The organism is Microbispora sp. NPDC046973 (assembly GCF_040644495.1).
Taxonomy (GTDB): domain Bacteria; phylum Actinomycetota; class Actinomycetes; order Streptosporangiales; family Streptosporangiaceae; genus Microbispora.
Genome location: NZ_JBEYWQ010000018.1, coordinates 113,107 through 166,588, shown reverse-complemented (window position 1 = coordinate 166,588; position 53,482 = coordinate 113,107). Strand labels below are relative to the sequence as shown.

General features: G+C 71.7%; 52 protein-coding genes, 1 pseudogene and 2 riboswitches (1 of these 55 cut by a window edge). Of the genes and pseudogenes, 21 read left to right on the top strand and 32 right to left on the bottom strand.

From position 1 onward, the window contains the following. Both ABZ860_RS29035 and ABZ860_RS29030 read right to left on the bottom strand, forming a co-directional pair. Nucleotides 1–611: pseudogene (locus ABZ860_RS29035) on the bottom strand (hypothetical protein); the annotation flags it as partial. A gap of 147 nt (nt 612–758) precedes the next feature. After that, nucleotides 759–1,310: an amino-acid N-acetyltransferase gene (locus ABZ860_RS29030; protein WP_357225912.1), complete on the bottom strand. Its 552-nt coding sequence runs from the start codon at nt 1,308–1,310 to the stop codon at nt 759–761. Nucleotides 1,311–1,701: 391 nt separating this feature from the next. Beyond that, nucleotides 1,702–1,855: riboswitch (cyclic di-AMP (ydaO/yuaA leader) on the top strand. A 65-nt stretch (nt 1,856–1,920) separates the two neighbouring features. Here ABZ860_RS29030 and ABZ860_RS29025 point away from each other — a divergent pair. Then, nucleotides 1,921–2,964, top strand: a complete 1,044-nt coding sequence (locus tag ABZ860_RS29025; RefSeq protein WP_357225910.1) for an NlpC/P60 family protein — start codon at nt 1,921–1,923, stop codon at nt 2,962–2,964. 58 nt (nt 2,965–3,022) lie between these two features. Here the strand turns inward: ABZ860_RS29025 and ABZ860_RS29020 are convergent, their stop codons facing one another. Together ABZ860_RS29020 and ABZ860_RS29015 are read right to left on the bottom strand one after the other, a co-directional pair. Beyond that, entirely contained in the window at nt 3,023–3,271 is a 249-nt protein-coding gene (locus tag ABZ860_RS29020; RefSeq protein ID WP_357225907.1) for a LuxR C-terminal-related transcriptional regulator, read from the bottom strand. Between the two features lie 73 nt (nt 3,272–3,344). Next, nucleotides 3,345–3,755, bottom strand: a complete 411-nt coding sequence (locus tag ABZ860_RS29015; protein WP_357225906.1) for a helix-turn-helix domain-containing protein — start codon at nt 3,753–3,755, stop codon at nt 3,345–3,347. Nucleotides 3,756–3,853: 98 nt separating this feature from the next. On the opposite strand from ABZ860_RS29015, the gene ABZ860_RS29010 reads away from it, so the two are divergent. Further along, complete coding sequence (locus ABZ860_RS29010; protein ID WP_357225903.1) at nt 3,854–4,777, top strand: NADP-dependent oxidoreductase; 924 nt, start codon at nt 3,854–3,856, stop codon at nt 4,775–4,777. 127 nt (nt 4,778–4,904) lie between these two features. Here the strand turns inward: ABZ860_RS29010 and lysS are convergent, their stop codons facing one another. From lysS to ABZ860_RS28990, 4 genes are all read right to left on the bottom strand, one after another. Continuing rightward, entirely contained in the window at nt 4,905–6,590 is a 1,686-nt protein-coding gene (gene lysS, locus ABZ860_RS29005; protein WP_357225902.1) for a lysine--tRNA ligase, read from the bottom strand. A 59-nt stretch (nt 6,591–6,649) separates the two neighbouring features. Next, a complete protein-coding gene (locus ABZ860_RS29000; RefSeq protein ID WP_079319601.1) occupies nt 6,650–7,432 on the bottom strand; it encodes a type III pantothenate kinase in 783 nt (260 codons plus the stop codon). 7 nt (nt 7,433–7,439) lie between these two features. Then, nucleotides 7,440–9,941: an L-aspartate oxidase gene (locus ABZ860_RS28995; RefSeq protein ID WP_357225899.1), complete on the bottom strand. Its 2,502-nt coding sequence runs from the start codon at nt 9,939–9,941 to the stop codon at nt 7,440–7,442. Nucleotides 9,942–10,007: 66 nt separating this feature from the next. Then, a complete protein-coding gene (locus ABZ860_RS28990) occupies nt 10,008–10,658 on the bottom strand; it encodes a helix-turn-helix domain-containing protein (protein WP_357225898.1) in 651 nt (216 codons plus the stop codon). Nucleotides 10,659–10,718: 60 nt separating this feature from the next. Here ABZ860_RS28990 and ABZ860_RS28985 point away from each other — a divergent pair, with 60 nt between their 5' ends. Beyond that, nucleotides 10,719–11,351 carry a class I SAM-dependent methyltransferase gene (locus ABZ860_RS28985; protein ID WP_357225895.1) on the top strand — a complete coding sequence of 211 codons (633 nt, stop codon included), beginning with the start codon at nt 10,719–10,721 and terminating at the stop codon, nt 11,349–11,351. A gap of 13 nt (nt 11,352–11,364) precedes the next feature. Here ABZ860_RS28985 and panC read toward each other — a convergent pair whose 3' ends face one another. Together panC and ABZ860_RS28975 are read right to left on the bottom strand one after the other, a co-directional pair. Continuing rightward, nucleotides 11,365–12,219: a pantoate--beta-alanine ligase gene (panC, locus tag ABZ860_RS28980; protein ID WP_357225894.1), complete on the bottom strand. Its 855-nt coding sequence runs from the start codon at nt 12,217–12,219 to the stop codon at nt 11,365–11,367. Beyond that, nucleotides 12,210–13,100, bottom strand: a complete 891-nt coding sequence (locus ABZ860_RS28975; protein WP_076439103.1) for a DUF2520 domain-containing protein — start codon at nt 13,098–13,100, stop codon at nt 12,210–12,212. Before ABZ860_RS28975 ends, panC begins: the two co-directional genes overlap by 10 nt. A gap of 161 nt (nt 13,101–13,261) precedes the next feature. On the opposite strand from ABZ860_RS28975, the gene ABZ860_RS28970 reads away from it, so the two are divergent. Both ABZ860_RS28970 and ABZ860_RS28965 read left to right on the top strand, forming a co-directional pair. Further along, entirely contained in the window at nt 13,262–14,242 is a 981-nt protein-coding gene (locus tag ABZ860_RS28970; protein ID WP_357225891.1) for an SAM-dependent methyltransferase, read from the top strand. Further along, the gene (locus ABZ860_RS28965; RefSeq protein WP_357225890.1) at nt 14,239–14,574 is read left to right on the top strand and encodes an antibiotic biosynthesis monooxygenase; all 336 of its coding nucleotides are present in this window, start codon (nt 14,239–14,241) and stop codon (nt 14,572–14,574) included. Before ABZ860_RS28970 ends, ABZ860_RS28965 begins: the two co-directional genes overlap by 4 nt. Here the strand turns inward: ABZ860_RS28965 and ABZ860_RS28960 are convergent. Then, nucleotides 14,554–15,753 (bottom strand): cytochrome P450, encoded by a 1,200-nt coding sequence (locus ABZ860_RS28960; protein ID WP_357225888.1) that lies wholly within the window; start codon nt 15,751–15,753, stop codon nt 14,554–14,556. The two genes, ABZ860_RS28965 and ABZ860_RS28960, sit on opposite strands and share 21 nt — an antisense overlap. 76 nt (nt 15,754–15,829) lie before the next feature. Between ABZ860_RS28960 and ABZ860_RS28955 the strand changes: the two genes are divergently transcribed. The 3 genes from ABZ860_RS28955 (at nt 15,830) to ABZ860_RS28945 (ending at nt 19,276) form a co-directional block, all read left to right on the top strand. Further along, on the top strand, nt 15,830–16,507 hold the full coding sequence (locus ABZ860_RS28955; protein WP_357225887.1) for a pentapeptide repeat-containing protein: 678 nt from the start codon (nt 15,830–15,832) through the stop codon (nt 16,505–16,507). A gap of 61 nt (nt 16,508–16,568) precedes the next feature. Next, nucleotides 16,569–16,684: riboswitch (SAM riboswitch) on the top strand. A gap of 45 nt (nt 16,685–16,729) precedes the next feature. Continuing rightward, nucleotides 16,730–18,007: an aminotransferase class V-fold PLP-dependent enzyme gene (locus ABZ860_RS28950; RefSeq protein ID WP_357225885.1), complete on the top strand. Its 1,278-nt coding sequence runs from the start codon at nt 16,730–16,732 to the stop codon at nt 18,005–18,007. Nucleotides 18,008–18,091: 84 nt separating this feature from the next. After that, on the top strand, nt 18,092–19,276 hold the full coding sequence (locus ABZ860_RS28945; protein ID WP_357225882.1) for an NADH-quinone oxidoreductase subunit D: 1,185 nt from the start codon (nt 18,092–18,094) through the stop codon (nt 19,274–19,276). Nucleotides 19,277–19,279: 3 nt separating this feature from the next. Here ABZ860_RS28945 and ABZ860_RS28940 read toward each other — a convergent pair whose 3' ends face one another. The 11 genes from ABZ860_RS28940 to dacB form a co-directional block, all read right to left on the bottom strand. Next, a complete protein-coding gene (locus ABZ860_RS28940; RefSeq protein WP_357225881.1) occupies nt 19,280–19,729 on the bottom strand; it encodes a DUF3180 domain-containing protein in 450 nt (149 codons plus the stop codon). 18 nt (nt 19,730–19,747) lie between these two features. Continuing rightward, nucleotides 19,748–20,248, bottom strand: coding sequence for a 2-amino-4-hydroxy-6-hydroxymethyldihydropteridine diphosphokinase (gene folK, locus ABZ860_RS28935; RefSeq protein ID WP_030507958.1), 501 nt, complete (start codon nt 20,246–20,248; stop codon nt 19,748–19,750). Further along, the gene (gene folB, locus ABZ860_RS28930; RefSeq protein ID WP_357225880.1) at nt 20,245–20,628 is read right to left on the bottom strand and encodes a dihydroneopterin aldolase; all 384 of its coding nucleotides are present in this window, start codon (nt 20,626–20,628) and stop codon (nt 20,245–20,247) included. Before folB ends, folK begins: the two co-directional genes overlap by 4 nt. Then, the gene (locus ABZ860_RS28925) at nt 20,625–21,050 is read right to left on the bottom strand and encodes a nuclear transport factor 2 family protein (RefSeq protein WP_357225878.1); all 426 of its coding nucleotides are present in this window, start codon (nt 21,048–21,050) and stop codon (nt 20,625–20,627) included. Before ABZ860_RS28925 ends, folB begins: the two co-directional genes overlap by 4 nt. Before the next feature lie 22 nt (nt 21,051–21,072). After that, a complete protein-coding gene (gene folP, locus ABZ860_RS28920; RefSeq protein WP_357225876.1) occupies nt 21,073–21,945 on the bottom strand; it encodes a dihydropteroate synthase in 873 nt (290 codons plus the stop codon). A 74-nt stretch (nt 21,946–22,019) separates the two neighbouring features. Continuing rightward, the gene (folE, locus tag ABZ860_RS28915) at nt 22,020–22,616 is read right to left on the bottom strand and encodes a GTP cyclohydrolase I FolE (protein WP_079319614.1); all 597 of its coding nucleotides are present in this window, start codon (nt 22,614–22,616) and stop codon (nt 22,020–22,022) included. Between the two features lie 2 nt (nt 22,617–22,618). Next, the gene (gene ftsH, locus ABZ860_RS28910; RefSeq protein ID WP_357225874.1) at nt 22,619–24,625 is read right to left on the bottom strand and encodes an ATP-dependent zinc metalloprotease FtsH; all 2,007 of its coding nucleotides are present in this window, start codon (nt 24,623–24,625) and stop codon (nt 22,619–22,621) included. 267 nt (nt 24,626–24,892) lie between these two features. Next, complete coding sequence (gene hpt, locus ABZ860_RS28905) at nt 24,893–25,450, bottom strand: hypoxanthine phosphoribosyltransferase (protein ID WP_240809458.1); 558 nt, start codon at nt 25,448–25,450, stop codon at nt 24,893–24,895. 12 nt (nt 25,451–25,462) lie between these two features. Continuing rightward, nucleotides 25,463–26,473 carry a tRNA lysidine(34) synthetase TilS gene (gene tilS, locus ABZ860_RS28900; protein ID WP_357225872.1) on the bottom strand — a complete coding sequence of 337 codons (1,011 nt, stop codon included), beginning with the start codon at nt 26,471–26,473 and terminating at the stop codon, nt 25,463–25,465. 124 nt (nt 26,474–26,597) lie between these two features. After that, a complete protein-coding gene (locus tag ABZ860_RS28895) occupies nt 26,598–27,647 on the bottom strand; it encodes a zinc-dependent metalloprotease (protein ID WP_357225869.1) in 1,050 nt (349 codons plus the stop codon). A gap of 57 nt (nt 27,648–27,704) precedes the next feature. Next, nucleotides 27,705–29,090, bottom strand: a complete 1,386-nt coding sequence (gene dacB / locus ABZ860_RS28890; RefSeq protein ID WP_357225867.1) for a D-alanyl-D-alanine carboxypeptidase/D-alanyl-D-alanine-endopeptidase — start codon at nt 29,088–29,090, stop codon at nt 27,705–27,707. 86 nt (nt 29,091–29,176) lie between these two features. Between dacB and ABZ860_RS28885 the strand changes: the two genes are divergently transcribed. Then, nucleotides 29,177–29,680 (top strand): inorganic diphosphatase, encoded by a 504-nt coding sequence (locus ABZ860_RS28885; RefSeq protein WP_204052705.1) that lies wholly within the window; start codon nt 29,177–29,179, stop codon nt 29,678–29,680. A 1-nt stretch (nt 29,681) separates the two neighbouring features. On the opposite strand, the gene ABZ860_RS28880 is transcribed toward ABZ860_RS28885, so the two are convergent. The 4 genes from ABZ860_RS28880 to ABZ860_RS28865 all read right to left on the bottom strand — a co-directional run bounded on the left by ABZ860_RS28880 (nt 29,682) and on the right by ABZ860_RS28865 (nt 35,033). Beyond that, the gene (locus ABZ860_RS28880) at nt 29,682–30,836 is read right to left on the bottom strand and encodes an NlpC/P60 family protein (protein ID WP_357225865.1); all 1,155 of its coding nucleotides are present in this window, start codon (nt 30,834–30,836) and stop codon (nt 29,682–29,684) included. A 103-nt stretch (nt 30,837–30,939) separates the two neighbouring features. Continuing rightward, nucleotides 30,940–32,937 (bottom strand): hypothetical protein, encoded by a 1,998-nt coding sequence (locus ABZ860_RS28875; protein WP_357225864.1) that lies wholly within the window; start codon nt 32,935–32,937, stop codon nt 30,940–30,942. 177 nt (nt 32,938–33,114) lie between these two features. Next, a complete protein-coding gene (locus ABZ860_RS28870; protein ID WP_357225861.1) occupies nt 33,115–34,212 on the bottom strand; it encodes a saccharopine dehydrogenase in 1,098 nt (365 codons plus the stop codon). A gap of 47 nt (nt 34,213–34,259) precedes the next feature. Then, the gene (locus tag ABZ860_RS28865; RefSeq protein WP_357225860.1) at nt 34,260–35,033 is read right to left on the bottom strand and encodes an FxLYD domain-containing protein; all 774 of its coding nucleotides are present in this window, start codon (nt 35,031–35,033) and stop codon (nt 34,260–34,262) included. A gap of 201 nt (nt 35,034–35,234) precedes the next feature. Here ABZ860_RS28865 and ABZ860_RS28860 point away from each other — a divergent pair, with 201 nt between their 5' ends. The 3 genes from ABZ860_RS28860 to ABZ860_RS28850 all read left to right on the top strand — a co-directional run bounded on the left by ABZ860_RS28860 (nt 35,235) and on the right by ABZ860_RS28850 (nt 38,147). Further along, entirely contained in the window at nt 35,235–36,140 is a 906-nt protein-coding gene (locus ABZ860_RS28860) for a helix-turn-helix transcriptional regulator (RefSeq protein ID WP_357225858.1), read from the top strand. 83 nt (nt 36,141–36,223) lie between these two features. Then, nucleotides 36,224–37,234 (top strand): alcohol dehydrogenase catalytic domain-containing protein, encoded by a 1,011-nt coding sequence (locus ABZ860_RS28855; protein ID WP_357225856.1) that lies wholly within the window; start codon nt 36,224–36,226, stop codon nt 37,232–37,234. Between the two features lie 16 nt (nt 37,235–37,250). Beyond that, nucleotides 37,251–38,147, top strand: a complete 897-nt coding sequence (locus ABZ860_RS28850; protein WP_357225855.1) for an SDR family NAD(P)-dependent oxidoreductase — start codon at nt 37,251–37,253, stop codon at nt 38,145–38,147. Nucleotides 38,148–38,166: 19 nt separating this feature from the next. Here ABZ860_RS28850 and ABZ860_RS28845 read toward each other — a convergent pair whose 3' ends face one another. Continuing rightward, nucleotides 38,167–39,777, bottom strand: coding sequence for an ATP-binding cassette domain-containing protein (locus ABZ860_RS28845; protein WP_357225853.1), 1,611 nt, complete (start codon nt 39,775–39,777; stop codon nt 38,167–38,169). 109 nt (nt 39,778–39,886) lie between these two features. Here ABZ860_RS28845 and ABZ860_RS28840 point away from each other — a divergent pair, with 109 nt between their 5' ends. From ABZ860_RS28840 to ABZ860_RS28820, 5 genes are all read left to right on the top strand, one after another. Beyond that, nucleotides 39,887–40,453, top strand: coding sequence for a dienelactone hydrolase family protein (locus ABZ860_RS28840; RefSeq protein ID WP_357225851.1), 567 nt, complete (start codon nt 39,887–39,889; stop codon nt 40,451–40,453). Between the two features lie 167 nt (nt 40,454–40,620). Continuing rightward, on the top strand, nt 40,621–40,911 hold the full coding sequence (locus tag ABZ860_RS28835) for a hypothetical protein (protein ID WP_357225849.1): 291 nt from the start codon (nt 40,621–40,623) through the stop codon (nt 40,909–40,911). 175 nt (nt 40,912–41,086) lie between these two features. Beyond that, the gene (locus tag ABZ860_RS28830; RefSeq protein ID WP_357225847.1) at nt 41,087–42,181 is read left to right on the top strand and encodes a phenazine antibiotic biosynthesis protein; all 1,095 of its coding nucleotides are present in this window, start codon (nt 41,087–41,089) and stop codon (nt 42,179–42,181) included. Next, nucleotides 42,181–43,551 (top strand): aldehyde dehydrogenase family protein, encoded by a 1,371-nt coding sequence (locus ABZ860_RS28825; RefSeq protein ID WP_357225844.1) that lies wholly within the window; start codon nt 42,181–42,183, stop codon nt 43,549–43,551. Before ABZ860_RS28830 ends, ABZ860_RS28825 begins: the two co-directional genes overlap by 1 nt. Before the next feature lie 32 nt (nt 43,552–43,583). Continuing rightward, a complete protein-coding gene (locus ABZ860_RS28820) occupies nt 43,584–44,708 on the top strand; it encodes a prolyl oligopeptidase family serine peptidase (protein ID WP_357225843.1) in 1,125 nt (374 codons plus the stop codon). Here the strand turns inward: ABZ860_RS28820 and ABZ860_RS28815 are convergent. Then, nucleotides 44,695–45,417 carry a GNAT family N-acetyltransferase gene (locus ABZ860_RS28815; protein WP_357225840.1) on the bottom strand — a complete coding sequence of 241 codons (723 nt, stop codon included), beginning with the start codon at nt 45,415–45,417 and terminating at the stop codon, nt 44,695–44,697. The two genes, ABZ860_RS28820 and ABZ860_RS28815, sit on opposite strands and share 14 nt — an antisense overlap. A gap of 174 nt (nt 45,418–45,591) precedes the next feature. Between ABZ860_RS28815 and ABZ860_RS28810 the strand changes: the two genes are divergently transcribed. The 4 genes from ABZ860_RS28810 (at nt 45,592) to ABZ860_RS28795 (ending at nt 49,852) form a co-directional block, all read left to right on the top strand. Then, nucleotides 45,592–47,232: a hypothetical protein gene (locus ABZ860_RS28810; RefSeq protein ID WP_357225838.1), complete on the top strand. Its 1,641-nt coding sequence runs from the start codon at nt 45,592–45,594 to the stop codon at nt 47,230–47,232. Between the two features lie 363 nt (nt 47,233–47,595). Next, complete coding sequence (locus ABZ860_RS28805; RefSeq protein ID WP_357225835.1) at nt 47,596–48,252, top strand: class I SAM-dependent methyltransferase; 657 nt, start codon at nt 47,596–47,598, stop codon at nt 48,250–48,252. A 255-nt stretch (nt 48,253–48,507) separates the two neighbouring features. Then, nucleotides 48,508–49,608 (top strand): hypothetical protein, encoded by a 1,101-nt coding sequence (locus ABZ860_RS28800; RefSeq protein WP_357225833.1) that lies wholly within the window; start codon nt 48,508–48,510, stop codon nt 49,606–49,608. 73 nt (nt 49,609–49,681) lie between these two features. Then, complete coding sequence (locus tag ABZ860_RS28795; protein WP_357225831.1) at nt 49,682–49,852, top strand: hypothetical protein; 171 nt, start codon at nt 49,682–49,684, stop codon at nt 49,850–49,852. A gap of 152 nt (nt 49,853–50,004) precedes the next feature. Here ABZ860_RS28795 and ABZ860_RS28790 read toward each other — a convergent pair whose 3' ends face one another. The 4 genes from ABZ860_RS28790 to ABZ860_RS28775 form a co-directional block, all read right to left on the bottom strand. Further along, on the bottom strand, nt 50,005–50,388 hold the full coding sequence (locus ABZ860_RS28790; RefSeq protein WP_357225828.1) for a nuclear transport factor 2 family protein: 384 nt from the start codon (nt 50,386–50,388) through the stop codon (nt 50,005–50,007). 71 nt (nt 50,389–50,459) lie between these two features. Next, nucleotides 50,460–52,007 carry a DUF11 domain-containing protein gene (locus ABZ860_RS28785; protein WP_357225827.1) on the bottom strand — a complete coding sequence of 516 codons (1,548 nt, stop codon included), beginning with the start codon at nt 52,005–52,007 and terminating at the stop codon, nt 50,460–50,462. A gap of 165 nt (nt 52,008–52,172) precedes the next feature. Then, complete coding sequence (locus ABZ860_RS28780; protein ID WP_357225824.1) at nt 52,173–52,571, bottom strand: hypothetical protein; 399 nt, start codon at nt 52,569–52,571, stop codon at nt 52,173–52,175. Further along, nucleotides 52,552–53,482: the 3' portion of an RDD family protein gene (locus tag ABZ860_RS28775; protein ID WP_357225822.1), read on the bottom strand. The gene runs 107 nt beyond the window's last position; only the last 931 of its 1,038 coding nucleotides appear in the window; the start codon falls outside the window, past its right edge; its stop codon occupies nt 52,552–52,554. The genes ABZ860_RS28780 and ABZ860_RS28775 overlap by 20 nt, the downstream gene beginning before the upstream one ends.

Sequence of the window (53,482 nt, the reverse complement as noted above, 5' to 3'; positions counted from 1 at the left end):
TGCTGGCCGTACTGCTGCTGGCCCTGCTGAGTGCCGTAGCCCTGCTGCGGGGCGGCCTCCTGGCCGTAGCCCTGCTGCTGGCCGTAGCCCTGCTGGGGGCCGGTCTGGCCGTAGCCGCCCTGGGACGACGGCTGACCGTAGTGCTGCTGGCCCTGCTGGGCACCGTAGCCCTGCTGGCCGTACTGCTGCTGGCCCTGCTGAGTGCCGTAGCCCTGCTGCGGGGCGGCCTCCTGGCCGTAGCCCTGCTGCTGGCCGTAGCCCTGCTGCGGGCCGGTCTGGCCGTAGCCCTGCTGCCCGTAGCCCTGCTGGCCGTACTGCTGCTGACCGTAGCCCTGCTGCGGGCCGGTCTGGCCGTAGCCGCCCTGGGACGGCTGACCGTACTGCTGCTGGCCCTGCTGGGCGCCGTAGCCCTGCTGCTGACCGTAGCCGCCCTGGGCGGGGTCGTAGGCGGGCGGCTGCTGCGGACCCGTGTGCTGCCCGCGGTAGCTGACGACCGTGACGTCGGGGTCGTAGTCCTGGGATTGTCTGTCCGTGCCATACCCGGGGTTCGATGACGGCGGTGGCGTTCCGTCCGACTCGTCCTGGGGGTACGGCGGCTGTCCGGTGCTCACCGTGTCACCTCGTTTCGAAGACGCATGCGCCGCACGTCTGTAGCACACGCTGATATTGCCAAAAGTAGCGACAGGTGTATCAACAGTCACCTTTGCAGCAGTCGACAACCAACGTCAAGATCAGTGATCAATGCCCGGCAAAGGCGCTCAACGACGGTCGAGGTGCAGCAACATGCGGGTGTTCCCCAGCGTGTTCGGCTTGACGTGCTCCAGGTCGAGAAACTCGGCGACACCCTCGTCGTACGACGCGAGCAGTTCCTCGTACACCTCATGGGAGACGGGAGTGCCCTGGATCGGCCTGAAACCATGCCTGGCGAAGAACTCCACCGCGAACGTGAGGCAGAAGACCCTCCGCACCCCGAGGTCCCTGGCGGTCTCGATGAGCGCGCCGACGATCCGATGGCCGATGCCTCCGCCGCGTGCCGCGGGATCCACGGCGACGGTCCTGATCTCGGCCAGGTCCTCCCACAGCACGTGCAGCGCGCCGCAGCCGACGACCTGCCCGTCCGCCTCGGCCACCCAGAACTCCTGGACGTCCTCGTACAGCGTGACCGTGCTCTTCTTGAGCAGGCGGGGACCGACGCCCGAATACGCGTCGACGAGGCGCCGGATCGCCCGGACGTCCGGCGTCCTGGCCCGGCGCACCGTCACGGCCGTGGCACCCGGCTCGCTGGATGTCTGCGCGGCGACCTGCTCCATGACCGGTCAGCCTAGCCGCAGCGCGGCCGATCCCACTCGGTCGGCACGGAGCCTCCCCACGGATAACGGTCATTCCCAAACGCCACACCCGACATGAGTCCTGACTATGCGTAGCCGTAAGGATACGGACGGATGCGCGGCGACACCCAAAGGGGGCTGTCCAGGTTCGTCCCACTTTTTTCACCAGCCCGAGCAGCACATCGAAACCCTCAGATCGCTCTAAACGCAGGTGAAGGCGGATAAATCACCACCGAGCTCGTGACCCGACCGTGATCGTTTGGTTGTCAAACGTAGACGGGTTTCGGAGTTCTGGTTGAGCAAGAACTCGCCGTGCACTATCGTCCAGCGACGATGCCGGTCATCGTGAGCGCTCACGGCGACCGGGCGCCGAATCTTCGAAGCACCGAGTGCGAAGGGGAGCCGGGGACCCAACTGCAGGATCAGGATCGGTTCGGTCTCGGATCTACAAGGGGTGAATCCGCCAAGGTAGGGCTACTCCGGCCCGAACCCGTCAGCTAACCCGGTAGGCGCTCAGAAGTGCCCCGCTGTACGGCCCGTCTCGACGACGGACGCGCCGCGGGGCACACGTGGGAGAGGAGCTCGGTTGCGCATGCGTGGAGGACGGCCGGCGGGCAGGCACGCCCGCGGCCGACGGTCCGGAGCCGGCACGGCCGGTCCGGGTGCCATCCGCCGCTTCGCGTTCGTCGGCGTCGCGATCACCGCGATCACGTTCGGCGCCCCGGTGGTCCGCGCCACCGCCGACCCCAAGCCGAGCCTCAAGGAGCTCACAGCTCAGGTCGAGGGCCTCTACACCGAGATCGAGACGCTCACCGAGCAGTACAACGGCGAGCGGGTGCGCCTGAAGGCGGCCGAGCGGTCCGCCGATCTCGCCAAGAAGAACCTCGCCAAGAGCGAGGCGGAGCTCGAGGTCCGCCGGCAGAAGGCGAGCGCCCTCGCGCAGCACTCCTACATGACCAACGGGCTCGGCAACGCGCTCGTGCTCATCGACAGCGACGCCGACCCCCGGCGATACCTGGACCAGGCCTCCACGACGTACGCGCTGGAGTTGCAGCAGAGCCAGGAGGTCGCCGAGGTCACCAAGGCCATGGACGCCGCCGCACGGGCCAGGGAGAGCGCCTCCGCCCGGCAGACCGAGGTCAAGAAGCTCCTCAGCGGCCTCGACTCGCGGCGCGACAAGATCACCAAGCTGATCAAGAAGACCGAGAGCAGCCTCTACCGGCAGGTCTCCCAGACAATCGGCAGCGAGACGCGCTCGAGGACGTCGTTCCCCATCATCGGCGACGGCAAGGCCGCCCAGGCGGCGCGCTGGGCCCTCAGGCAGCAGCTCAAGCCGTACGTGTGGGGCGCCGAGGGGCCGGGCTCCTTCGACTGCTCGGGCCTGGTCATGGCGGCCTACCAGTCCGTGGGCATCAGCCTGCCCCACTACACGGGCGACCAGTGGACGGCCGGCACGCACATCCCCCGTGACCAGCTCCGCCCCGGCGACCTGGTGTTCTTCTACTCCGACCTGCACCACGTGGGCATCTACATCGGCAACGGCTACATGATCCACGCGCCGCGCACGGGAGACGTCGTCCACATCGCGAGGATCGCCGGACGGCCGTTCGCGGGAGCGGTGCGCGTCGCCGACTGAGCCCTCCCTCGCCGGAGCCGGCTGGGCCCTTCCTCGCCGGAGGGCGTCGCGTTCGCGGTCAGATGAGGCGGCGGCGTGCCGCCCAGGCGACGGCCTCGATCGCGGTCGCCACGCCGATGCGGTCGCAGATGCACCGCAGCCGGCGCCGCACGGTGCGCCCGCTGACGTCGAGACTGCGGCCCACCCGGTCGGCGGTCACGCCCTTGGCCAGCTCCGCGAGGAGAAGCAGATCCTCTTCGGTGAGACCGGCACGGTCAAGGTCCGAGGCGAGATTGTCACCTCGGTAGACGACCTCGGGAACACCCATCGTCCGCCCTTCCCCACGACGATGCTTCGTCGGCCCACCCTTCAGGGAAGGTAAACGCCTCCGCTGAAGGTCGTCAAGGTTCCGAGTCGGAGCGCCGGTCGTACGCCTCCCTGGCCGCCTCGACATCCTCCATGTGGATCTCGGCCCAGTGCTTGATCGCTTCGAGCAGCGACATGAGGTCCTCGCCCAGGGGCGTGAGCCGGTAATCGACCCGGACCGGCACCGAGGGAGTGACCGTGCGGGAGACCAGGCCGTCGCGCTCCATCGTCCGCAGCGTCTGCGTGAGCATCTTCCGGCTGACGCCGGCGATCGTCCGCGCGAGCTCGCTGTAGCGGAGCGGGCCGTGCGCGAGCGCGGTGAGCGCCAGGCTCACCCACTTGTCGCCGAGGGTGTCGAGCAGCTGCCGGGACGGGCAGGTCGCGACGTACGCGTTGTAGCGCCGGCGCTCCTCCTCGCGCCGTTCGGCCGCCGTCTGAGTCACCATCGTCTTCCCTTCTCCTCCCTTACGCACTTCCAGGTGCCTTCTTACCGAAAGAAAGCAGCTCTCCATACGCTCCCTTCCACAGCGATGAGGAGGGACCCATGAGAGCAGTGGTGGCACGGGACGGAGCCATACAGGTCGTCGATGTGGCGGAGCCGGAGCCGGGGCCGGGGCAGGTGCGGATCAGGGTCGAGGCGGCGGCGGTGAACCCCGTCGACCTGCTCACGGCCGCGGGTGCCCTCGCCGACAGCATGCTCATGCCGCGCCTGGAGACCTACGCACTCGGCTGGGACGTGGCGGGCGTGGTCGACCGGGCCGGCCCGGGAGTGACGGGCGTACGCCCGGGGGAGCGGGTCATCGGGCTGTCGGACCGGCTGACGGATCCGCTGAAGGCCCAGGCGGACCTGGTGGTGCTCGACGAGACGGCGGTCGCGCCCGCGCCGGCCGGGGTGGCCGCGCCCGAGGCGTCGACGCTGCCGCTGAACGCGCTCACCGCCGTCCAGGCGCTCGATCTCGCCGGGCTCGCCGAGGGTGAGACCCTGCTCGTCACGGGAGCGGCAGGCGGCCTCGGCGGCTATCTGGTGGAACTGGCCGTGGCGCGGGGGCTCAGGGTCGCGGCGGTCGCCGCGCCCGGCGACGAGCCGCTGGTGCGGGGCTTCGGCGCGGAGTGGTTCGTGCCGAGGGGCGCCGGCCTGGCCGCGGCCGTCAGAGCCGCCGTTCCCGGCGGCGTGCACGGCCTGGTGGACGCGGCGGTCGTCGGCCTGCCCGCGCTGGACGCCGTGCGCAACGGGGGCGCGTTCGTCGCCGTCGGCGCCGGGCTGGCCCCCGTCCCGCTGCGCGGCATCCGGGTCTCGACGGTGTTCGTCCGCGCCGACACGGCACAACTGCGGGACGTCGCGAAGCTGGCCGAGGCGGGACGGCTGAGCATGCGGGTCGCGGGCACCTACCCACTGGAGCGGGCGGCCGAGGCGCACGAACGCCTGCGGAAGGGCGGCCTGCGCGGCCGGCTGGTCCTGCTGCCCTGAACTTTCTGCCCTGAATTCTCTGCGCTGAGTTTCCTGCCCTGGTGTGCGCTGACATACCCGGGACAGAACGGGCGCGGGCCGGACGGCCATGCCGTCCGGCCCGCTCTCAGGAGATCGGATGCCGGGGTCAGGCGCGGCCGAGCAGCTCGCGCACCCGGTCGCGGCCCACGGCCAGCAGCAGCGTGGGCAGCCGCGGGCCGGTGTCGCGGCCGACGAGCAGCCGGTAGAGCAGGGCGAAGAAGGCGCGCTGGGCGGCCTTCAACTCGGGCGTGGCCGCCTTGGCGTCCATGTCGAGCCCGGCCTGCACCTTCGGCACGCCGTACACGAGCGTGGTCAGCCCGTCGAGCGACCAGTGCTCGTCGAGGCCCTCCACCAGCAGGCGAAGCGACTCGCGGTCCTGCTCGCCGAGCGTGTCGAGCAGCTCCTTGTCGGGCGTCTCGCGCACCTGCGTGCGCTCCTCCGCGGGCACGTACGTGTTCACCCAGTGCTGGGCGCGGTCGAGCCGCGGCCGCAGCTCGTCCAGCCCGGAGATCTCCGGGTCGAACGCGCGCAGGATGCGCAGCGTCTGCTCCTCGTGCCCGGTGGCGATGTCCACGACCGAGGCCAGGGTCCGGTAGGGCAGCCGCCGCGGCGTCTCCGGCAGGGCCCGGGAGGCCGTGCTCGACGCGCGGCGGTAGGCCGCCTGGTCGGCCGGCAGCGCCGTGCCGTCCTGCACCTTCCTGGTGAGCGTGTCCCACTCGTCGTACATGCGCTGGATCTCCTGGTCGAAGGAGACCTTGAACGACTGGTTGGGACGGCGGCGGGCGTACAGCCAGCGCAGCAGCGCGGGCTCCATGATCGACAGAGCGTCGGCCGGGGTCGGCACGCCGCCCTTGGAGCTGCTCATCTTGGCCATGCCGCTGATGCCGACGAAGGCGTACATCGGTCCGATCGGCTGCGGGGCGTCGAACACCTCGCGGACGATCTGACCGCCGACGACGAACGACGAGCCCGGCGAGCTGTGGTCAACGCCCGAGGGCTCGAATACCACGCCCTCGAAGGCCCAGCGCATCGGCCAGTCGACCTTCCACACCAGCTTGCCGCGGGTGTGCTCGGACAGCAGGACGGTCTCGCTGTGACCGCACACGCAGGTGTACGACATCGCGGTGGTCTCGTCGTCGTAGGACGTGACCGTGGTCAGGTCACGGTCGCAGACCGAGCAGTAGGGCTTGTAGGGGTAGTAGCCCCCGGCGCCGGAGCCGTCGTCCTCGCTCGCGGCCCCCGAACCCTCCAGGGCGGCGGCCTCGTCGGCGTCCGTGACCTCCTTGGCCTTGGCCTTCTTGGTGCGGTACTGGTCGAGGATCGCGTCGATCCGCCGCCGCTCGCGCATGGCGAGCAGCACCTGCTCCCGGTATGCCCCGGAGGTGTACATCTGCGTCTGGCTGATGCCGTGGAACTCCACGCCGAGCTCGTCGAGCGCGGCGATCATCGGCGCCTTGAAGTGCTCGGCCCAGTTCGGGTACTCGCTGCCGGGCGGGGCCGGGACGGTGGTCAGCGGCTTGCCGATGTGCTCGTTCCACGCGGGGTCGATGCCCACGGGAACCTTGCGGAAGCGGTCGAAGTCGTCCCACGAGATGATGTGCACGCACTCGTAGCCGCGCCGCCTGATCTCGTCGGCCACCAGGTGCGGGGTCATCACCTCGCGCAGGTTGCCCAGGTGGATCGGGCCGGACGGGCTGAGGCCGGACGCGCAGACGACGGGTTTGCCCGGTGCGCGCCGTTCAGCCTCGGCGATGACCTCATCGGCGAAACGCGCCACCCAGTCGGCGTCCATCACGTCAGTCCTCTCTGAACGGGATCCTGCCTTCTATGGTCCCGTACGCGAGGGAGTCGTCAGGACGCGTTACGGGCGTAGACCAGCCGCAGGCCGATCAGCGTGAGCCAGGGCTCGTGCACGTCGATCGTACGGGCCTCGCCGATGACGAGCGGGGCTCCGGTGCCCGTGGCGACCACGGTGACGTCGTCGGGGTCGGAGGCCAGCTCGGCCGTCATGCGGTCCACGATGCCGTCGACCAGGCCCGCGAAGCCGTAGATGATGCCCGACTGGAGCGCCTCCACGGTGTTCTTGGCGATCACCGAGCGGGGCCGGACCAGCTCGACCTTGTGGAGCTGGGCCCCGGCCGTGGCCAGCGCGTCCACCGAGATCTCCAGGCCGGGCGCGGTCACCGCGCCGACGTACTCGCCCCTGGCCGAGACGGCGTCGAACGAGGTGGCCGTGCCGAAGTCCACGATCACGCACGGCCCGCCGTACAGGGTGGTGGCGGCGAGCGCGTTCACGATGCGGTCGCTGCCGACCTCCTTGGGGTTGTCCATCCGGACCGGGACGCCGGTGCGGACGCCGGGCTCGACGACCACCGCCGTGACGTCGCCGTAGTAGCGCCGGGACATCTCCCGCATCTCGTTGAGCACCGACGGGACCGTGGAGCAGATCGCGATGCCGCTGATGTCGGCGTCCTTGAGCAGCGGCGACTGCCCGAGCAGACCCTGGAGCACCACCGCGATCTCGTCCGCCGTACGGCGGGGGTCCGTGGCGATCCGCCAGTGCTCGATCACCTCTTCACCCTCGAACAGGCCCAGCACCGTGTGGGTGTTGCTGACGTCGATGGTGAGCAGCATTCCCCGATTATGCCTCACGAAGATCCAGGCCCAGATCGAGTGCCGGGGCCGAGTGGGTGAGCGCGCCGACGGCCAGGTAGTCGACCCCGGTCTCGGCGACCGCGCGGGCCGCGTCCAGGGTCAGCCCCCCGCTCGACTCCAGCCTCGCCCGCCCGGCCACCAGCCGTACGGCCTCGGCGAGCCGGTCCACGGTGAAGTTGTCGAGCAGGATCTCCTCCGCCCCCTCGGCCAGGACCGGCTCGATCTGGTCGATGCGGTCCACCTCGACCTCGATCGGCAGGCCGGGGAAGGCCTGCCGTACGGCGCGGAACGCCTCGGCGACGCCTCCGGCGGCGACGACGTGGTTGTCCTTGATCAGGGCGGCGTCGTGCAGGCCCATCCGGTGGTTGACCCCGCCGCCGGCCCGGACGGCGTACTTCTCCAGGGCGCGCAGCCCCGGCAGGGTCTTGCGGCTGTCGCGGATGCGGGCGCCGGTGCCCTCGACGGCGTCCACCCACCGGCGGGTCTGGGTGGCGATGCCGGACATGTGGGTCAGGAAGTTGAGCGCGGTGCGCTCCATCGTGAGCAGGTCCCTGGTCGCGCCCCGCACGGTCATCACCACGTCGCCGGGGCGCACCCGGTCGCCGTCGGCGGCGTGCCGCTCGACCTCGACCTGCCCGGCGGCCTGGCGGAAGACGGTCTCGGCCACGGCCAGGCCGGCGACCACGCCCTCCTGGCGGGCCACCACGTCGGCGACCGCCCGCTGGTCGGCGGGGATGGTGGCGACCGAGGTCACGTCCTGTCCCCCGGCCAGGTCCTCCTCAAGCGCGGCCCGGACGAGGCCGAGCACGGCGTCCGGGTCGAGGCCGGCCTTGTCCAGCTCGGTCCGCAGCTCCTCGTGAGGCGTGTACGTCAAGGTCAGTCCCTCCGCCGTCAGGGCGATGTCGATGTGCGCCCGCCAGTGGGCGTCGTCGCGGTCGGGGTGGTCCTCCCGCCAGTGCGAGCCGCGGGTCTCCTCGCGCACGGCCGCGGCCGCGACCAGCGCGGAGGCCACCGTGAGGAGGTTGGTCGCCTCCCACGACTCGGTGCAGGGCTCGACCGCGACCGGCGTCCAGCGGGCGTCGGACAGCGCGCGGGCGACCTGCGCGAGGCTCCGGTCGCTGCGCAGCACCCCGGCGCCCCGGCTCATGTGGCCCTGGATCCTCGGCCGCGTACGCGGGTCTGCCAGGCCCTCGGGCCGATCGTCCCGCACGGGCTCGCGCGGGGTGAGCTTCTTGGCGGCCAGATCGGCGGCGATGCGCTCGCCGTAGACGAGCCCTTCCAGCAGCGAGTTGGAGGCCAGCCGGTTGGCGCCGTGCACGCCCGTGCAGGCCACCTCTCCGCAGGCGTACAGGCCGGGCACGCTGGTCCTGCCGTACAGGTCGGTGCGTACGCCGCCGCTCGCGTAGTGGGCGGCCGGGGCGACGGGGATGGGCTCGGTGACGGGGTCGATGCCGTGCTCGCGGCAGACGGCGAAGATGGTGGGAAACCTGGAGCGCCACTTCTCCTCGCCGAAGTGGGTGGCGTCGAGGTAGACGTGGTCGGCGCCGGTCCGCGCCATCTGACGCATGATCGCCTTGGCGACGACGTCGCGGGGCGCGAGGTCGGCCAGCTCGTGCACGCCCTGCATGAAGCGCTCGCCCGACGCGTCGATCAGCACCGCGCCCTCGCCGCGCACGGCCTCGGAGACGAGGGGCTGCTGGCCGGTCGAGCCCTCCCCCAGCCACAGGACCGTGGGGTGGAACTGCACGAACTCGATGTCCCTGACCACCGCGCCGGCCCGCAGCGCCAGCGCCACGCCGTCCCCGGTGGACACGACGGGGTTGGTCGTGGCCGCGTAGACCTGGCCCATGCCGCCGCTGGCCAGCACCACGGCCCCGGCCCGTACGGCGCCGACGCCGTCGCGGGCGCCCTCCCCCATCACGTGGAGCGTGACCCCGCAGGCGTGCCCCTCGGCGTCGAGAAGGAGGTCGAGGGCGAGGGCGTGCTCGATGACCTCGATGCGGGGCTCGGCCAGCACCGCCTCGGCCAGGGCCCGCTGCACCTCGGCGCCGGTCGCGTCGCCGCCCGCGTGGACGATGCGGTTGCGGTGGTGGCCGCCCTCGCGGGTGAGCTGGAGCTCGCCGTCGGTGTCGCGGTCGAACTCGGCGCCGTGGCTCATCAGCCGCTTCAGCGCGTCGGGGCCCTCGGTGACCAGGACGCGTACGGCATCCTCGTCGCACAGGCCGACGCCGGCGACGAGCGTGTCCCGGAGGTGCTCGTCGGGGGTGTCCTCGGGGTCGAGGACGGCGGCGATGCCGCCCTGGGCCCAGCGGGTCGACCCGGCCGACAACACGTCCTTGGTGACCACGAGCACCCGCGCCCGGGGGTCGAGTTCGACGTGGCGCAGCGCCACGGTGAGGCCGGCGATGCCGGACCCGATCACGACCGTGTCGGCCTCGACGGTCCAGCCGGGTGCGGGGGCGGTGAGTCTGCGTGCGAGCGCCACCATGAGGGGATCCCCTTTCGTCATAATGACGATAACGCCCCCCGGGTGATGGTGACGCCCCGGCCCCTCCTACACGCGGCAGGCCGCGGAGTCGGTGCAGAGCTGGGCGGTCAGAGTGGCACAGGCCCATTCCTCCCACCTGTCCGGCGACCAGCCGCGGTCCTGGACGAAGAGCAGGTACAGCTGCGGGCTGAGCAGGCAGAACAGCAGGTCCGCCGCCATCGCGACGGAGACGTCCGGGCGGGCGCCCGGTTTGCCCGCCAGCGCCTGGGCCGCGGCGTGCTGCACGACGTAGCGCGGATCGGGGCCGTCGGGCCACTGCGCGGCGATCTGCGGGTCGGCGGCCCCGGCGGACTCGATCATCGGCATGAGCGGGGCGACCCGGCCGAGGATCTCACTTGTGCCGCGGACGTGCGCGCGCAGTTGCCCGGCCGCGGTGGGCTCGGCGCACGCGGCGCGGAACCACTCCCGGTCCATGACGGCCACCGGCTCGGTGTCGCCGGCGATGGACGTGTCGACGACGTCCTTGAACAGCGTGCGCTTGTTGCCGAAGACGAAGTAGACCGTCTGGACGGCCACGCCCGCGCGGTCGGCGACCTCCTGCAGGCTCGTCGCCCCGTAGCCCTGCGCGACGAACAGCTCCCGCGCCGCCTGGATGACCTTCTCCCGGGTGCGGCGTGAGCGCTCCGCCCGTTTGTCCGGCCGCTTGACGGTGTCCATGGCGGGAGTATATCTCTAGAGTCAGTCACTAGAGTTCGACTCTAAGAACCGGGAGGGGTCATGGGCAGGCCGAACACGGACGCGGACGTCGATCAGGAGGAGGCCGTGCGCCAAGCGCTGGAGGAGTACTACCGGGCCGGCAAGCCGCCGTGGGACACCGGCGTGACGCCGCCCGAGCTGGTCGCCCTGATAGAGGGGCGCGGGGAAGGGGACGGCGCGCTGCCGCCCGGCCGCGCTCTGGAGCTCGGCTGCGGCACCGGAACCAACGCGATATACCTGGCCCGGCACGGCTGGGAGGTCGTGGCCGTCGACCTGATCGACCGCGCGGTCGAGCAGGCCCGGGAGAAGGCCGAGGCGGCGGGAGCGGCCGTACGGCTGCTGCACGGAGACGTCACCCGGCTCGACGAGCTGGACGCGCCCGGCCCCTACGATCTGTTCTTCGACCTGAGCTGCTACTGCGGCATCCCGCCGCACCGCCGCGACGCCTACGCCGCCGGGCTCACCCATCGCGCCGCTCCCGGCGCGCTGCTGCTGATGTTCGGATACGGCCCCGGCGCGCTGGACGACACGTTCTCCGGCGTCACCGCCGACGAGCTGCGTGCCAGGTTCACCGGCTGGGAGCTCGTCGACGTCACACCCGGCACGAACCCGTTCCCCACCTTCTGGTTCACGCTGCGCGCCGGGGCAGCCTGAGCCGGCGAGCCCTCTACAGGGTCAGGACCACGTTGTCGATGAGGCGGGTGGTGCCCACCTTGGCGGCCACGGCCAGGATCGCCTCGCCCCGGTGGTCGTCGCCGACCGGCGCGAACGTCGCGGGGTCGGCCAGGATCAGGTAGTCGAGCAGCAGCGGCGGGGCGAAGCGGGCGGCCTCCTCGAGCACGGCCCGCGCGGCGTCGAGGATCCCGGCCGGCCCTGCTGTCTGGGCCCGCGCCGCCCCGGCCCGCAGCGCCCGCGACAGCGCGAGCGCGGTGCGGCGGTCGGCCTCGGACAGATACCTGTTGCGGCTCGACAGGGCGAGGCCGTCGGGCTCCCGCACGGTCGGGGCGCCGACGATCGACACCGGGACGTCGAGGTCGGCCACCATCCGCCGGATCAGTGCGAGCTGCTGGGCGTCCTTCTGCCCGAAGACCGCGACGTCCGGCCGCACCAGGTTGAACAGCTTGAGCACCACGGTCAGCACGCCGTCGAAGTGGCCGGGCCGGAAGGCGCCCTCGACCACCCCGCCCATGCCGCCGGCCGAGACCTCCACCTGGCGGTCCGGCAGGTACATGTCATCGGCCGAGGGCGCGAAGACCACGCTCACGCCCTCCTCCTCGCACACCCGGAGGTCGGCGTCGAACGTGCGGGGATAGCGGGAGAAGTCCTCGTTGGGGCCGAACTGCAGGGGGTTGACGAACACGCTCACCACCACGTGGTCGGCGTGGTCGCGCGCCAGCCGGATCAGCGACCGGTGGCCCTCGTGGAGCGCCCCCATCGTGGGGACCAGGGCGATCCTCCCGGGGCCGAGCGCGTCTCTCGCCTTGTCGAGGGCGGCGCGGTCGGCGGCGACGGTCAGGTCCATATGTTCCCTCCCAGGGCGTCCAGAAGGCGTTCGGCCGCCTCCGGCTTGAGGAGGCCCGCCGCGAGCGCCCGGTCGGCGGTGAGCCTCGCGAGGGCGACGTACGCGTCCGCGGCCTCGGGGGCGGCCAGGATCAGCGCGTCGACGTGCTTGCGCACGGTGCCCGCGTCGCCGCGCACCACGGGCCCGGTGAGCCCGCTGATGCCGAGACGCAGCACGTTGTCGAGTGCCGCGCTCAGCAGCGGGCCGAGCATCCGGCCCGGATGCTCCACGCCGATCTTCGCGAGCAGTTCCTGCGACTCGGCGACGAGCGTCACCATGTGGTTCGCCGCGCCGGCCAGGGCGGCGTGGTAGAGCGGCCGGTCCCGGTCGGCGATCCACACCGGCTCGCCGCCCATCTCGATGACCAGCGCCTCGGCCACCGGCCGCAGCAGGTCGGGCGCCGTGACGCCGAACGAGCAGCCGTTGAGCCGGGTCAGGTCGTCGCTCCTGCCGGTGAACGTCATCACGGGGTGCAGCGCGAGCGGCAGCGCCCCCGCCTCGGCCGCGGGGTCGAGCACGCCCAGGCCGTACGCGCCGCTGGCGTGCACGAGCAGCTTGCCGCGCAGGTCGGCGCCGGTGGCGGCGAGGCCCGAGACGAGGCCGGGCAGCACGTCGTCCGGCACGGTCAGCAGCACCAGCTCGGACCGGGCGATCACCTCGTCCGGCCTGCTGAGCTTCAGGCCGAGGCGGTCGGCGGCCCGCCGCGCCGACGCGTCGGACACGCCGCTGGCCGCCACCACGCGATGACCCGCGAGCATGAGCGCGGCTCCGAGCACGGAGCCGACCCGTCCCGCGCCGAGCACTCCCACGGCGAGCCGCGCCGGGCGGTCACTTGTGTCCATGACGCCTCCCCTCGGTTCAGCGTAGCGGCGGCGCTCCCGCCGGCCCGGGCGTGGCCCAACGGTCGGATTTTGTCCCGTTTCTCACGGGCCTATGTTGAGCCATAAGTACGAAAGTGACTACTTTTCGTCACGGCCTCGGCGTGTCGCTAACGTGGAGCGCTGTGGAAGTCACCTGGCGGGAGGCCATGCGGCGGGCGCTCTACGGCGCGGAGGGCTTCTACCTGCGCGAGCGCCCCGACCGGCATTTCCGCACGTCGGTGCATGCCTCACCGGTCTTCGCCGAGGCCGTGCTGCGCCTGCTCCTGCGGGTGGACGCCGCCCTCGGCCGGCCCGACCCGGTCGATCTCGTCGACATGGGCAGCGGCAACGGCCTGCTGGCCGCCCGCGTGCTCGCCGCCGCGCCGCCGGACCTCGCGGAGCGGCTGCGGGTCACCGCCGTCGACCTGTCCCCCCGGCCCGGCGATCTCGACCCCCGGGTGGCCTGGGAGCCGGAGGCGCCGTACGGGGCGGGCGGCCTGCTGATCGCCAACGAGTGGCTGGACAACGTGCCGCTCGACATCGCCGAGATGACGCCGGACGGCCCTCGCCTGGTGCTCGTGGACACCTCGACCGGCGGCGAACGGCTCGGGCCCGCTCCCTGCCCCGAGGACCTGGCCTGGCTGGAGCGCTGGTGGCCGCTGCGCTCGCCGGGGGAACGCGCCGAGATCGGCCGCCCGCGCGACGAGGCGTGGGCCTCGGTGATCGCACGGCTGGCCCGCGGCACGGCGGTCGCCGTGGACTACGCCCATCTGGCCGGGCGGCGGCCCCCGCGCGGCACGGTCGCCGGATATCGCGACGGCGCGATGGTGCCGCCCACACCGGACGGATCATGCGACATCACCGCCCACGTCGCGCTGGACGCCTGCGCGGCGGCGGGCGAGCGGGCGGGGGCGCGGGCGACCACGCTCACCACCCAGCGGGAGGCGCTGCGGGACCTGGGGGTCGCCGGGACCCGCCCGCCGCTCGCGCTGGCGTCCACCGACCCCGTCGGGTACGTACGCGCGCTCGGCCGGGCATCCCAGGAGGCCGAGCTGATCGACCCGGCCGGTCTCGGCGGCTTCGGCTGGCTCAGCCAGTCACGACATCGAGAGGAGAGATCTTGATCGCGAGAATCTGGCGCGCGAGCGCGACCCCGGAGGGCGCGGACGGCTACGAGCGGCATTTCACCGCGTCGGTCCTGCCCTCCCTGCGCGATGTGGACGGGCACCGTGGCGCGTACCTGCTGCGGCGGGACGCCGCCGACGGCCGGGTGGAGATCCAGGTCATGACGCTGTGGGACTCGATGGACGCGATCCGCCGCTTCGCCGGGGACGACCCCGGCACGGCCGTCGTCGAGCCCGGGGCCCAGGCCGTCCTGCTCGGCTACGACACCACGGTCACCCACCACACGGTCAGCCACCACGCGGGCGTCGTGTCAGACGGTGACCTTCAGTGACTCGAGGCCGCGCATGATGTAGCTGGGCTTCCAGGCGGGCTCCTCGGCGAGCTCCAGCGTGGGCGCCAGCCGCAGCAGGGCGCCGAACGACTCCGCCATCTCGACCCGCGCGAGCGGCGCGCCGAGGCAGAAGTGGATGCCGGCGCCGAACGAGATGTGCGGGTTGTCCGCCCTGCCGATGTCGAGACGGTCGGGGTCGGCGAAGACCTCGGGGTCCCGGTTCGCCGAGCCGAACAGCAGCGCGATCTCCACGCCCTGGGGGATCGTCACCCCGCCGACCTCGACGTCCTCCAGCACCCATCGCTCGAACATCTGCGCCGGGGTGTCGTAGCGCAGCAACTCCTCGACCGCCGTCGGCATCAGGCCGGGGTCGGCGCGCAGCCGCTCCAGCTCACCCGGGTTGCGGAACAGCGCCCACCACCCGCTGCCGGTGGCGTTGACCGTGGCCTCGTGCCCGGCGTTGAGCAGCAGCACGCAGGTGCCGATCAGCTCGTCCTCGGTCAGCCGGTCCCCGTCGTCGACCACCTGGGCCAGCGCCGAGATCATGTCGTCGCCCGGCCGTTCCCTGCGCGCCCTGGCCAGCTCGCGCAGGTAGCCGGCGAACTCCGTCGCCGCGCGTACGGCCGTGTGCTGGGCCTCCAGCGAGGGGTTCAGCTCGTACATCCCGCAGATGTCGGCCGACCAGGGGCGCAGCAGGTGGCGGTCGGCCTCGGGCACGCCCAGCATCTCGGCGATCACGGTGACCGGCAGCGGCTCGGCCACCTCGGCCAGCAGGTCGCCACCGCCACGCTCGACCAGTCCCTCGGTCAGCTCGGTCGCGATCTTCCGTACGCGGGGGCGCAGCGACTCGACCATGCGAGGCGTGAACGCCTTGGACACCAGGCGGCGCAGCCGCGTGTGAACCGGCGGCTCGACGTCGAGCATCCCGGCCCGGATCACCCGCCAGAACGGTTCCTGGAACTCCGGCTCGGGCTCGCGGCCGAACGCCTCGTGCGTCGCCACGTGCAGGTAGGACCGGCCGAGGCGCCGGTCGCGCAGCAGCGCGTTCACATCCGCGTGGCGGGCGATCAGCCACTGCCCCGTCGGCTCGAAGAAGCTGACCGGATCGTTGTCGCGCAGGTCGCGGTAGGCGTCGTAGGGGTCCGCGATGAACTCGGCATTCCAGGGATCAAACTTCACAATGGACAACAATACGGATGAAATACCTCGCTCGGGAGTACGGACGTGCGGGTCCGTCGTGGCGTAGGTTGGGGCGATGCCCAAGCGCCGCGAACAGCATCGCAGGGAACCCCGCGAACTCGGCGAGTTGCCCTATGCCGATCACCTCGAGCCGTTCGAGGGCCGGCTCGCTCAGGGCGGCGACTACGACACGGTCCTGTTCGACGGGCAGGAGTTCGAGGACGCCGACGCCTCCAACGCGCGGTTCATCGAGTCGGCGTTCACCTCGGTGACGTTCGCCGGCGGCCGGTATCGGCGCGCCCGGTTCTCGGACGTGTGGCTGAACGGCGTGCGCTGGGTGGGCGGCGACCTCACCGAGTCCGTCTGGGCGGATGCGGAGATCATCACGAGCGCCCCGGCCGGCACGGCGCTGCCCGGCGCCGAGATGAACCACGTGCTCTTCCACCGGTGCAAGCTCGACTCGGTCAACCTCCGCGCCGCCGACCTGCGGGAGGTCTCGTTCGTCGAGTGCACGCTGCGCGACGTGGACTTCGCGGGCGCGGCGCTGACCGGTGTCGCCTTCCCCGGCTCCACGCTGGAACGGGTGCGGTTCGACAAGGCGCGCCTGTCCCGGGTCGACCTGCGCGGCGCCGTGTCCCTGGGCATCTCCGACGGCTACGACGCGCTGCGCGGCGCGACCATCAGCGGCGTCCAGCTGATGGAACTCGCGCCGATGTTCGCCCACATCCTCGGTGTCACGGTCGACGACGACTGACTCCGCTTGGGATCGTCCGCACTTGCGGCCGGGGGGCGGTGTCGGGTTATAGTGCCGTCCAGGTCATGAGTGCCAGCGTCAAGCCCCGGCTTGCTGGCCGGCAACCCTCGCGCTCGCGGCGGGGTGCCCCGGGTGAGGACCGGGTCCGGCACGAGGTGTGCCGGGCAAGCGCGGGCTCCGCCTTCCCGATGCCATGGCCGGGGTCCCCAACCCCGAGGAGGCATGGCGTTGTCCGCACTCACCTTCGTCCAGCAGGCCGTCAACCGCATCTCCGAGCCCGTGCGCCTGCCGGCTGTCGTGGGCGCCGGCCTGGAGGTGCCCGTCAAGGGCGGCAGGCTCGTGTCGTACGCGAACCTCGACTACGCGGCGAGCGCGCCCTGTCTCGAGCCGGTGAACGCCGCCGTCGCGGCGGCGCTGCCGGCCTACTCCAGCGTCCACCGGGGCGCGGGCTACGCCTCGCAGCTCACGACGGCCAGGTATGAGCAGGCCAGGCACACCGTGCGGGCCTTCGTCGGCGCCCGTCCCGGCGACGCGCTGGTCTTCGTGCGCAACACGACCGACGCAATGAACCTGCTGGCCCGCAGCCTCCCCGAGGGCACCACCGTCGTCGTGTTCGAGACCGAGCACCACGCCTCGCTGCTGCCCTGGCCGAACGCCGTACGGCTCGCGCCGCCCGCCTTCCCCGGCGAGGCGATCCGGGCGGCCGACGAGGCGCTGGCCGCGATCGACGGCCCCGCCCTGCTCGTCGTGACCGCGGCCTCCAACGTCACGGGCGAGCTGTGGCCGATCGCCGGGCTGGCCCACATCGCCCACCGGCACGGCGCGCGGATCGCCGTGGACGCCGCCCAGCTCGTCCCCCACCGCGAGCTCAACCTCGCCGCGCTCGACCTCGACTACGTGGCCTTCTCCGGGCACAAGCTCTACGCCCCGTTCGGCTCCGGGGTGCTCGTGGGCCGCCCCGACTGGCTCGCCGACGCCGATCCCTACCTGCGTGGCGGCGGAGCCGTACAGGCGGTGGGCGAGACCACCGAGTGGAGCGACGACCCCGAGACGCGGCACGAGGCGGGCACCCCCAACGTGCTCGGCGCGATCGCGCTCGCCGCCGCCTGCGACGCGCTGACCGCGACCGGCTGGACCGCGCTGGTGCGGGAGGAGGAGCGGCTGCTCACCCGCCTGCGCGCCGGTCTCGCCGAGATCCCCGGCGTACGCGAGCTGTCGCTGTGGGGTCAGGACCACCCGCGCGTCGGCATCGTGTCGTTCACCGTCGAGGGCCGCACGGCCCGCGAGGTCGCCGAGGCGCTGTCGGCCGAGTGGGGCATCGGCGTCAGGGACGGCAAGTTCTGCGCCCACCCGTTCGTCCGCCACCTCCTCGGCGGCGGGGAGGACGGCGGCTGCGCGGACGGCACGTTCAGCGCCGTACGGGCGTCGGTCGGCATCGGCACGACCACCGAACACGTCGACCGCCTCATCGAGGCGCTACGCGAGATCGCCGCCGCCTGACGGCTGGGAAGGTCAGGCTGGGGGTCTCACTGACCTCACGGGAGGCTTTCGCCCGCACGGTGCGAGCGTGAAAGCATGGACGGCATGACGACCGAGCAGGAGGGCGTGCGCACCGAACGCATCGTGGGGATCGGCGCGGGAGCCGACGCCGTGCAGGCGAGGGAGCTGGCCACCGAGGACATGATCCTCAACATCGGCCCGCAGCACCCGTCCACCCACGGCGTGCTGCGGCTGCGGCTCGTCCTCGACGGCGAGCGCATCACGGCCGCCGAGCCGATCGTCGGCTACATGCACCGAGGCGCGGAGAAGCTGTTCGAGGTGCGCGACTACCGGCAGATCATCGTGCTCGCCAACCGGCACGACTGGCTGTCGGCGTTCGCCAACGAGCTGGGCGTCGTGCTCGCGGTCGAGCGCATGCTGGGCATGCAGCCCCCGCCCAGGGCGGTGTGGGCCAGGACGCTGCTGGCCGAGCTCAACCGCGTGCTCAGCCACCTGATGTTCCTCGGCAGCTATCCCCTAGAGCTCGGCGCGATCACGCCGGTCTTCTACGCCTTCCGTGAGCGGGAGACCCTCCAGCACGTCATGGAGGAGATCTCCGGCGGCCGCATGCACTACATGTTCAACCGGGTGGGCGGGCTGAAGGAGGAGCTGCCCCTGGGCTGGCTCGACCGGGTCACCGCCGCCGTCGCGGCCGTGCGGCGGCGGCTGCCCGACATCGAGGAACTGATCGCCGGCAACGAGATCTTCCTTGCCCGCACCCGCGGTGTCGGCGTGCTCGACCGCGAGACGATCATGCAGTACGGCGTGAGCGGCCCCATCGCGCGGGCCTCGGGCGTCGACTTCGACCTGCGGCGCGACGAGCCCTACCTGGCGTACGGCGAGCTGCCGGTGAAGGTCGTGACCCGGTCGGCCGGGGACTGCCTGGCCCGGTTCCAGGTGCTGCTCGAACAGGTCAAGGTCTCCCTCGACCTGGCCGACGCCTGTGTCGAGCGCCTGCGGCACCTGCCGCCGGGACCGATCAACCAGCGGCTGCCGAAGGTGCTGAAGGCGCCCGAGGGCCACACGTACGCCTGGACGGAGAACCCGCTCGGCCTGAACGGCTACTACCTCGTGTCGCGGGGCGAGAAGACGCCGTGGCGGCTCAAGCTGCGCAGTGCGTCCTACAACAACATCCAGGTGCTGCGGGAGATGCTGCCGGGCAACCTGGTCGCCGACATGATCGCGATCCTCGGCTCGATGTTCTTCGTGGTGGGCGACATCGACAAGTAGGGGTCACGTCTCCCCGGAAGGCTTGCCGGGCACCCGGCAGCAGTGCTCGAGGAACAGCGCCGCGCAGATCAGGATCACGCAGGCCACGAACGACCCACCCCCGACCAGCGCGTCCTGGCGGGGCTTTTCCAGGTCGAGCAGGTCGAGCACGCTCACCACGAACCCGGCGAAGATGCCGCCGAACACCGCCCCGGCGTAGGCCGTGGCCTTGGCCAGCGCCGCCAGGCGGGCCACGGCGAGCGGCTCGACGGGCTTGGTGTCCGGGCGGCGCAGGATCCTCGCCCGGGTCAGCCAGCCCGTGTACGCCTCGCCGACGGCCAGCAGCAGCGTGGTGGGGATCGCGGTCCACGGCAGGGTCGGCACCACGGAGTAGAACTGCCGCAGCAGCCCCCAGGTGAGCAGGCCGAACACGACCACGAGACCGACGAGCACGCCGGGATTGGTGGGCTTCACGCGGGGACTCCTCGTCGATCAGGCCGGGGGTTCGAGCACGAGGTCGGGCCGCAGCCGCACCCCGCTCTGGTCCATGTCGGCCAGCAGGGCCGCCACCGACCCGCGCCCGGGCAGCACCGCCGCCGGATCGGCCTGCGCCCACGGGACCAGCACGAACGCTCGCTCGTGCGCCCGGGGGTGCGGGAGCGTGAGCTCGGGGTCGTCCGACATGAGGTTCCCGACCGTGATGAGGTCCACGTCGAGCGTGCGCGGGCCCCACCGCTCCCTGCGCTCGCGGCCGAACGCGTTCTCGACGCTCTGCGCACGGTCGAGCAGCGTGCGGGGATCGAGCATGCTCTCGGCGACCACGACGGCGTTGAGGTACGGGCCCTGCTCGGGGCCACCGACCGGATCGGTCTCGTAGACCGGCGACACCGCCACGAACGTGAGCCCGGGGGCGTCGAACAGCGAGTCGACGGCTCCCTGGAGGTTGTCGATGCGGCGGCCGAGGTTGCTGCCGAGCGCGATCACGACCCTCATGCGCGGCCCCTCCTGATCGTCACCACCACGTCGCCGAACGGCAGCGGGATGGGCGCCGCCGGTTTGTGCACGCTGACCTCCGCCTGCTCGACCAGCTCGTGGGCCAGGCAGGCCGCCGCCAGCCGCTCGGCGAGGGTTTCGATGAGGTTGACCGGCTCGCCCTCCACGATGCGGACGAGCTCCGCCGCCAGTGCGCCGTAGTCCACGGTGAGCGTCAGGTCGTCGGCCGCCGCCGCCGGGGCCGTGTCGAACCACAGGGCCACGTCGATCACGAACTCCTGGCCCAGCTCGCGCTCGGCGGGCAGGCAGCCGTGCCTGCCGCGGGCCCGCAGGCCCGTCAAGCGCACGGTGTCGCGACTGGTCGCCGCCCGCGCCGTCACTGCTCCTGATCCTCCTCGTCGTCGTCGCTCTGCAGGACCGGTGAGCCGTGGTAGAGCCACAGCCGCCATCCGGTCCCGGTTCGCACGTAGGTGCTGGAGGCGACGACCCGGCCTGCCGCGAAGCCCGGCTCGTCGGTGTCCGCGGCCGTGAGGATGTTCTCCGCGCAGGTGACCACGGCGACGTCCCCGATCACGGTCGTCTGCACGTCGGTCAGCACGAACTGGATGTACGGCGTGTTGGCCATGATGAGCGCCCAGGAGCGCAGCACCTCCGACCGCCCGGTCAGCATGGGCCAGCCGGGGTGGACGCACATGGCAGGACGTCCCGGGACGTCCTCGATCCAGATCTCCGACATCTTGTCGAGGTCGCCGCTCTCGATGGCGTTGTAGAACGCCTGGTTGAGCTCCTCGATGTCCTTCATAGGCGTCCCTGTCGGCATGTCGTCACCGGCCCTCGTCAGCGTGTCGTACGGCTGCTGCCCTCCACGCGGCGGCCACCCGCACCGCGTCGGCGTTCGGCCGCACCCGGTGCACCCGCACGCACCACGCGCCGGCCCGTGCCGCGAGCGCGGTGACGGCGAGCGTCGCGTCGTCGCTGCCGTCGAACGGCCGGGGCTCGCCGTCCGGCCCCGCCAGCAGGCGCCCGAGGAAGCGTTTTCTCGACGCTCCGATCAGCAACGGGCGGCCGATGCGGTTCAGCTCGCCGATGCCGGCCAGCAGGGCCCAGTTGTGCTCGGCGTTCTTGGAGAAGCCGAGGCCGGGGTCGAGCACGATCTGCTCCTCCCGCACGCCCTCGGCCAGCACGGAGTCGACCCGCTTGCGCAACTCCTCCGCCACCTCGGTCACGACGTCGCCGTAGATGGCCCGGCTGTCCATGTCGCGGCTGTGCCCGCGCCAGTGCATCACGACGTACGGCACGCCGGTCGCGGCCACCACCCGCGGCATCACGGGGTCGGCCAGCCCGCCGCTCACGTCGTTGACGAGCTTCGCCCCGGCCGCGACGGCCGCCTCGGCCACCTCCGCGCGCATGGTGTCGACGCTGACCGTCACGCCCTCCTCGGTGAGCGTGCGGATCACCGGCTCGACCCGGCGCAGCTCCTCCTCCAGCGACACCCGCGCCGCGCCCGGGCGGGTGGACTCGCCGCCCACGTCGACGATGTCGGCGCCCTCGGCCACCAGGTCGAGGCCGTGCCTGATCGCGACGTCGGCGTCGAACCACTGCCCGCCGTCGGAGAAGGAGTCGGGGGTCACGTTGACCACGCCCATGACCAGGCAGCGCCCAGACTCGGGCATACCGGGCACACTCGCTGCGGTCATGGGGTCAAGACTAGTGCCCCGAGACTCGGTGCCCGTCGGGCAGGAGCGGCGTCCCAATCGGCCGTCGCCCGCGCTCAGCCGCGCAGGATCAGCGACATGGCCTCGGCCCTGGTCGCCTCGCTGGAACGGAAGTCGCCCCGGACGGCCGACGTGATGGTCTTGGCGCCGGGCTTGCGCACGCCGCGCATGGTCATGCACATGTGCTCGGCCTCGATGACCACGATCACCCCGCGCGGCTCCAGCACCTGCATCAGGCCGTCGGCGATCTGCGAGGTCATCCGCTCCTGGACCTGCGGCCTGCGGGCGTAGACGTCCACCAGCCTGGCCAGCTTGGACAGGCCGGTGATGCGTCCCTTGTCGTTCGGGGTGTAGCCGATGTGGGCCACGCCGTGGAACGGGAGCAGATGGTGCTCGCAGGTGGACATCACCTCGATGTCCTTGACGAGCACCATCTCGTCGTGGTCCGCGTCGAACATGGTGGTCAGCGCGTCCTCGGGCCGCTGGCCCAGGCCGGCGAACTGCTCCGCGAACGCGCGGGCCACGCGGGCCGGGGTGTCCCGGAGCCCGTCGCGATCGGGGTCCTCCCCGATCGCGAACAGGATCTCCCGGACCGCCTTCTCGATCCGGTCGTGGTCGAAGCCGGGGGGCGGCCCCACCATGGGTTCGGCCATGGTCAGGCCTCGTCCCGCTGCGCCGACTGGTCGTTGACCCACGGGGTGGAGCCGGTGCCGCCGGCGGGCAGCGCCGAGCCGTTGCCGTTCGCGCGCTCCTTGGGCGTGATGACCGGAGGACGGTCGGACGGCAGCCGCTTACCGTAGCCGGCGTAGGAGGGACGCTTCTCCTTGGGCACGACGGGCGAGAAGATCTCGAGGACCTGCTCCCGGGAGAGCGTCTCCTTCTCCATCAGCTCGAGCACGAGGTTGTCGAGCACGTCGCGGTACTGGACGAGGATCTCCCACGCCTGGTCGTGCGCGCTCTCGATGTAGCGGCGGACCTCCTCGTCGATCGCGGAGGCGATCTGCTCGGAGTAGTCGCGCTCGTGGCCCATCTCACGGCCGAGGAAGACCTCGCCGTTGCCGCTGCCGAACTTGCGGGCGCCGAGCCGCTCGCTCATGCCGTACTCGGTGACCATGCGGCGGGCGATCGAGGTCGCCTTCTCGATGTCGTTGGACGCGCCGGTGGTGGGCTCGTGGAAGACGAGCTCCTCCGCGGTGCGGCCGCCGAGCAGCATGGCGAGCTGGTCCATCATCTCGGACCGGGTCGCGAGGAACTTGTCCTCCATCGGCAGCGTCATCGTGTAACCGAGGGCGCGGCCGCGGGACAGGATCGTGATCTTGTGGACCGGGTCGGAGTTGGGCAGCGCGTGGGCCACCAGGGCGTGACCGCCCTCGTGGTAGGCGATGATCTTCTTCTCCTGGTCCGACATGACCCGGGACTTGCGCTCGGGACCGGCCATCACGCGGTCGATCGACTCCTCGAGAGTCGTCATCGTGATGAGCTTCTGGTCCTGGCGGGCGGTCAGCAGGGCCGCCTCGTTGATCACGTTCGCGAGGTCGGCGCCGGTGAAGCCGGGGGTCCTGCGGGCGATCACGTCGAGGTCGACGTCCTGGGCGAACGGCTTGCCACGGCCGTGGACGCGGAGGATGCCCTTGCGGCCCTCCAGGTCGGGCCGGTCGATGACGACCTGCCGGTCGAAACGGCCGGGACGCAGCAGCGCGGGGTCGAGGATGTCGGGGCGGTTGGTCGCGGCGATGAGGATCACGCCGCCCTTGACGTCGAAGCCGTCCATCTCGACGAGGAGCTGGTTCAGGGTCTGCTCGCGCTCGTCGTGGCCGCCGCCGAGGCCCGCGCCGCGGTGCCGGCCGACGGCGTCGATCTCGTCGATGAAGATGATCGCCGGGGCGTTCGCCTTGGCCTGCTCGAACAGGTCGCGGACGCGGGAGGCGCCGACACCGACGAACATCTCGACGAAGTCGGAACCGGAGATCGAGTAGAACGGCACGCCCGCCTCACCCGCGACGGCGCGGGCGAGCAGGGTCTTGCCGGTGCCGGGCGGGCCGTACAGCAGCACGCCCTTGGGGATCTTGGCGCCGATGGCCTGGAACTTGGCCGGGGCCTGGAGGAACTCCTTGATCTCCTGGAGCTCCTCGATGGCCTCGTCGGCCCCCGCGACGTCGGCGAAGGTCGTCTTCGGGGTGTCCTTCGTGATCAGCTTCGCCCGCGACTTGCCGAAGTTCATGACCCGGGAGCCGCCGCCCTGCATCTGGTTCATGATGAACAGGAAGATCAGGACGATGATGATGATGGGCAGGAAGCTGACCAGCAGGCTGACGAGGAAGTTCTCCTTCGCCACGTCGACCGTCCAGCCCTGGGTGGGCTTGGCCTGCTCGAGCGCCTGCGTGAGCTGGACGCCCTGACCCTCGACCCACAGGGCCTGGATGCGGTCGGTCGTCTTGCCCCCGACCTCGACGGGCCGGTTCAGCGTCAGCTCGACACGCTGGTCCTTGTCGACCACGGTCGCGCTCTTGACATTGCCCTGCTGGATCTGCTGGACGACCGTCGAGGTGTCGGCGGTGGTGTAGTTGCCGCCGCCGCCGAACATCGTGGTGACGAGCAGGAGAAGCAATACGATGCCCAGGATCCACAGCAGTGGGCCACGTGTAAATCGCTTGAGATCCATCCGTTGCGGAACCCCGGCGGGCCCGTCCCTTCCTGACCAAGGCCTGCCCCGGGAAAACCCGGGGTCGCGGCATCCCTTACCGCTCCTTCTGGCTACCGCGGGGCGGCCGACCGGCCTCCCGCGGATATCCGAAGGTACACCCGGCAGCCGCGACGGGTAACTGCCCGAGCGGCTCCGGCTTTGCCTTTCCAACGTACGTCAGCCAACCCCGTGTTCCCCGACCTGGCGCCCAATAACGCCTGATTCGAGGGTCACTTCGCTAAGGGCTTACTCCCCTCCGTACACATGAGGCGCAAGAGTCCCGATGAACGGCAGGTTGCGATACCGCTCCGCGTAATCGAGCCCGTACCCGATGACGAACTCGTTGGGGATGTCAAAACCGACGTAACGGACGTCCAACTCGACCTTCACCGCGTCCGGCTTGCGCAGCAGCGTGCAGATCTCCACGGACGCCGGGTTGCGCGACTTCAGGTTGTTCATCAGCCACGAGAGGGTCAGCCCGGAATCGATGATGTCCTCGACCACGAGCACGTGCCGGCCGGCGATGTCGGTGTCGAGATCCTTCAGCACCCGCACGACGCCGGACGATATGGTCCCCGCGCCGTACGAGGAAACGGCCATCCAGTCCATCTGCACGGGCACGTGCAGCGCGCGGGCGAGGTCGGCCATGACCATGACCGCTCCCTTGAGCACGCCGACGATCAACAGTTCCCTGCCGGCGTAGTCGGCGTCGATCTGGCCCGCCAGTTCTCTGATCTTCTCCTGTAGCTCCTGCTCCGAGATGAGGACTCTGGAGAGATCCTTGCCCATGTCGGCTGCGTCCACCTGGGGTTTTCCTTACGCGAGCGAGAGGTTGTCCACGGCGAAGACAAGGGTGCCACAGTGCCTGACCACCCCCACCCCCCCGGGTAGGTCCACCCCCTTCTGCCCGTGCCAGCCGGTCACCAGGCGCTCGACCGCCTCGATGTGCACCGCCGCGAGCGCGGCGGCGTTCGCCCCCGCCTCCACGGCCGCCCGCTGGATGACCCGCCGCCGCACCGCCCCCGGCACGTCCGCCAGCACCGACACGTCCAGCTCCCCTCCGGGGCCGCGCGACTTCGCGTGGACGGCGTCCGCCCACGCGTCCAGCGCGTCGGCGTCGTCCCGGCACAGCCGGGCCGTACGGGCCAGCGCCTCGGCGATCCCCGGCCCCAGCGCGGCCTCCAGCGCCGGGAGGGCGTCGCGCCGCACCCTGACCCTGGTGTAGGCCGGGTCGTCGTTGTGCGGGTCGTCCCAGGGCTGAAGACCGAGGGCGTCACACGCCTGCCTGGTCCGCGCCCGGCCGAGCCCCAGCAGGGGCCGCCGGTAGATCCCGGAGGCCTCCGCCATGCCGGACAGGGACCGCGTGCCGCTGCCGCGGGCCAGGCGCAGCAGCACGGTCTCCGCCTGGTCGTCGCGCGTGTGGCCGAGCAGGACCACGGCGGCGCCCAGCCGCCCGGCCGCGGCGGACAGCGCGGCGTAGCGGGCCTCCCGCGCCGCGGCCTCGGGGCCCCCTGCCGTGCCGACCGTGACGGTCAGCACCTCGGCCGGGTCGAGACCGAGCGTGGGCGCGAGCCGTGCGACGTCGCGGGCCCGGCCGGCCGAGCCCTCCTGCAGGCCGTGGTCGACGGTGAGCAGCCCGGCGCGCAGGCCCAGGCGCGGGGCCGTGAAGCCGGTGGCCGCCGCCAGCGCCAGCGAGTCGGCGCCGCCGCTGCAGGCCACGAGGACGAGCGCACCGGACGGCTCCCCCGCCCCCCGGGGGACGGCGAGGTCCGCGAGCGACAGCCGTACGGCGCGGCGGACGTCGGCGACGGCGGGATGCGGGCCCATGCGGCCATTCTGGCCGCCCGCGGCGGGCATGGGGAAACGCGCGTCCGGCGGGCCCGGGCGGGTGAGCGGAAGTCAGGCGGAGGCCCGGGGGGTGGCGATCAGGCGGAGGCTCTCGGGGTGGCGATCAGGCGGAGGCCAGGACGCGGGACATCCAGGCGTGCGGGTCGGCGATCTCCCCACGGTCGGGCAGGGTCTCCGGCGAGGTCCAGACCTTGTTGAACGACTCCATGCCGGCCTCGTCCACGATGGTGCGGACGAAGTGGGAGCCCTCGGCGTACTGCTTCATCTTCAGCTCGATGCCGAGCAGCCGGCGGACGAGCTGGTCGAAGCGCGAGCCGCCCTCGCGGCGGCGCTGGAACTTGGCGCGGATCTCGGCGACCGACGGCACGACGGACGGGCCCACCGCGTCCATGACGTAGTCGCCGTGCCCCTCCACCAGGGTCATCACGGCCGTCACGCGGTCGAGCACGGCCTTCTGCTCGGGCGTCTGGATGGCCTCGATGAGGTTGCCCTCGCCGCCCCTGAAGGCGTCGGCCACGGCGTCGGAGGCGGCGCGCAGGCGCTCCAGCAGGGTTGCCAGGTCCATCTCGGACGCGAGGAGGAACTCGGTCATCTGGCTGCGGACGTACTCCCTGAGCCAGGGGACTCCGGTGAACTGCACCCGGTGGGTCTCCTCGTGCAGGCACACCCACAGACGGAAGTCGCGGGGATCGACGCCCAGCTCGCGCTCGGCGTGCACGATGTTGGGCGCCACCAGCGTCAGGCGGCCGGTGGGGGCGTTGCCCGAGGGGTCGGGCGGGAGGAACAGCTCGTACTGCCCGAGCACCCGGGAGGCGAGGAAGGCCAGCACCGCGCCGACCTCGAGCCCGGTGATGCGCGAGCCGACCGCGCCGACGACCGCCGGCATGTTCGACATCTTCTGCGTCAGCGGCTCGAGCACCACGCGGAAGCCGTCCACGTTGGCGCGGATCCACCCGGGACGGTCGACCACGGTCGCCGCCTCGGGCGTCGCCGAGTCGATGCGGGTGAACTCCCGCACGTGCCCCTCGGCGTCCCGCGACAGCCGCCGCAGCTCGAGGACCGCCTGCCTGGCCTCCTCACGGCTCACCTGAGGGCCGGGCCGCACAAGGCGCACCCCGGTCGCGACGGCCAGATCCCAGTCGATCACCTGCATACCCACCACCGTACGTTCTCCGACTTCTCGCCGCGCATGCAGGCGCGAGAGGGGACGCTAGCTCTGGGAGACGATCGTGGCCATCTTGTCGAGGGCGGAGATCGCCTCCGGCGGGTTGGCCACTTGGTCGGCCATGAACGCGAAGGTCAGCAGCCGGCCCTCGGACGTGTACGCGATGCCCGCCAGGGTGTTCACCCCGTTCAAAGTGCCCGTCTTCGCGCGTACCAATCCGGCGCCGGCCTTCGAATCGGACTTTGCATATCGGTTGTGCAGAGTCCCGCTGAAATGCGCGACCGGCAGGCCGCTGATCAGCGAGTGCAGCTCCGGATGGGCGGGGGACGCCGCCACGGCCAGGATGCGGGCGAGGGCCGTCGGCGTGATCCTGTTCCTGGTGGACAGCCCGCTGCCGTCGTGGACCTCCACCCCGCCGGTCACGCCGAGGCGGGTGAGCACGCGCCCGACCGCCGTGGGCACGCCCTGGAAGGTGTGCGGCAGGCCCTCCTTGACGGCGGCCTGGCGGGCGAGCGCCTCGGCGAGGTCGTTGTCGCTGTGGGTGAGCATCCGCTCCACGAGCGCGTAGATCGGGCCGGACTCCACCCGGGCCAGCTCCTGCGCGGTCGGCGCCGCCTTGGCCGAGTCGACCCCCTTGCCCACCTTGATGCCGTTCTTCCTGAGCAGGGTGGCGAACGCGTCGGCGGTGGCCTGCGCCGGATCCGGGAAGCGGGCGCCGTTGGCCGCCCGGCCCTCGTCCATCATGAGCGCGGACACCGGGGCGACGCTGCCCTCCGGGATGTACGTCGGCTTCCAGCCCGGCGCCGTCCGCGGCCCGCCGAACAGGGAGGCGTCGTACGACAGGTCCACGGAGGTGAGCTTCGCCGCCTTGAGCGCCTTGGCCGTGCTCGAGGCGAGCCGGGCGAGCGACGCGGGCCGCGGGTAGATCTCCTCCTGCTCGGCGGCGCTCGTCCGCGGGCCGGCCAGGGTCGGGTCGCCGCCGCCGACCAGGACGATCGATGTGGCGGACGCCCCCCGCACGACCCGGGTGGCCAGGCGGGCGTCCGGCCCCACCGTGGCCAGCACCGTCAGCGCGGTGACGAGCTTGGTGGTCGAGGCCGGGGTGATGGCGGTGCCCGAGCGGCCGTCGAAAATCGGCGTTCCCGTCGTGACGTCGAGCACGATCCCGGCCACGCTGCCGCCGAGGGCGGGGTCACCCATCGCAGCGGTGAGCCGGGTGGTCAAAGTACCCTTGGCGGGGAGAGCCCCGTCCCCCACCGCGGCCAGAACCGGACCCGCGGTCACCAGGGGGATCGGGGTCGGCTTCGGAGACGCGACCGGAGCCGGGGTCCTGTCGGCGTCATGGGTGATCAGATAAGTGCCCGCGAGGACGACGAAGATCTGCAGCAGGGCGAGGGTGGCCACCACCATCCACCGCTCACGTCGCACCACTACACCCTCATTTCGCGCCGACCTTGACCACGCCTACGAGACATTAACGCCAGCCCGGGAGACCGGGGACTCATGCGGAGGAACGAGTGGAGTTCGACGTTGTCGTTGAGATCCCCAAGGGACAACGGAACAAGTACGAGGTTGACCACAAGACCGGCCGCATACGTCTGGACCGCCTGCTGTTCACGTCTACCCAGTACCCCGCCGACTACGGGTTCATCGAGAACACCCTCGGTGAGGATGGAGACCCGCTCGACGCGCTGGTCCTGCTCCAGGAGCCGACCTTTCCCGGTTGCCTGATCCGCTGCCGCGCCGTCGGGATGTTCCGGATGACCGACGAGAAGGGCGGCGACGACAAGGTCCTGTGCGTTCCGGCGACCGATCCGCGGATGGAGCACATCCGCGACATCCACCACGTCGCCGAGTTCGACCGGCTGGAGATCCAGCACTTCTTCGAGGTCTACAAGGACCTGGAGCCCGGCAAGTCGGTCGAGGGCGCCAACTGGGTCGGCCGCGTCGAGGCCGAGGCCGAGATCCTCGCCAGCATCGAGCGCTTCCAGGAGACCGAGCACCACGACGAGGAGCACTGAATCAACCGGGCCGGGTGGCGCCGACCAGATCGTGGCGCCAGATGGGCGAGATGCGCACCACGTCCCCCGTCTGGGGGGCGTGGACCATCATGCCGCGCCCGATGTAGATGCCCACATGATGGATGTCGCCGGGATTCCGGCTCAACCGGCCGTAGAAGATGAGGTCGCCGGTGCGCAGTTCCTTGAGCGGGACGTGCCGTCCCGACGTCCACTGCGTGCCGGTCCAGTGATCGAGTGACACCCCGGCCCGCTGCCAGGCCCGCATCGTCAGCCCCGAGCAGTCGAACCCCGACGGGCCTGCGGCGGCCCACACGTACGGCTTGCCGATCTGTTTGAGCGCCCACTGGGCGGCCATCTCGCCGGGTCCCGACCCGAGCCGCCCGGTCCAGGCCGGCACATTCAGGCTTCTGCGCGCGGGGAGCGCCGCCTGCCGGGCCTTGCTCCTCGCCTGTTTCAACTCGTCGACGCGGTCACGGGCGGCCTCCAGGCGTTTGGAGATCTCCGCTTTCTCCTGCTCGATCCGCTTGGTCTGTTCGAGCTGTTCTTCGACGGCCCGCTGTGCCGCGTCCTTCGCCTGTCGCACCTCGTCGGCGCCGCGCGACTGCTCGGAGTAGGCACGGGCCGCCTGTTCTCGGAGGATCTCGAAGACCTGTTGCGCGTCTTTCAGCCGTTGCAGCGAAGCGGTCTGTTCGTCGCCGAGCTGCGTCAGCATGCTCGCTCTTCGCAGGAAGCCGTGCACGTCGCCGACACCGCCGAGCATGGCCGCGGCGGACGGTGACAGCCGCACCCCGCTGTATCCCTCGGCCACCCTCGCCGCCACCTCGCCGCGCAACCGCGCGACCTGGTCGGACGCCTGACGGACCCGCCGCGCCGACTGCTCGTACGCGGCACGCGCCTGGTCGAGCTGGACGAGCTGCCCGTTGTACGCCTCCACGAGCCGCTCGGCCTCGCTGTTCAGCGCCTCCTTGCGGGACTGCGCGACCGCGAGGTCGGCCTCGGCTCTGCCCAGTTGCCGTACGCGCTCCTGCACCTGCTGGCGCGCCTTGGCGACGTCCTTCGCGGACGGCTTCGGATCGGCTCCCGCCGGGGCTCCGAAGGTCAGGACGAGACTTGACCCGAGCCCGGCGACCAGCCCCGATGCTCTGAGGAGTGGCAATTCCTTCCCCTTCCCTGCTCCACTCCCCTCACTTCCCGGCGACTACTCTCCGTACACATCTAAGCTACGTCCAGTAATCGACCTATGCGGTAGGTCGTCCCGTTTAGACAGGGAAAGCGCCTCCGGGCCCTCCGGACCCTCCGGGGCTTCCGGACGCGGGGCCGCCGGAAGTGCCACGGCGCTCCATTCCGCGTTCCGAGCCGCCGTCGCGGGTTCCGCCCGGCATGCCCGGCAGGGAGCCGTCCCGGCCGGGGCGACCGGGAGCCGGACCGTCGTGACGGGAGCCGTCCCGGCCGGCGCGTCCTGGCCAGGCGTCCCGCTGCGGGCCGCCTACGGAGCCGCCGGGTGCCCGCCCGCCGCCCTGCCTCTCGCCGCCTCCGGCGCGCTGCCTGTCGCCGCCTCCGGTGGGCTGTGATCTCCCGGCACCTCCGGCGCCCCGTGCCCACTCGCCGCCTCCGGCGATGTGCGTCTCGTGCCGGCCGCCGTGTCCGCCGCGCCCCGGCGGTAGGGCCGCGGGACCGCCGTGATCGCCGGAGGGCTTGCGGGAGGGCGCGGAAGTCGGCGGGCACTCCCGATGGGGACGGGGATGGTGCTGGTGGTCACGCCAGGGCGGACGGTGTCCCGGCCAGTGTGCCGGAGGCGGTCCGCCCCGTGGCGGCCAGCCCGGGACGTGGCCGCCGGAACCTGGACCGCCGGAACCGGGGCCGCCGGAACCTGGACCACCGGAATCGGAGTCGCCGGGGGTGGGCTCCTCACCCGGCTCGGTCCCGGGGGTGCCCGACGTCCCGGGGGTGACGGGGGTGATGGTGGGCTCCGGCGTCGGGCCGGACGGCGAGGCGCCCGGGCCATGCGAGGACGGCGCGCCTGTCCCGTGCCCGGACGGCTTTCCGTGCGGCGAGGGCCGGTGCGGCCGTCCGGCGGTGGGCGGCACGGGTGCGGGCAGGGGCGCCGGGCGCGGCAGGGCGACCGGCCGCACGGAGACCACGGGCACGACCGGCTCGGCCAGCTCCCGGGAGACCGGAGGCACGGGCGAGCGCCCGCCGACCCCGTGGACCTCGTCCGACGACCCCTCGGGAGAGGCGGTACCGCCAGAGGGGCCGATCGAAGCCTCCGCCGTGGGCAGCCGGAGCGGGGCGATCGTGTCGGCGGCCTGCTCGCGCAGGTCGCCGGCGAACTGGGCGAACACGAGCGCGATCGTCGCCGCCGCCGCCAGGGCGGCCACGGCGCCCGCCACCGCCTGCGCCAGCCTGCCCTCGCGGCGACCGGCCCTCGGGAAGCCCGCGACGTTGAGTCCGCCGACGCGCTTGGCGACGTACCGCCGATAGGGGACGAGTTCGGGGTCGATGAAGCTGCTGAGCACCCGCACCCGCAGCGTCTCGGGCAGGGCGATCTGAGGGAGCAGGCCGAACACCTTGGCCGGGGAGATCTGCCGGACGCGCTGGCGCGCGCAGGTCTCGCACCGCGCGAGGTGCCGGGTGAGCTGGGCCCGCGCCTGCGGGGTGAGCTCTCCGGTGAACCCCTCGAGGATGGCGGACGCCCGGGCGCAGTCGTGGGTGGCACGCCTGGCCAGGATCTCGACGGTCACCGCCTCACGCAGGCGTTCGGTGGCCGCGTCGAGGAGCGCCTCGGCGTAGCGCTCGCCGGCGCCGAGCACGGCGGCGAGGTCCTGGCCGGTCATCCCGTGCCGGGCCGCCAGTTCGAGCACCTCCCGGTCCTCGACCGACAGCGCCCCCACGGCGCTGCTCGCGACGAGACGCAGGTCGGCCTCGGCGCCTTCGGCCGTGACACCGGGGAAGGGCACGGTCGCGACGGGGACCGGCCCGGCGTCCGGCCCGTCCTCCTCTCCGGGCGTGCGGCGGCGCATGCACTCACCACGGGCCAGGGCGTACAGCCAGGGGCGGAACCTCTCCGGATCGGCCAGCGAGCCGACGAGGGCCTCCGCGGCGATCAGCGTGTCGCGCAGCGCGACCTGGGCGGCGTCGGGCCCGGCCAGCAACGTGCGGCAGTACCGGTAGAGATTGCCCGCATAGGTGTCATAAAGGGCGGCCAGCGCTCCCGGATCCCGGGCCCGCAACGCCTCGACCAGGACGCCATCATTCATATAACTGAGAGTAAATGCTCAGTAACTCCCCGCTCCACCCATTCAGGCGAAGTCACGTAGCCGCATCGTCGGCTTTTACACTTCGCCGTCCAGTTGGCTTGCCGGAATTGATCGCTTTATTGCGCGACTAATCCTGAAAAATCCGGCCTCCGGCGCGCGACGCCGTACGGACGCATGTCATTCCCGTACGGTCATCCCCACCTCGGCGCAGCCCCTCGTGAGCGCGTCGAGGCCGAAGGCGTCCACGGGCCCCAGGGCGCCGGTGCCGTGCACACCATCGGCCAGCGCCGTCGTCGCCGCCCAGGCCAGCACGCCGGCCGTGAACTCGTACGGGTCGCCTCCGGTGAGGTGGACGGCGGCCAGGCGGCGGCCTTCCGCGTCGTACGCCTCGGCGACGATGCTCGACGACACGCCCGCCCCGGCCGGCGCGCCGTCCCCGCCCGTACGCAGCACCCGGTCGGCCAGCGCCTCGGTCGCCCGCCGGACCCCCGGCAGGGCGGCGATGGCGGGGGTCGCCTTGGCCAGCACGCCCGCGACCCTGGTCAGCCCGCCCAGCCAGCCGAGGTAGACGTTCACCTCGCGCAGGCCGGGATGCGCGGGCGGCAGCGTGAAGTGCTCGGACGCGCCGATGGAAAGGCCGTGCCGCACGCGGCCCTCCACGAGGAACCTGCGGGTGCGGCCGTGCTCGGGGACGATGCGGCCCTCGCGGAAGCCGTACATCGGTTCGAAGATCATTCCCAGCGCCGAGGCGCGGGTCCCGGCGCTCGCGCGCCGCGCCACGCCGCCCTCCACGAAGTAGCCGACGTCCACGCGGACGGCCCCCGGCCCGGCCTTGCGCAGGGCCAGGGCCGCGGCGAAGTTGCCCGGCACGTAGTCGTATCCGAAGGCGGTGATCAGGGCCGCGCCCCGGGCCGCCGCGGCGGGGCCGTACCGCTGGAAGATCCGCTTGATGAACGTGGGCTCTCCGGTGCTGTCGAGATAGACCGCGCCCGCCTCGGTCGCGGCGGCGACCGCGGCCTCCCCCCACCGGACGAACGGGCCCACGGTCGAGATCAGCACGTCGCCCGGCGCGACGATCCTGCGTACGGACTCGGGGCGGCCGACGTCGGCGACCGCGGTGGGCAGGTCGCCGCCCAGCGCGTCGGCGAGGGCGGTCAGCCGCGTCTGGTCCCGCCCGGCCAGCAGCGGCCGGGCCCCGCGTGCGGCGAGCGCCTCGGCGGTGAGCCTGCCGGTGAAGCCGGTGGCTCCGAACAGCACGATCCTGGGGGTGGCCATCCCGCTACGGTAACCCGCCTGTCCTGTCAAGATCGGCAGTGGGCCGCTCACTGGCGCCGGTCGTTGGGTGGCGGATACCCGCGGTCCTTGGCGAACGGCTCCGTCGTCGGCGCGACCGTGTGCAGCGGAACGGCCCCGGCCCGGGCCAGATCCTCATACGTCTTGGCGGTCGAGCCCCAGGTCGTGGCCTGCACGTCGGTCGCACCGACCGCCCCCTGCACGCCCTCGACGGTGATGACGAACCTGCGCCTGGCCCCCGGCCGCACGTCGTCCACGTACGACGTGGCCCCGCCGACGAGCTTGCCCGCCGCGTCACGCAGCAGGGCCGTGACGGCGAGCCCGCCGGCGGGCTTGCGGAACGGGTCGAGCACGTAGCCGGTGACGAGGTAGGACCCGTTCGTCAGCTTGTCGGTGCGGACGTCCGAGATCGGGAACTTGAGGAACGCCGACGGGACGCGCGGGATGGACCGCCACGAGGCGGGACGGTAGTCGATCTTCACCCGGACCGGCTGGGCGTGGCTCGAGACCTGGCCGCCGAAGGCCAGCGGGCGGCCGGGCGGCACCGCGTCCAGCGGCTGCTCCAGGTGGACGACCTCCTTGCCGGCGGCGTCCACGGCCGTGATCACGGCGACGGCGTTCTCCCCGAAGTGCCAGCGGTTGGGGTTGCTCAGCACCCCCGCCCAGGTCACGGCGTACCCGGCCCCCGAGCGCACGATCGAGGACACCTGCTCCTTGAGGGCCAGCGGTTGCGGGCCCTCCTGCTTGTCTTCCGTCGCGCACGACGCCATCGCCAGCGCGGCGAGGGCGAGTGCGACGGTCATGTGGCAACGTCGCGTCACTTAGCCGTCATAACCGCTGAATGGGACGCCGCCCCCGGGAGACGCGCGCTCCCGCCGGTATCTTTACCGGCCGTCTATCGCGGGCGGACCACGCGTGTCTCGTACCGGACCGGCCGCGCCGCCGCCGCCCTCGCCTCTGCTTTCCCCGAGGAGCCCACCGAAATGCCGTGCGAAAGGATGGACATGCGGAAACAGTCACTGAGCAGCGGGGAGGACGCGGTGGATCTCGGGGAGCTGGGGTCGTTCCTGAGGTCGCGCAGGGACCGGCTGAGCCCGGAGGCCGTCGGCCTGCCGAAGGGCGGCCGGCGAAGGGTGCCCGGCCTGCGCAGGGACGAGGTGGCGGAGCTGGCGAGCCTGTCCGCCGACTACTACACCGAGCTGGAGCAGGGGCGCGGCCAGACCCCGTCGGAGCCGGTCGTGCACGCCCTGGCCCGCGCTCTGCGCCTGGGCCCGGACGAGACCGCCCACCTGTTCCACCTGGCAGGCCATCCGGCGCCGTTCGGGGCGGAGCCCGTGCGGATACAGTCGGCGCTGCAGCAGCTCATGATGCGGCTCGAGGACACACCCGCCATGGTGATCACCGACTTGCACGAGGTGGTGGTGCAGAACCACACCGCGCAGGTCCTCGTCGGCCCGCAGGCGGGGCTGACCGGGATCCGGGCCAGTTTCCTCTATCACTGGTTCACCGTCCCGGCCACCCGCGACCTCTATCCCCCGGAGGACCACGACTACCACTCCCGGCTGCTCGTCTCCGATCTGCGCGCCGCGGTGGCCCGCCGCGGCCCCGCCGACACCGTCGGCCGCGAGCTGGTCGGCCACCTGCTGGACTCCGGCGACGAGTTCGCCGGGCTGTGGCGGGCGCATGAGGTCAAGGTCCGCCACGAGGAGTACAAGCGCATCGTGAACCCGGTGCTCGGCACCCTCAAGGTCACCTGCAACAGCATCGTCACCGCCGACGCCGCCCAGCGTCTGCTCTGGTTCGTCCCCGACGACCCCGACGTCGTGCCGCGATTGCACGCGCTCGACCCGGCCGACGTCTGGCGCGACACGCCCGGGCCGGCGTTCGGGCTGGCCGGAAGCTGGGGTTGAGCACCCCTGGCTGCACCGGAGCACGCGCAGCACGCTGGTGAAGGCGGTAGCGGGGGCGTCACCCGCGACCGACGGAGGAGACCATGCGTGCAGCACTCGCGACCGGGGTCGGCACCCCGCTGTCCCTGATCGAACGTGAGATCCCGGAGCCGGGCCCGGGCGAGGTCCTGGTGAAGATCACGGCCTGCGGCCTGTGCTTCACCGACCTCAACCTGCTCCGCGGGCACTACCCGTTCGCCCGCTTCCCGATCGTCCCCGGCCACGAGATCACCGGCACGGTCACGGCGCTCGGCAGCGGCGTCACCGGCCTGTCCGTGGGCGACGCGGTCGGGGCCCAGTTCCTGTACGACTCCTGTGGCCATTGCGACTACTGCGTGTCCGGCGACCAGATCCTCTGCCCGGCCAAGCGCATCACCGGCATCACGGCCGACGGCGGCTATGCCGAGTACGGCCTGTTCAAGGGCGGATATGTGACCCCGCTCCCGTCCGGGCTCGACCCGGTGGCAGCGGCACCGCTGATGTGCGCGGGCCTGACCGCGTTCAACGCCCTGCGCCGGGCCGGCGCCACCGCCGGCTCCCGGGTGGCGATCATCGGCGCCGGCGGCATCGGCGCCCTCGCCGTCCGGTACGCCGTCGCCATGGGCGCCCGCGTCGCGGTGATCGGCCGGTCGGCCGAGGGCGAGGGGACCGCCAAGGAACTCGGCGCGGAGATGTACGTGGCCAGCCGTGACACCGACCCGGCCGCCGCTCTCAGGATGTGGGGAGGCGGTGCGGACGTCATCCTGAACGCCGCGCCCTCCAACGAGGCCGCCTCCGCCGTCCTCACCGGACTCGCGCCCGACGGCACACTCGTGCTCTGCGGCTACGACAACACCCCGCTTACCCTCAGCGCCCAGCCGATGGTGCTCAACCGGCTGCGCGTCATGGCCTCCCCGTCAGGATCGCCCCACGATCTGCGCGACACGCTGGCCTTCTCCGCCCAGCACCGCATCCTGCCCACGATCACGCCGATCGGCCTCGACCAGGCCCCGGCGGCTCTCGAAGCCATGGGCGGTGGGTCCGGCGGCGGCCGCCGCGTCATCACGTTCGCATGACCCGTAAGGAGTATCCGTGCGCAAGACCATCCTGATCACCGGCGCGAGCTCCGGATTCGGCGCGCTGTCCGCGCGCGCCCTGGCCCGCGCCGGGCACACCGTGTACGCGGCCATGCGCGCCACCGCCGGCCGCAACGCCCCTCGCGTCGCCGAGGCGGCCGACTATGCCAGGGAACACGGCGTGGACCTGCGCACCGTCGAGCTGGACGTGCTCTCGCAGGAGTCGGTGGCCGCCGCGGTCGCGACCGTCCTGGCCGAGACGGGCACCATCGACGTGGTCGTGCACAATGCCGGTCACATGGTGCTCGGCCCCGCCGAGGCGTTCACCCCCGAGGAGCTCGCCGCCGTCTACGACACGAACGTGCTGGGCAGCCAGCGGCTCAACCGGGCGGTCCTGCCGCACATGCGCGAGCGGCGGCACGGCCTGCTGCTGTGGATCGGCTCCAGCTCCACCAGGGGCGGCACCCCGCCCTACCTCGCGCCCTACTTCGCCGCCAAGGCGGCGGCCGACGCCCTGGCGGTGTCGTACGCGGCCGAGCTGGCCCGCTTCGGCATCGAGACCACCATCGTCGTCCCCGGCGCGTTCACCTCGGGCACCAACCACTTCGCCCACGCCGGCCACCCGGCCGAGCAGGCGGTGATCGCGGCCTACGACGAGCGGTACGGCGCGCTGATGGAGCAGGTGGGCGAACGGCTGGCCGCGCTGCAGCCGCCCGGCGCCGACGCGTCCATGGTCGCCGACGCCGTCGTCGAGGTCGTGGACACCCCGCACGGCAAGCGGCCTTTCCGGGTGCACGTGGATCCGCTCGACGACGGGTCGGCGGAGGTGAGCGAGGTCGCCGACCGCATCCGCGCCCGCTTCCTCACCCGCATCGGACTGGCGGACCTGCTCGGCCCGCACAGCGCCGCCTGACCTCGCCGGAAAAGCGCGGCTACCGCGGGCGGACCACGCGTGTCTCGTCCCAGACCGGCTCGGGTGACTCGTACACCCGCCCGTCGGAGCCGAAGACCAGGTAGCGGTCGAAGTCGGCCGCGAACCAGCGGTCGTGCGTCACCGCCAGCACCGTGCCGTCGAAGGCGTCCAGGCCCTGCTGCAGGGCCTCGGCGCTGGCCAGGTCGAGGTTGTCGGTCGGCTCGTCGAGCAGCAGCAGCGTGGCGCCCGACAGTTCGAGCAGCAGGATCTGCAGGCGGGCCTGCTGGCCGCCCGACAGCGTCTCGAACCGCTGCTCGGCGACCCGGCCGGCGAGTTCGTAGCGGGCCAGGGCCTTCATCGCCTCGTTCTTCAGCCGGGCGTGCTCGGTCATGACGATCTCGCAGGGCGTACGGCCGAGCAGTTCCGGCCGGGCGTGGGTCTGGGCGAAGTGCCCGGGGACGACCCGCGCGCCGAGCCGCATCGTGCCCGAATGGCGCACGTCCTCTCCGGCCAGCAGTCGCAGGAAGTGCGACTTGCCGGAGCCGTTCGAGCCGAGCACGGCCACCCGCTCGCCGTACCAGACCTCCAGGTCGAAGGGCTTCATGAGGCCGGTGAGCTCAAGGCCCTCGCATATCACCGCGCGCTTGCCGGTGCGTCCGCCGCGCAGCCGCATGCTGATGACCTGGTCCTTCGGCGCGAGCTCCGGTGGGCCCGCCTCCTCGAACCGGCGCAGCCGGGTCTGCGCCGCGTGGTAGGCCGGGGCCATGCCGTCGTTGTAGGTGGCCTTCTGTTTGAGCATGACCACCAGGCGCTTGAGCTTGGCGTGCTCCTCGTCCCAGCGCCTGCGCAGCTCGTCGAGCCGCTCGTTGCGCTCCCGCCGCGCCTCGGCGTACGTCGCGAAGCCGCCGCCGTGGATCCAGACGTTGCCGGACTCGACCGTGACGATCCGGTCGGCGGCGTTGGCGAGCAGTTGCCGGTCGTGGGAGACCAGCAGCACGGTCTTGGGCGTCTCGCGCAGCGCCGTCTCCAGCCACACCTTGCCCGGCACGTCGAGGTAGTTGTCGGGCTCGTCGAGCAGCAGCACCTGGTCGGGCCCGCGCAGCAGCGCCTCCAGCACCAGCCTCTTCTGCTCGCCGCCGGACAGCGTGGCGACCTCGCGATACTTCACCCTGTCGTACGGTGTGCCGAGGGCGGCCATCGCACAGGCGTCCCAGAGCACCTCGATGTCGTAGCCCCCGGCGTCGGTGTAGTCGGTGATCGCCTGGGCGTACCGCATCTGGGTCTTCTCGTCGTCCCGCTCCATCATCGCGAGCTCGGCGGCGTCGAGCCGTTCTGCCGCCGTCCTGACCCGCTCGGGCGCGACGCTGAGCAGCAGGTCCTGGACCGTACGGCCGTCCCGGATGTTGCCGACGAACTGCCGCATCACGCCGAGGCCGCCCGAATGGGCCACCGTGCCCTCGACCGGCTGGAGATCGCCCGCGATCATCCGGAGCAGGGTCGTCTTGCCCGCGCCGTTCGGGCCGACCAGGGCCGCCTTGACGCCCTCCCCCACCCGGAACGAGACGTCGTTCAGGAGCATCCTGCCGTCGGGCAGCACATGCGTCAGATGCCCGATCTCGACGTGACCCATTTCGACGCCCCTCCCAGATTCCCGGAGAGGCTACCTGTCACCTTCCAGCCCCGGCACGCCATTTTCCGCCTCGTCGTGAGAACCGGTGCCGGAGGGAGAGGATGGCGGTGTGGCTCACATCGCTCTGTTCCATTCTGTGTACGGGCTGCGGTCCGTCGAGCGTGCCGCCGCTGATCGTCTGTGCGCCGCCGGGCACGAGGTCGTCACGCCCGACCTGTACGCAGGTGAGACCGCCACAACAATCGATCACGGATTCGTCCTGATGAACCGGATCGGCTGGGACGTCATCGTGGAACGGGCGCGGAATGCCATCGGGAGGCTGCCTGCCGGTACGGTCCTCTCCGGCTTTTCAATGGGCGCCGGGGTCGTCGGGGCCCTGCTGGCCGACCGGCGCGACACGGCAGGCGTGCTGCTCCTGCACGGAATCGCGGAGATCCCCGCGTCGGCGCGAGGCGGCCTGCCGGTGCAACTGCACGTCGCCGAACCGGACACGTTCGCACCTCCCACGGCTGTCGCCGCGTGGGAGAAGGCGTCGGCGGCCGCGGGGGCCGCTGTGCAGGTGTTCACCTATCCGGGTGTCGGGCACTTCTACACGGACGCCGATCTGCGTGACCACGACGAGGACGCGGCCGACCTGACTTGGCAGCGAAGCTTGGATTTCCTCAGCCGTCTCTGAGTTCGCCGCCCTTGTGGGTCACAGCTTGACAGTCGGCTGCCCGATCTCGACGTGACCCACTTGACGCGGCATCGTGAACCATTCCGGAGGCGGCCGGTAGGTGCCCTGCTGACGGTTCGCCCCGCCGTGTACGGGAAGCATGCGGCGGAGACGTGAGGAGGCGGGCGATGCCGCGTGGGGAGCCTTCGGTGGCCGCTTCGGGCGAGTGGCGGGACGAGGACGGCGTACGCAAGCCCGCGGGCGAGGCGCACGCGTGGTGGCCCGGCACCAACCAGACCGTGTGCGGGCTCGCGCTCAGCCGGTCGCGGCTGCACCGGTTCCACCATGTTCCGTGGCCGGACGCGTTCCCCGAGTCGGGCGGGGCGGCCGACGAGGTGCGGAGGGTGTGTTCCCGCTGCCGGGCCGCGACGGGGAAGGGCCAGGGCCGGCTGTGGCAGCGCACTTCCCCTCGCCCGTGAAGCGCCCCTGAATGCCTGTCCCCGAAGGCCCGTCCCTGCGATACCGCCTCTGAGATCCGGCCCTGGGATCTGGTGCCCGATCTTTTTCCGCCGTCGCGGAATCTCTTGACCTGGTGGCGAATCACCCGGAAATAGCCTGGCTTTTCAGGGGATTTCCAAGTCAAAGGGACGGGATATGGCAACAGATCCGATCCTCGACTGCCCGCTCGACCAGGTCCCGGAGGGCCCCGAGTTCATCGAGGCGGCCATGCGGTGGCACTTCAGCCCCGAGACCGGCTCGCCGTACTGGCTGGAGCGGGCGAAGACGCTCGGCTTCGACCCGCGTGAGGACGTGCGCACCTTCGAGGACCTGCGCCGGTTCCCCAACGTGGCCAACGAGCTGCGCGACGTCCGGGTGGAGGACCTGATCCCCCGGGGGTACGGCGCCGACGCGGACGTGATCGGCGTGTACGAGAGCGGCGGCACGACCGGTCCGCCCAAGCGCGTCGTGCTGCTGCGGGACTGGGTGGAGCGGCTGATGCACCGGACCGAGCAGGACCTGCGGGCGAGAGGCTATCCCGAGAGCGGCCACTGGCTGTCGCTCGGGCCGACCGGGCCGCACGTCTTCGGCGAGCTGGTCCGTTGGCAGGCCGCGCGGCGGGGTGGCATCCGGTTCACGGTCGACATGGACCCCCGATGGGTGAAGAGGTGCATCGCCGAAGGCCGCGGCGACGAGGCCGAGCGCTACGCGGAGCACCTGATCGACCAGAGCACCTACATCCTGGAGACCCAGGACGTGCGGGTCCTGGTGACCACGCCGCCGTTGCTGACCCGGCTGGCCCGCAGGAACGCGCTCGTCGATCTGATCAACTCGAAGATCGCGGCGATCAGCTGGGGCGGCGCCCACATGGACCCCGACACCCGTTACCTGCTCCGCACCGAGGTCTTCCCGAACGTCAAGCTGTACGGCACGTACGGCAGCACGATGATCCTCGGCGGGCTGGCCGAGCGCGTCGCGTCGCCGGAGGAGGACCTCGTCATCTTCGACACGTTCTCGCCCTACATCACGTTCTCCGTGGTGGACCAGGAGACCGGGGAGGTCGTCCGGTACGGCGACCGCGGCCAGGTGGTGATGCACCACGTCAGCAAGAGCTTCCTGCTGCCCAACAACCTCGAACGCGACCTGGCCACCCGCGTGGCGCCGCCGCCTGGGCAGATGGGCGACTCCGTCGCCGACGTCGGTCCGCTGCCCACCTTCGAGAACGAAACGGTCATCGAGGGGGTGTACTGATGGACGAGCTGATCCGGCTCGACGCGCTGGGTGCGGGCGGGCCCTACCACAGCCGCAGCCGGCTGACGATCACGGAGTTGACCGGGACGCCGGTCGCCGAGCTGAGCCTGGTGCCGCGGCTGTTCGTCCAGCGGACGATGGCGGCCCTGCGCGAGGCGCGGACCCTGCCGGCCCACGAGCGGGCGGCGGCCCTCGCCCGCGCGGGGCGGCTCTTCGCGACCGGCGTGGTGGACGGCATTCCCGCGGAGGAGTACCAGCACATCGTCAGCCGTGTCTCGGGGATGCCGATCACCGTGGTCCGATCGGCGACCTCCGGCATCGGACGGCGCGCAGCAGAGGCGTACCGCACCACCCGCTACGCCCGTCCGGAGGGCGCGGTGGACGACTGGCGCGACCCGCTCACCCGCAACGGCCAGGCGGTCTGGACGCGGCGCGGCGACGTCTTCGCCGTCCACGCCGCCGGCAACCACCCCGGCGTGCACACGCTGTGGCTGGAGGCCCTGGCGCTCGGCTACCGGGTCGCGGTGCGTCCGTCGCGGCGCGAGCCGTTCACCCCGCACCGCCTGATCACGGCACTGCGGGAGTCGGGGTTCGGCGACGACCAGGTGGTGCTGCTGCCGACCGACTACGCGGTGGCCGACGACATCATCCGCGACGCCGACCTCGCCATGGTGTACGGCGGCGAGGAGGTCGTGAACAAGTACGGCAACGACGTCAGGGTGCTGCCGCAGGGCCCGGGACGGTCCAAGATCCTTCTCGCCGGGCACGACTGGCAGTCCCACCTGGGCACGATCGTGGAGTCGGTCAGCGCCTTCGGGGGGACGGCCTGCGTGAACACGACCGCGGTCTTCGTGGAGGGCGATCCCGCGCCGGTGGCGGAGGCCGTCGCGGAACGGCTCTCGGCGATCCCGAGCCTGCCGCCGGAGGACGACGGCGCGGTGCTGCCCGTCCAGCCGGTCGCGGACGCGCACGCGATCGAGAAGTACCTGCTCGACCACGTGAACGGCGCGACGCCGGTGCTCGGCGGCGACGGCGTGGTGGACGATCTGGGCGACGGCAGCGGGGTCCTGCGGCCGGCCGTCTTCGTGGTGGACCGGCCGGACGCGCCCCAGACGGGCATCGAGCTGTCGTTCCCCTGCGTGTGGTTCGCGCCCTGGAGCCTGGCGGACGGCATCGAGCCGCTGCGGAACACGCTCGTGCTGACCGCGATCACGGAGGACGCCGGGCTGATCGACCGGTTGGTGGAGGACCCGTCGATCAGGAACGTCTACCTGGGGGACACCCCCACGTATCTGATGCCGCCGTGGGTCCCGCACGACGCCTACCTCGGCGAGTTCCTGATGCGCACGAAAGGCGTCATCCGCACTTAACCATTTGAAAAAGGCCCAGTAGATTCTGGGCCATGCGCAGGACGACACGATGGCGGCGCCGCCTGCTGTGGACGCTCGCCGTCGTCGTCGTGCTCGCGGTGGCCGCCGTCGGCGGCGCGGGCTGGTACTACTCCGGCCTGGTCATCGACCCCGTCCACACCTCCGGCTATCCCCTGGAGGTGACGGGCGTCAGCGGCGACCAGGTCACGATCAAGGGCGGCGCCGACACGGCCGCCCCCGGCACGTACGGCCTGACCTGGGCGGACGGCAACGCACTGGTGGGCCAGGTGATCGCGACCGGGGCCGGCACGGTGACCAGGAAGGTCACCGAGGTCGTCCACGGCGAGCTGCGGCCCGGAGTGCGCGCCTACCTCGACCGCTGGCTGTGGGGCCACGCGACCCCGGCCGCCGCCGGCGTGCCGTACACGGACGTGAAGATCCCCTCGCCGCTCGGCGACTTCCCCGGCTGGCGGACCGAGGGCACCTCGACGACCTGGGTGATCGCCGTACACGGCCGCAACGGCGGCCCGGCGGAGGCCCTGCGCGTGCTGCCGGTTTTCCACAGCCTGGGGATGCCGGTGCTGGGCATCACCTACCGCAACGACGAGGACGCCCCGGCGAGCCCGGACGGCAAGTTCCATCTCGGCGCCACCGAATGGCAGGATGTCGCGGCGGCCATCGCGTACGCCAAGAGCCGGGGTGCGACCGGGATCGTCCTGTACGGCTGGTCGATGGGCGGGGGCATCGTGCCGATGGCCGTGCGCAACCTGCCCGGCGAGCCGATCAAGGCCATGATCCTGGACAGCCCTGTGATCGACTGGCGGGCGCCCATCGCCCTCGGGGCCGAGCAGATGGGCGTGCCCGGCTTCCTCGTGTCGGTGGGCGAATGGGTCATCGAGCGGCGCACCGGCGTGTCCTTCGACGACATCGACCACCTGCGGCACGCCCGCGAGTTCACGATCCCCACGCTGGTCTTCGAGGACGACGACGACGCGACCGTGCCGATCGGCCCGGCGCTGCGGTTCGCCGCGGCCCGCCCCGACATCGTCAGGCTCGTACGGACGAGCGGAGGCGGGCACACGGGTTCCTGGAACGCCGACCGCGGGCGTTACGAGCGGGAGTTGAAGGAGTTCGTCACGTCGATCAGCTCGGGATGACCACGGTCATCGAGCTGCCGACCAGGGTGAAGCCGAGCCGTTCGTAGACGCGCCTGGCGGGGTTGCCGTCGGACACGGCCAGGCCCAGCCGCTCCCATCCGCCGGCCGCCGCCTCGTCCCGCGCGGCGGCCAGCATGCGCGCGCCGAGGCCGGAGGGGGTGCGGGCGGGGTGGCGGAAGACTTCGGCCACCCAGGGCCGGCCGCGGAAGGCGGTGACCAGCACACCGCCGGCCACCGCGTCGTCCCGGTCCACGGCGAGCAGGCTGCAGGGCAGGATCTCGCCGATCACCTTGCCCTCCAGCAACGGGGTGAGGATGTCGCGCAGCGCGGCGGCGTCGTCCACGTTCCGATGGTCGGGGTGGTCCGGCGGATAGGCCGCCCGCCACGCCGCGAACACCTCTTCCGCCGGGCGGTCGCAGGGCGTGAACCGGAAGCCGTCGGGCGCCCCGGCCTCGGCGGGAGGCGCCGTACGCAGCTCACAGGTCATCTCGTGGGCGTGCCGCCTCACCCGGGCGCCGCGCGCGACGAGCGCCTCGCCCAGGTCGACCGGCCCCACCACCGCCCAGCCCGGCAGCTTCGCCATGATCGCATCAACCGCGCCCGGGCCGATGACCTCGACCCGATCGGCGCACGGCAGCCCGTACCGCTCGTCCTCGACATAACTGACGGCCGGGGCGCCGTCCGCCCCGGCCAGAATCACTCGTTCCACAGGAGGGAGGCTGTCCGAGCACGACGAGGGCGGGCAACACGTTTTTCGCCCCGCGCACGCCGGATGAACCGGAGGGAACGGCGTCCGCGGCCCTTTCTTTCCTTTTATCCATACATTTCGATCTTTTGTGGATAAGGTGCCTCTGGTTTTGTCGGCCGGAGCGGGAGTGGCGTGATGTGGCGATCACGGGGTTTCGGGCTGTGGGCGCTCGCGACCGTGATGACGCTGCTGCCCCTGGTGCCGTGGGCGTTTCCGGGCGGTGAGCTGTCCTTCGGATTCACGACGTTCGGCGACGTCCCGTCCTGTCCCGCCTTCGAATTCCAGACGACGTTGTTCTCCGCTCCGGTCATGGCGTACCTGCTCTGGTCGCACGTCGTCGCCGTCCCTCTCGCCTTCGCGCTCTGGCTGGTGACGCGCGGCGGGCGCCCGAGCCGGGTGACGGGCCGTGTCGTCGCCTGCCAAGGGCTGCTCCTGGCGCTCATGAACCCGGCGCTCGTCGCGTACGACCTGTTCACCGCCGGCTCCGGATGCTGGAGACAGTGGGAGCCGATGGCCGTATGGAACCTGGGCGTGAGCGCCTGCGACGTGGTCGCCGCCGCCCTGATCCTGTCGGCCGTCCGGCCCGCCTGGTCCCGCCCCCGTGTCCGGCTGCGCCGTACGGCCGGGGGACTCGCGGTGTGCTGCCTCCTGCTGACCGTGCCCGTGGCGGACCGGGGAGCCGACGACCGCTACACCGGCCTCGACGTGGTCATGCGCCTGTACGCCGACCTCCCGCCCGCCGACTCCCCGGCCACCAGGTCCGGCAGGGATCTCGAGACGGAGCGACTGCTCGCCATCGCGGCCGAGAAGGCCACGGAGAAGGCCACGGAGAACGAGGGCACGGCCCTGCGCCTCGGCGACGCCGTCGACGTTGACGTTGACGTTGACGAGGGCGGGGTCGCCGCGGAGCCCGACTGCGACCCGTGGACCGTGATCCACCAGTCGTACGGCGACACCGCGCCACGGGACCGCGAACTCGCCTTTTTCTGCATGGCACGGGATGTCGCGGGGTACGCCCCACGGCTCGTGGGGCTGCCCGATCGGGAACTGCTGTCCTTCGGCCGGGCGTTGTGCGGCGTCGCCGGGCGGCCCTCCACCGAGCCGCCGGTCCGGACCCTGCTCGACCAGGCCGGGGCGTACGACTGGAGCCACCAGCTCGCGGAGGCGCTGGTGTTCCTGTGTCCGGACGAGGTCGCCCGGAAGTGGCCCGACCTCGTGCTGTCGGAGGCCGAGGCGCAGCGGAAGGAGGACGATTACCAGGCGCGGATGACCGCCCGCTGCGCGGACCCTGCCCGCCGCCTGCGGGCGGTGCGGCAGGCGACCACCGCCCTTCACGTGGGTGAGGGCGGCGGCTATCAGGTCGACGGCGGCACGGGCCGGTCCGGCGAGGAGCGGCCGCGCAGACTGCCCCGCTCGTTCGACGACGTCATCGACTGGCTGACCACGACCGCCGTCTCGGTGGGCACCGCCGTGGACAACTACCCGATCTGCCTGACGGTCAAGGCGCTGCGCCAGGCTCCCCGCGTGCGGCTGAGGGGCTGGGACAGGGTCGTCGAGACCGGCGTCGACAGCCCGGGCGGCACGCTCGAACTTTTCGGAGAGGAGAGCGCCCCGCTGCCGAACCTCGCCTCCGCCGGGCCCGGCCGCTACCGCGTCCGCGTCTACCTGCGCAAACAGGAGGAGGCGATGACGTACGAGTCCGACGGCCCGGTCGAGGAGCACCTGGTCCTCGTCTTCCCCGGCACGTCCGGAAAGACCGTCTTCCTCCGGGACTGAGGAGTGGTTGAGCGGCGGGCTCCGGAGATCGACTCGGAAAAAGATGGCGTGGCCCGGGAACAACGAGTGCGGACACGTGGTTGGATGAAGCGTGGCCGGTGTGCAGGTGTCCCCGGGCCTCACCTAATTTGCCTTCGCGGACTACCGTTCGGCTGGAGCCGCGTTGTGCCTTTCGCCGAGAGGCGACCCGGCACCGGCACCACACGTGCGGGACCCCGGCAGGAGATCCTCCTGCCGGGGTCCTGGCGTCTACGGGCCCTCCAGGGTGAACCGTTCACCCCGCAGGCCGCCTGACCTCTGTGGATATCATCCGCCTTACCCTTTGCATCCACTTTTGTCGGCCATGGGTGACAAGATGCGTCCGTGCCTGATTTGGATCCCCAGTCGATCGCCTCCTACTGGGACGCGGAGGCAGACACCTTCGACGACGAGGCCGACCACGGGCTTCGCGACCTCCGGGTCCGCGCGGCCTGGGCGGGGCGACTGCGGTCCTGGATGCCGCGGCCTCCCGCCGACGTCCTCGACCTGGGCTGCGGCACCGGGTCGCTGACGCTGCTGCTCGCCGAGCAGGGACACCGGCCGGTGGGCGTGGACCTGTCCCCCAGGATGGCCGAGGCGGCCCGGGGCAAGCTCGACGCGGCGGGCTTCGCGGCGCCCGTCCTCACCGGCGACGCGAGCGACCCGCCGGCCGCGGCCGGAAGCTCCTTCGACGTCGTCCTGGCCCGGCATCTGCTGTGGACCCTGCCCGCGCCGGAGCGCGCGTTGCGCACCTGGATGGGTCTGCTGCGCCCGCAGGGCCGGCTGATCCTCATCGAGGGCAACTGGCAGGCCTCCGGGGACGGCCCGCCGTACGTGCCCGGCGCCGGCGCCCTGCCCTGGCTCGGCGGGGTGAGCGCCGAACCCCTCGTCGAGGTGCTGCGGCCGTACGCCGCGAGCGTGCGGGTGGAGCCGCTGACCGACCCCGTGCTGTGGGGCAAGCCCGTCCACGACGAACGGTACGCCGTCATCGCCCACCGCTGAGCTGCGTATTCTGCGGAAAACACGCAATGCGGAATCCGTAAACGTCTCGGCAATTAGTCGAAGCGCATTGCCGGCGGAACGCGGAGGCAAAACGGAGGCCGGTCATCGACGTCGTCGTCGACAGCCACGCCCATTGGCACACATGAAATGCCACAGCGAACGGCCCGGGAGGGGTCAACTCGCCTGGACGGGCTCCGGCGGCGTGTGCCAACGATTGAGATACGACCCGATCGCTGATCGGAGAGGAGTATCTCTATGCACGGCACTCGATTCTCATTACTGCTGGGTCCGGCAGTCCTGTCCGCCGTCACGCTCTGGCCGGCCATCGCATCGGCCTCCACCGCCGCCCAGCCCTCCGGCCTCGCCGCCGCGCTCAGCGCGCCGCGGGCCGAGGAGCCGGGCACCAGCCTCGGCGAGCAGTCGGAGGAGGCGGCTGAGCAGAGCGGACGCGCGTACGAGGAGGAGAGCGGGTACGGGCGGGAGAGCGCCCAGGAAGGTTCATCGAGCGAGGAGTCGAGCGGCAGCAGCCAGTCCCAGAGCAACATCGCCTACCACCGCTCGCGGTCCTCGCTGGGCGAGTCGTCACTGCGCTCGGCATCGCTGCGCGAGTCGTCGCTGCGCTCGTCGTTGCTGCGAAGCAGCCGTCCGGCGCTCCGCGAGCAGTCGTCGTACAGCCGTCCGATCAGCTACACGCGGACGATCACCTATCAGCGCCCGGTCACCCAGACGCGTATGGTGACCGAGAGCCGTCCGGTCACGTTCACCAGGCAGATCACCTTCCAGCGCCCGGTCACCGAGACGCGGATGGTCACCCGGATGCGTCCGGTCACCGAAACGCGCCAGGTGTCCTTCCAGCGGCCCGTGAGCTACACGCGCATGGTCACCGAGAGCCGTCCGGTCACCCGCCAGGTGACCTACCAGCGGCCGATCACCCAGACGCGGTACGTCACCGAGTCGCGTCCGGTGACGCGGTACGTCACCTACCAGCGTCCCGTGGTGAGCTACGTCACCGAGAGCCGTCCGGTCACCCGCCAGGTGACCTACCAGCGGCCCGTCACCGAGACGCGGTACGTCACCGAAAGCCGTCCGGTGACCCACCAGGTCACCTTCCGGCGCCCGGTCACGGAGACGCGGTACGTCACGGAAAGCCGTCCGGTCAGCTACACGCGGATGGTGCCGGAGACCCGCGAGGTGCAGTCCACGCGCTTCGTCACCGAGAGCCGTCCGGTCAGCTACACGCGCATGATGACCTACCAGCGGCCGGTCACCGAGACGCGGTACGTCACCGAGTCACGGCAGGTCACCAGCTACAGCCGGCCCATGATGCACTCCTCAAGCGAGGACTGCGACCCGTGAGCCGGGAAGCGAGGTCCTGACAGCCAGTAGGGCCATGAGGGGCACGGGCGGTTCCCGCCCGTGCCCCTTCCACGTGTCCGGGCGCGCTCAGCGCCCCCTCGTCCTGCACCACGTCCTCCGCCGTCTCCAGGTCGCCGACGAGCAGCACCGGGAGCCGCACCAGGCCGACCCGGTGCTCGCGGTACAGGCCCGCCAGATCCGTCCCGGGAGGCGGCGCGGGCGGCGGGAGCGCCGCCAGCCGTAGGGATTCACGATCCATGCAATGTGAACGCGCACCCCCGCCGATCCGCTGCTCGCGTCTTCGCGGCGATTCGCCGCTCCCGTGTTTCCGGGCCGGTACATGCGAAGGCCCCTCCGGACGGTCCGGAGGGGCCTTCGTGACGTCGAAACCTCCCGTCACGCCTCACTGGCGTGGGCCGCCAGGACGCGCCAGCCGTACTCGCCGGTGTGCACCCACGTGCGCGTGTAGCGCAGCCGGCCGGCGAACGGCTCGCCCGCGAAGGAGCCTTCGAGGGTGCCGAGGAAGCACGTGACCCCGGTCGTCCCCGAGACGACGACGGTGAGGTCCTCCTCGGCCACCTTCGTCATGACCTGCGTACGTGAGCGATGGTTGTGGAGATCGAGCTGCTTGGCCTCGGTGTGCAGCCGGCCGTCCGGCGGCCCCGTGAAGACGAGCCGCTCGTCGAGCAACCGGTCGAGCTCCTCCACATCACCGATGAGCTGCGCTTTCTGCAGTCGCCGCTCGGCTTCGTACAGCTCGTCCAGAAGGGTGCCTGCCATGTCGGTCCTCTCGGTCGTGGCGCGTCTCGGCGACACAACCGTAGTCCCGGCGGCTCCCCGGTCTCAGCAGGTCACTTCTGGGTGCCCTGCTTGCTCCCCGGCGTGCAGTACGGGCAGAACGGCTCGCGCTGTACGCAGACCTTGACCGCGTCGCTGTCGTTGGCCGGGTCGAGGTCGAGCTCCTTGCCGCCGACGGTGGCGGTGTTGACCGTCTCCCCGACCGCGGTGGCCTTCGCGCGGACGATCAGTGTGGCCGTCGCGCCACTGGCCAGCGTCCCGACGGTCCACGTTCCGCCGGCGTACGTGCCGGTCGAGCGCGTGGCCGACAGGAAGGCGAGGTTGGCCGGCAGTGCGTCCTTGACGGCGACGCCGGTGGCGTCGTTGGGCCCGGCGTTGGCGACCGTGACGCGGTAGGTGACGGTCTCACCCACGGTGACCTCGGTCTTGTCCGCGGACTTGACGACGCTCAGGTCGACGGCCGGGTTGACCTGCGTGACGGCGTCACCGCTGGTGGAGTTGAGCGTCTCGGGCTCGGGGCCGAGCCGGTTCTCGTAGGCGACCGCGCCGCTGTTGACGACCTGCCTGCCCGCGACCGACCTGCCGACCTTGACCCGGAACTCCACGGTGGTGCCGTCCGGCAGGGTGGTGTCGTTGGCCAGCCGGCCTCCCGCCGTGCCCGTGGCGCCCTCTCCCAGCCTGAAGGAGATGGCACCGGTGGCGGCGTCGAACTCGGCCTGGTCGTCGCCGGCCTGGTCGGTCTCGGCGCCGCTGCCCGGGCCGCCGACGACGCGGAGCGAACCGGGCACGTAGGTGGTCCCGGCCGGGACCTTGTCGGTGAGCCGGACGTTCTCCGCCACGTCGCCGCCCTTGTTGACGGCGGTCAGCCGGTAGGTGATCTCGGCGCCGACGTCGACCGGCCCCTGCGGGCTCGCCGACTTGGTGACGACGACGCACGCCGGGGTGCCGAAGAAGACGTCGTCGAGGAAGTTGCCGACCGACGCGTTGCCTCCGGCGGCGGAAATGGAGCGGAAGGCGAACCTGGTGGTCGTCTGCCCGGCGGGCACGGTGTAGGTGCCGCGGTAGGTGCCCCACTTCCCGTTGCCGTCGGACATGATCCCCTGCTGGGCGGGGCCCGACGGAGCGCCGATGTCCAGCGCCATCTGGTCGGTGCCGAGACGCCCGCGGTGGGACAGCCGCCAGTACAGCTTCTGACCGGGAGTGGTCGGACGGTCCTGGTAGAGGGTCGAGACCTGGTTGGCGTTCAGCTCCGCGAACTGCGCGCCCTCGACCGCCGGAACGTTCATCCGGGGGCTCCAGACCTCGATCATGTGATCGGTGGCGGTCGTCCGCCAGCCCGGCACCGCGTTCGGGTTGTTCTGCGAGGCGTCGGGCAACGGAGCCCACGTCCCGGCGACGACGGGCTTCTCGAAACCGCCGTTGACCAGTGCCACCTGCTCAGGACACGACGCGGGGTTCGGCGCCGCCGCCCGGGGCGTCACCGTGGCCTCGGTGCGGGCGGACGCGGCGTCGGCCGGGACCGCTCCGGACAGCGTCAGCGGGACAGCCGCGGCCACCAGGGCGGCGACGGGGTAACACATCCTGCGGATGCGCCTCATCATGAACGTCCTCTCGTCGTGGCGATTCACCAGGCCGTGACGACCGGCGCTGGCACCGCAGGGAAGATTCGTCCGACGGGGACGGCAGGTGCGGATCGACACGTGCGGCCGTGCCAACAGTTGGCCGGATCTTGTTGTCTCCCGACCCTGCGCAGGGAAGATCTGGATCTAGGTTGAAGCGCCGCGCGGCCAGAACCGGACCAAGAACTGCTCCCGCGGATCCGCTTCGTCATCGGCCCGCGTGTACACCCGTACGTTCCACAGCCGCTCCGGCTCACCGAGGAGCAGGAACCCGTCCTGCACGCCCGTGTACAGCTGCGTCGCGCAGACTTCTCCGGTCTCCGAGCGGAGGACGCGGGTGACGACGTCCGCCCGCGCCTCGCGCTGATCCCCCGGCTCGTCGTCCCACACTTCGAGCGTGAGGCCCACGAGGTCGTCCTCGGCCGAGAGGCTGAGGCCGCCGTCGTCGGACGGCTCGAAGGGGTCCCAGGAGAACGACACGTCGGCGATGAAGAAGGTCCCGTCGTAGACGTGGACCTCGCAGTCGCTACGGGAGATCGGGGGCATGAGGATCGCCTGTGGTGTGACGGGTGCGTACGACCGCCGCGCCCAGCAGCCGGTCGTGCAGGACCTGCCCCTCGGCGTCCAGGAACGCCGCCAGCCCGCCGGCGAGCAGGAGCACCAGGCCGATGTCGGGAACGACCGCGAGGAAGGGGAAGGCCAGCGTGCGGAGGGCCGCCCTGCCCGCTCCCAGCCGCTCACCCGTCCGCGCGTCGACGACGCGCACGCGCAGCAGCCGCTTGCCGAGCGTCCGCCCCCACAAGGTGTGCTGCGCCCAGAAGTAGAGGAGCAGCGTGAACAGGGCGAGCAGTTCCTCGGGCCGCGCCCTGGCCTCGAGCACATTGCCGAGCCGTCCCAGCAGCCCCTGGCCGAACCAGGTGGGCCAGATGCCGTCCGAGGAGATCAGCGACCAGGCGGGTTCCACGACGAGGCGGAGAGCCGCGACGACGACCAGGTAGTCGGCCAGAGCCGCCACCGGGCGACGCCACGCCGTCCCGGTCGCGGCGGCGACCGGCTCTTCCCCGGCCGCCGTACGCGACGCGGCGTACACCAGCGCCGCCGCCGACAGGAGGCACAGCTGGTTCGATCCCCAGCTGCCGAGCACCGCGCGGAACCAGTCGGCGCTGAGCAGCGGGATCGTCTCGAGGCAGCCCCCCGGCACGGTGTACATCGGGACGAGGGGCTCGACGACGGCGGTCACGACGAGGAGCCCCGCCACCCGCCGGCCGACGACCTCGCGGCCCGTGTCACGTACGTACGCCAGGAGCCCCAGGAGCACGGCCAGAGCGGGAACCGCCCAGCCCTCGGCGGTCTCCACCACCCTCGACAGGTCGTCGCGCAGCGTGGAGAGCGGCCATTCGTCGCCGCTCAGCACGCCCACGCACCCGTGAATCTCGAAGGACCCTTCGCCGTACTGG

What these genes read in the sequence shown, in the direction of transcription:
- ABZ860_RS28865 (WP_357225860.1), bottom strand. Translation starts at nt 35,033, where the DNA reads ATGACCGTCGCACTCGCCCTCGCCGCGCTGGCGATGGCGTCGTGCGCG.
- ABZ860_RS28835 (WP_357225849.1), top strand. Translation starts at nt 40,621, where the DNA reads ATGCCGCGTGGGGAGCCTTCGGTGGCCGCTTCGGGCGAGTGGCGGGAC.
- ABZ860_RS28975 (WP_076439103.1), bottom strand. Translation starts at nt 13,100, where the DNA reads ATGGACACAAGTGACCGCCCGGCGCGGCTCGCCGTGGGAGTGCTCGGC.
- ABZ860_RS28995 (WP_357225899.1), bottom strand. Translation starts at nt 9,941, where the DNA reads ATGGTGGCGCTCGCACGCAGACTCACCGCCCCCGCACCCGGCTGGACC.
- ABZ860_RS28985 (WP_357225895.1), top strand. Translation starts at nt 10,719, where the DNA reads ATGGGCAGGCCGAACACGGACGCGGACGTCGATCAGGAGGAGGCCGTG.
- ABZ860_RS28785 (WP_357225827.1), bottom strand. Translation starts at nt 52,007, where the DNA reads ATGATGAGGCGCATCCGCAGGATGTGTTACCCCGTCGCCGCCCTGGTG.
- lysS (WP_357225902.1), bottom strand. Translation starts at nt 6,590, where the DNA reads ATGGACGCCGACTGGGTGGCGCGTTTCGCCGATGAGGTCATCGCCGAG.
- ABZ860_RS29010 (WP_357225903.1), top strand. Translation starts at nt 3,854, where the DNA reads ATGAGAGCAGTGGTGGCACGGGACGGAGCCATACAGGTCGTCGATGTG.
- folP (WP_357225876.1), bottom strand. Translation starts at nt 21,945, where the DNA reads ATGACCGCAGCGAGTGTGCCCGGTATGCCCGAGTCTGGGCGCTGCCTG.
- ABZ860_RS28825 (WP_357225844.1), top strand. Translation starts at nt 42,181, where the DNA reads ATGGACGAGCTGATCCGGCTCGACGCGCTGGGTGCGGGCGGGCCCTAC.
- ftsH (WP_357225874.1), bottom strand. Translation starts at nt 24,625, where the DNA reads ATGGATCTCAAGCGATTTACACGTGGCCCACTGCTGTGGATCCTGGGC.
- ABZ860_RS28810 (WP_357225838.1), top strand. Translation starts at nt 45,592, where the DNA reads ATGTGGCGATCACGGGGTTTCGGGCTGTGGGCGCTCGCGACCGTGATG.
- ABZ860_RS28955 (WP_357225887.1), top strand. Translation starts at nt 15,830, where the DNA reads ATGCCCAAGCGCCGCGAACAGCATCGCAGGGAACCCCGCGAACTCGGC.
- ABZ860_RS28845 (WP_357225853.1), bottom strand. Translation starts at nt 39,777, where the DNA reads ATGGGTCACGTCGAGATCGGGCATCTGACGCATGTGCTGCCCGACGGC.
- tilS (WP_357225872.1), bottom strand. Translation starts at nt 26,473, where the DNA reads ATGGGCCCGCATCCCGCCGTCGCCGACGTCCGCCGCGCCGTACGGCTG.
- ABZ860_RS28860 (WP_357225858.1), top strand. Translation starts at nt 35,235, where the DNA reads ATGCGGAAACAGTCACTGAGCAGCGGGGAGGACGCGGTGGATCTCGGG.
- folK (WP_030507958.1), bottom strand. Translation starts at nt 20,248, where the DNA reads ATGAGGGTCGTGATCGCGCTCGGCAGCAACCTCGGCCGCCGCATCGAC.
- ABZ860_RS28830 (WP_357225847.1), top strand. Translation starts at nt 41,087, where the DNA reads ATGGCAACAGATCCGATCCTCGACTGCCCGCTCGACCAGGTCCCGGAG.
- folE (WP_079319614.1), bottom strand. Translation starts at nt 22,616, where the DNA reads ATGGCCGAACCCATGGTGGGGCCGCCCCCCGGCTTCGACCACGACCGG.
- ABZ860_RS28950 (WP_357225885.1), top strand. Translation starts at nt 16,730, where the DNA reads ATGGCGTTGTCCGCACTCACCTTCGTCCAGCAGGCCGTCAACCGCATC.
- ABZ860_RS29000 (WP_079319601.1), bottom strand. Translation starts at nt 7,432, where the DNA reads ATGCTGCTCACCATCGACGTCAGCAACACCCACACGGTGCTGGGCCTG.
- ABZ860_RS28790 (WP_357225828.1), bottom strand. Translation starts at nt 50,388, where the DNA reads ATGGCAGGCACCCTTCTGGACGAGCTGTACGAAGCCGAGCGGCGACTG.
- ABZ860_RS28925 (WP_357225878.1), bottom strand. Translation starts at nt 21,050, where the DNA reads ATGAAGGACATCGAGGAGCTCAACCAGGCGTTCTACAACGCCATCGAG.
- ABZ860_RS28875 (WP_357225864.1), bottom strand. Translation starts at nt 32,937, where the DNA reads ATGAATGATGGCGTCCTGGTCGAGGCGTTGCGGGCCCGGGATCCGGGA.
- ABZ860_RS28780 (WP_357225824.1), bottom strand. Translation starts at nt 52,571, where the DNA reads ATGCCCCCGATCTCCCGTAGCGACTGCGAGGTCCACGTCTACGACGGG.
- panC (WP_357225894.1), bottom strand. Translation starts at nt 12,219, where the DNA reads ATGGACCTGACCGTCGCCGCCGACCGCGCCGCCCTCGACAAGGCGAGA.
- ABZ860_RS28855 (WP_357225856.1), top strand. Translation starts at nt 36,224, where the DNA reads ATGCGTGCAGCACTCGCGACCGGGGTCGGCACCCCGCTGTCCCTGATC.
- ABZ860_RS28945 (WP_357225882.1), top strand. Translation starts at nt 18,092, where the DNA reads ATGACGACCGAGCAGGAGGGCGTGCGCACCGAACGCATCGTGGGGATC.
- ABZ860_RS29015 (WP_357225906.1), bottom strand. Translation starts at nt 3,755, where the DNA reads ATGGTGACTCAGACGGCGGCCGAACGGCGCGAGGAGGAGCGCCGGCGC.
- ABZ860_RS28990 (WP_357225898.1), bottom strand. Translation starts at nt 10,658, where the DNA reads ATGGACACCGTCAAGCGGCCGGACAAACGGGCGGAGCGCTCACGCCGC.
- ABZ860_RS28895 (WP_357225869.1), bottom strand. Translation starts at nt 27,647, where the DNA reads ATGCAGGTGATCGACTGGGATCTGGCCGTCGCGACCGGGGTGCGCCTT.
- ABZ860_RS28800 (WP_357225833.1), top strand. Translation starts at nt 48,508, where the DNA reads ATGCACGGCACTCGATTCTCATTACTGCTGGGTCCGGCAGTCCTGTCC.
- ABZ860_RS28820 (WP_357225843.1), top strand. Translation starts at nt 43,584, where the DNA reads ATGCGCAGGACGACACGATGGCGGCGCCGCCTGCTGTGGACGCTCGCC.
- ABZ860_RS29025 (WP_357225910.1), top strand. Translation starts at nt 1,921, where the DNA reads ATGCGTGGAGGACGGCCGGCGGGCAGGCACGCCCGCGGCCGACGGTCC.
- ABZ860_RS29020 (WP_357225907.1), bottom strand. Translation starts at nt 3,271, where the DNA reads ATGGGTGTTCCCGAGGTCGTCTACCGAGGTGACAATCTCGCCTCGGAC.
- ABZ860_RS28870 (WP_357225861.1), bottom strand. Translation starts at nt 34,212, where the DNA reads ATGGCCACCCCCAGGATCGTGCTGTTCGGAGCCACCGGCTTCACCGGC.
- ABZ860_RS29030 (WP_357225912.1), bottom strand. Translation starts at nt 1,310, where the DNA reads ATGGAGCAGGTCGCCGCGCAGACATCCAGCGAGCCGGGTGCCACGGCC.